The sequence below is a fragment of the Pseudescherichia sp. genome, assembly GCF_031979925.1.
Taxonomy (GTDB): domain Bacteria; phylum Pseudomonadota; class Gammaproteobacteria; order Enterobacterales; family Enterobacteriaceae; genus Pseudescherichia.
In genome coordinates this window covers 1-45,884 of record NZ_DALZFB010000016.1, presented here as the reverse complement: position 1 = coordinate 45,884, position 45,884 = coordinate 1, and the positions used below count along the sequence as shown (strand labels likewise).

Annotated in this window: 38 protein-coding genes, 1 rRNA gene, 1 pseudogene and 1 riboswitch; of the genes and pseudogenes, 28 read left to right on the top strand and 12 right to left on the bottom strand. The window is 57.1% G+C overall.

All coding sequences use genetic code 11. From position 1 onward, the window contains the following. Positions 1-208 precede the first annotated feature (208 nt). From rrf to aceK, 5 genes are all read left to right on the top strand, one after another. Positions 209-324, top strand: a 5S ribosomal RNA gene (gene rrf / locus RTM13_RS19050). Positions 325-502: 178 nt separating this feature from the next. After that, entirely contained in the window at positions 503-1,432 is a 930-nt protein-coding gene (gene metA / locus RTM13_RS19045) for a homoserine O-succinyltransferase (protein ID WP_312214207.1), read from the top strand. A gap of 241 nt (positions 1,433-1,673) precedes the next feature. Further along, a complete protein-coding gene (gene aceB, locus RTM13_RS19040) occupies positions 1,674-3,275 on the top strand; it encodes a malate synthase A (RefSeq protein WP_312214205.1) in 1,602 nt (533 codons plus the stop codon). 21 nt (positions 3,276-3,296) lie between these two features. Next, entirely contained in the window at positions 3,297-4,601 is a 1,305-nt protein-coding gene (aceA, locus tag RTM13_RS19035) for an isocitrate lyase (RefSeq protein WP_312214203.1), read from the top strand. Between the two features lie 64 nt (positions 4,602-4,665). Continuing rightward, positions 4,666-6,429 carry a bifunctional isocitrate dehydrogenase kinase/phosphatase gene (gene aceK / locus RTM13_RS19030; protein ID WP_312214201.1) on the top strand — a complete coding sequence of 588 codons (1,764 nt, stop codon included), beginning with the start codon at positions 4,666-4,668 and terminating at the stop codon, positions 6,427-6,429. Here aceK and iclR read toward each other — a convergent pair. After that, positions 6,383-7,219 carry a glyoxylate bypass operon transcriptional repressor IclR gene (gene iclR / locus RTM13_RS19025; protein ID WP_312214199.1) on the bottom strand — a complete coding sequence of 279 codons (837 nt, stop codon included), beginning with the start codon at positions 7,217-7,219 and terminating at the stop codon, positions 6,383-6,385. The two genes, aceK and iclR, sit on opposite strands and share 47 nt — an antisense overlap. 194 nt (positions 7,220-7,413) lie before the next feature. Here iclR and metH point away from each other — a divergent pair, with 194 nt between their 5' ends. From metH to rluF, 3 genes are all read left to right on the top strand, one after another. Continuing rightward, entirely contained in the window at positions 7,414-11,097 is a 3,684-nt protein-coding gene (gene metH / locus RTM13_RS19020) for a methionine synthase (protein ID WP_312214197.1), read from the top strand. Between the two features lie 48 nt (positions 11,098-11,145). Further along, on the top strand, positions 11,146-12,777 hold the full coding sequence (locus tag RTM13_RS19015; protein ID WP_312214195.1) for a Na/Pi cotransporter family protein: 1,632 nt from the start codon (positions 11,146-11,148) through the stop codon (positions 12,775-12,777). Between the two features lie 107 nt (positions 12,778-12,884). After that, positions 12,885-13,754, top strand: a complete 870-nt coding sequence (gene rluF, locus RTM13_RS19010; protein ID WP_312214193.1) for a 23S rRNA pseudouridine(2604) synthase RluF — start codon at positions 12,885-12,887, stop codon at positions 13,752-13,754. Here rluF and RTM13_RS19005 read toward each other — a convergent pair whose 3' ends face one another. The 3 genes from RTM13_RS19005 to lysC form a co-directional block, all read right to left on the bottom strand. Next, entirely contained in the window at positions 13,755-14,027 is a 273-nt protein-coding gene (locus tag RTM13_RS19005; protein ID WP_312214191.1) for a DUF3811 domain-containing protein, read from the bottom strand. 62 nt (positions 14,028-14,089) lie between these two features. Further along, a complete protein-coding gene (gene panS / locus RTM13_RS19000) occupies positions 14,090-15,034 on the bottom strand; it encodes a ketopantoate/pantoate/pantothenate transporter PanS (RefSeq protein ID WP_312214189.1) in 945 nt (314 codons plus the stop codon). A gap of 99 nt (positions 15,035-15,133) precedes the next feature. Next, the gene (gene lysC / locus RTM13_RS18995) at positions 15,134-16,495 is read right to left on the bottom strand and encodes a lysine-sensitive aspartokinase 3 (RefSeq protein ID WP_312214187.1); all 1,362 of its coding nucleotides are present in this window, start codon (positions 16,493-16,495) and stop codon (positions 15,134-15,136) included. Between the two features lie 90 nt (positions 16,496-16,585). After that, positions 16,586-16,780, bottom strand: a riboswitch (Lysine riboswitch). Positions 16,781-17,048: 268 nt separating this feature from the next. Here lysC and pgi point away from each other — a divergent pair. The 6 genes from pgi to psiE all read left to right on the top strand — a co-directional run bounded on the left by pgi (position 17,049) and on the right by psiE (position 23,320). Next, positions 17,049-18,695, top strand: a complete 1,647-nt coding sequence (gene pgi / locus RTM13_RS18990; RefSeq protein WP_312214185.1) for a glucose-6-phosphate isomerase — start codon at positions 17,049-17,051, stop codon at positions 18,693-18,695. A gap of 330 nt (positions 18,696-19,025) precedes the next feature. Next, on the top strand, positions 19,026-19,268 hold the full coding sequence (gene yjbE / locus RTM13_RS18985; protein ID WP_144816784.1) for an exopolysaccharide production protein YjbE: 243 nt from the start codon (positions 19,026-19,028) through the stop codon (positions 19,266-19,268). 61 nt (positions 19,269-19,329) lie between these two features. Then, positions 19,330-19,968: a YjbF family lipoprotein gene (locus RTM13_RS18980; protein ID WP_312214183.1), complete on the top strand. Its 639-nt coding sequence runs from the start codon at positions 19,330-19,332 to the stop codon at positions 19,966-19,968. Next, positions 19,965-20,702 carry a capsule biosynthesis GfcC D2 domain-containing protein gene (locus RTM13_RS18975; protein WP_312214181.1) on the top strand — a complete coding sequence of 246 codons (738 nt, stop codon included), beginning with the start codon at positions 19,965-19,967 and terminating at the stop codon, positions 20,700-20,702. Before RTM13_RS18980 ends, RTM13_RS18975 begins: the two co-directional genes overlap by 4 nt. Further along, positions 20,702-22,798 (top strand): YjbH domain-containing protein, encoded by a 2,097-nt coding sequence (locus tag RTM13_RS18970; RefSeq protein WP_312214179.1) that lies wholly within the window; start codon positions 20,702-20,704, stop codon positions 22,796-22,798. The genes RTM13_RS18975 and RTM13_RS18970 overlap by 1 nt, the downstream gene beginning before the upstream one ends. 111 nt (positions 22,799-22,909) lie before the next feature. Next, positions 22,910-23,320: a phosphate-starvation-inducible protein PsiE gene (gene psiE / locus RTM13_RS18965; RefSeq protein ID WP_312214177.1), complete on the top strand. Its 411-nt coding sequence runs from the start codon at positions 22,910-22,912 to the stop codon at positions 23,318-23,320. A 97-nt stretch (positions 23,321-23,417) separates the two neighbouring features. On the opposite strand, the gene malG is transcribed toward psiE, so the two are convergent. The 3 genes from malG to malE form a co-directional block, all read right to left on the bottom strand. Next, positions 23,418-24,308, bottom strand: a complete 891-nt coding sequence (gene malG, locus RTM13_RS18960; protein ID WP_312214175.1) for a maltose ABC transporter permease MalG — start codon at positions 24,306-24,308, stop codon at positions 23,418-23,420. A 12-nt stretch (positions 24,309-24,320) separates the two neighbouring features. Beyond that, the gene (gene malF, locus RTM13_RS18955) at positions 24,321-25,865 is read right to left on the bottom strand and encodes a maltose ABC transporter permease MalF (RefSeq protein WP_312214173.1); all 1,545 of its coding nucleotides are present in this window, start codon (positions 25,863-25,865) and stop codon (positions 24,321-24,323) included. Between the two features lie 75 nt (positions 25,866-25,940). Beyond that, the gene (malE, locus tag RTM13_RS18950) at positions 25,941-27,131 is read right to left on the bottom strand and encodes a maltose/maltodextrin ABC transporter substrate-binding protein MalE (protein WP_312214171.1); all 1,191 of its coding nucleotides are present in this window, start codon (positions 27,129-27,131) and stop codon (positions 25,941-25,943) included. A 344-nt stretch (positions 27,132-27,475) separates the two neighbouring features. Between malE and malK the strand changes: the two genes are divergently transcribed. The 5 genes from malK to ubiA all read left to right on the top strand — a co-directional run bounded on the left by malK (position 27,476) and on the right by ubiA (position 32,554). Next, positions 27,476-28,585, top strand: coding sequence for a maltose/maltodextrin ABC transporter ATP-binding protein MalK (gene malK / locus RTM13_RS18945; RefSeq protein WP_312214169.1), 1,110 nt, complete (start codon positions 27,476-27,478; stop codon positions 28,583-28,585). A 45-nt stretch (positions 28,586-28,630) separates the two neighbouring features. Next, positions 28,631-29,950: a maltoporin gene (locus tag RTM13_RS18940; RefSeq protein WP_312214168.1), complete on the top strand. Its 1,320-nt coding sequence runs from the start codon at positions 28,631-28,633 to the stop codon at positions 29,948-29,950. Between the two features lie 127 nt (positions 29,951-30,077). Then, complete coding sequence (malM, locus tag RTM13_RS18935; RefSeq protein ID WP_312214167.1) at positions 30,078-31,058, top strand: maltose operon protein MalM; 981 nt, start codon at positions 30,078-30,080, stop codon at positions 31,056-31,058. A gap of 117 nt (positions 31,059-31,175) precedes the next feature. Then, the gene (ubiC, locus tag RTM13_RS18930) at positions 31,176-31,682 is read left to right on the top strand and encodes a chorismate lyase (protein WP_312214165.1); all 507 of its coding nucleotides are present in this window, start codon (positions 31,176-31,178) and stop codon (positions 31,680-31,682) included. Between the two features lie 2 nt (positions 31,683-31,684). Further along, positions 31,685-32,554 carry a 4-hydroxybenzoate octaprenyltransferase gene (ubiA, locus tag RTM13_RS18925; RefSeq protein ID WP_312214163.1) on the top strand — a complete coding sequence of 290 codons (870 nt, stop codon included), beginning with the start codon at positions 31,685-31,687 and terminating at the stop codon, positions 32,552-32,554. A gap of 97 nt (positions 32,555-32,651) precedes the next feature. Here the strand turns inward: ubiA and plsB are convergent, their stop codons facing one another. Continuing rightward, on the bottom strand, positions 32,652-35,072 hold the full coding sequence (gene plsB / locus RTM13_RS18920) for a glycerol-3-phosphate 1-O-acyltransferase PlsB (RefSeq protein WP_312214161.1): 2,421 nt from the start codon (positions 35,070-35,072) through the stop codon (positions 32,652-32,654). A gap of 129 nt (positions 35,073-35,201) precedes the next feature. On the opposite strand from plsB, the gene RTM13_RS18915 reads away from it, so the two are divergent. The 3 genes from RTM13_RS18915 to RTM13_RS18905 all read left to right on the top strand — a co-directional run bounded on the left by RTM13_RS18915 (position 35,202) and on the right by RTM13_RS18905 (position 36,752). Continuing rightward, a complete protein-coding gene (locus RTM13_RS18915; RefSeq protein WP_312214159.1) occupies positions 35,202-35,570 on the top strand; it encodes a diacylglycerol kinase in 369 nt (122 codons plus the stop codon). 108 nt (positions 35,571-35,678) lie between these two features. Then, positions 35,679-36,287: a transcriptional repressor LexA gene (gene lexA, locus RTM13_RS18910; protein ID WP_312214157.1), complete on the top strand. Its 609-nt coding sequence runs from the start codon at positions 35,679-35,681 to the stop codon at positions 36,285-36,287. 255 nt (positions 36,288-36,542) lie between these two features. Beyond that, on the top strand, positions 36,543-36,752 hold the full coding sequence (locus RTM13_RS18905) for a CsbD family protein (RefSeq protein ID WP_064324434.1): 210 nt from the start codon (positions 36,543-36,545) through the stop codon (positions 36,750-36,752). A gap of 75 nt (positions 36,753-36,827) precedes the next feature. On the opposite strand, the gene zur is transcribed toward RTM13_RS18905, so the two are convergent. Then, complete coding sequence (gene zur / locus RTM13_RS18900; RefSeq protein WP_312214154.1) at positions 36,828-37,343, bottom strand: zinc uptake transcriptional repressor Zur; 516 nt, start codon at positions 37,341-37,343, stop codon at positions 36,828-36,830. A 351-nt stretch (positions 37,344-37,694) separates the two neighbouring features. Here zur and RTM13_RS18895 point away from each other — a divergent pair, with 351 nt between their 5' ends. Then, positions 37,695-38,993, top strand: coding sequence for a conjugal transfer protein TraF (locus tag RTM13_RS18895; RefSeq protein WP_312214152.1), 1,299 nt, complete (start codon positions 37,695-37,697; stop codon positions 38,991-38,993). A 46-nt stretch (positions 38,994-39,039) separates the two neighbouring features. Here the strand turns inward: RTM13_RS18895 and RTM13_RS18890 are convergent, their stop codons facing one another. Continuing rightward, entirely contained in the window at positions 39,040-39,378 is a 339-nt protein-coding gene (locus RTM13_RS18890) for an XRE family transcriptional regulator (protein WP_312214150.1), read from the bottom strand. Further along, entirely contained in the window at positions 39,375-39,737 is a 363-nt protein-coding gene (locus RTM13_RS18885; RefSeq protein ID WP_312214148.1) for a type II toxin-antitoxin system RelE/ParE family toxin, read from the bottom strand. Before RTM13_RS18885 ends, RTM13_RS18890 begins: the two co-directional genes overlap by 4 nt. Before the next feature lie 210 nt (positions 39,738-39,947). Between RTM13_RS18885 and dusA the strand changes: the two genes are divergently transcribed. Together dusA and pspG are read left to right on the top strand one after the other, a co-directional pair. Then, positions 39,948-40,946 carry a tRNA dihydrouridine(20/20a) synthase DusA gene (dusA, locus tag RTM13_RS18880; RefSeq protein WP_312214146.1) on the top strand — a complete coding sequence of 333 codons (999 nt, stop codon included), beginning with the start codon at positions 39,948-39,950 and terminating at the stop codon, positions 40,944-40,946. A 131-nt stretch (positions 40,947-41,077) separates the two neighbouring features. Then, positions 41,078-41,320 (top strand): envelope stress response protein PspG, encoded by a 243-nt coding sequence (gene pspG, locus RTM13_RS18875; RefSeq protein WP_312214144.1) that lies wholly within the window; start codon positions 41,078-41,080, stop codon positions 41,318-41,320. Positions 41,321-41,502: 182 nt separating this feature from the next. Here pspG and RTM13_RS18870 read toward each other — a convergent pair whose 3' ends face one another. Beyond that, the gene (locus tag RTM13_RS18870; RefSeq protein WP_312214143.1) at positions 41,503-42,486 is read right to left on the bottom strand and encodes a quinone oxidoreductase; all 984 of its coding nucleotides are present in this window, start codon (positions 42,484-42,486) and stop codon (positions 41,503-41,505) included. A gap of 103 nt (positions 42,487-42,589) precedes the next feature. On the opposite strand from RTM13_RS18870, the gene dnaB reads away from it, so the two are divergent. The 3 genes and pseudogenes from dnaB to tyrB form a co-directional block, all read left to right on the top strand. Then, on the top strand, positions 42,590-43,996 hold the full coding sequence (gene dnaB / locus RTM13_RS18865; RefSeq protein ID WP_154058268.1) for a replicative DNA helicase: 1,407 nt from the start codon (positions 42,590-42,592) through the stop codon (positions 43,994-43,996). Between the two features lie 8 nt (positions 43,997-44,004). After that, positions 44,005-45,084 carry an alanine racemase gene (gene alr, locus RTM13_RS18860; protein ID WP_312214141.1) on the top strand — a complete coding sequence of 360 codons (1,080 nt, stop codon included), beginning with the start codon at positions 44,005-44,007 and terminating at the stop codon, positions 45,082-45,084. Positions 45,085-45,204: 120 nt separating this feature from the next. Beyond that, a pseudogene (gene tyrB, locus RTM13_RS18855) lies at positions 45,205-45,884 on the top strand (aromatic amino acid transaminase); the annotation flags it as partial.

Sequence of the window (45,884 nt, the reverse complement as noted above, 5' to 3'; positions counted from 1 at the left end):
CTTAACCTTACAACGCCGAAGATGTTTTGGCGTGATTTTAGAGACGATTTTCAGCTTAGATTCAGACTAACGTGCGCAATAATTTGCGCAGCAGCAAGGCGGCCAGCGAAGGAAAGGAAGGAGCATACTGAAGTATGTGACTGACTTTGCGAGCGCAGGCAACGCAGCTGATGCGATAAAGTATTGCGTACCGAGCACAAAGAATTTGCCTGGCGGCACTAGCGCGGTGGTCCCACCTGACCCCATGCCGAACTCAGAAGTGAAACGCCGTAGCGCCGATGGTAGTGTGGGGTCTCCCCATGCGAGAGTAGGGAACTGCCAGGCATCAAACAAGAAGAACCCCGTACCGAAAGGTGCGGGGTTTTTTGCTTTGGAATTTTCTCTATCCTTCTTGAAACTTTCTCACCTGGAACATGCAGGCTCGACATTTTGCTCATTCCTGGTTATTGTCAGCTATCTGGATGTCTAAACGTTTAAACGTATGCTGTGAGGTAATAAGGTTATGCCGATTCGGGTGCAGGACGAGCTGCCAGCCGTCAATTTCTTGCGAGATGAAAACGTCTTTGTAATGACGACATCCCGTGCGACAGGTCAGGAGATACGCCCTCTGAAGGTGCTTATCCTTAACCTGATGCCCAAGAAAATCGAAACGGAAAACCAGTTCCTGCGATTGCTCTCTAACTCACCCCTGCAGGTGGATGTTCGCCTGCTGCGTATCGATGCGCGTGAATCACGCAATACGCCTGCTGAGCATCTGAATAACTTCTACTGTAACTTCGATGAGATCAGCGAAGAGAACTTCGATGGCCTGATCGTCACTGGCGCACCGCTGGGGCTGGTTGAGTTTAACGACGTCGCCTACTGGCCGCAGATCAAGCAGGTGCTGGAGTGGGCTAAAGACCACGTCACCTCAACGCTGTTTGTTTGTTGGGCCGTACAGGCCGCCCTCAATATCCTCTACGGAATCCCCAAGCAGACCCGCAAAGACAAACTCTCCGGCGTATATGAACACAATATTACTCAGCAGCATGCGCTGTTAACCCGGGGCTTTGACGACTCGTTCCTCGCACCGCACTCGCGCTATGCCGACTTCCCATCGGCACTGATCCGTGACTATACCGATCTCGACATTCTTGCTGAAACGAGTGAAGGCGATGCCTATCTGTTTGCCAGCAAAGATAAACGCATCGCCTTTGTTACCGGTCACCCTGAATATGATGCCAATACTCTTGCAGGGGAGTATTTCCGCGACGTGGAGGCCGGTCTCGATCCGGTTGTTCCCTACAACTACTTCCCGAAAGACGATCCGCAGAACAAGCCGCGTGCTACCTGGCGCAGCCACGGTAACCTGCTGTTTACTAACTGGCTTAACTACTACGTCTATCAGATCACACCATTCGATCTGCGTCATATGAATCCCACGCTGGATTAAGCGTTTCAGCCAGCTAAAAAGCACCTTCGGGTGCTTTTTTTATTTCTAAAAATCACTTCACAGTTGTATTTAAATTTAATTCATTACTTATCAATGCATTGCATGATTTTTAAATTGAAAATGGAAATTGTTTTTGATTTTGATTTTTTATTGAGTAGGCTTAACGGAGCTGAACGAAAACTGAACACGATCTTTTGTTCGCGATGGGGATGTATTCGGATCAACGACGAGGAGCCAGCTTATGGCACAACAGGCAACGATTACCAATAGACTGACCTTTACCCAGCCGTATGGTGAGCAGGAGCAACATATTCTGACCCCAGAGGCCACCGCATTTCTTACCGATCTGGTGACCCAATTTACGCCAGCCCGCAATAAGTTGCTTGCCGCCCGTATCCAGCAGCAGCAGGCAATCGATGGCGGTACGCTTCCAGATTTTATTTCGGAAACGGCTTCCATACGGGCGGGCGACTGGAAAATTCGCGGTATTCCAGCTGACCTGCAGGATCGCCGGGTGGAGATCACCGGGCCGGTCGAGCGCAAGATGGTAATCAATGCCCTGAATGCCAACGTCAAAGTCTTCATGGCAGATTTTGAGGACTCGCTGGCACCCAACTGGCAGAAGGTGATCGACGGGCAGATCAACCTGCGCGATGCGGTTAACGGCACTATCAGCTATACCAACGAAGCCGGAAAGATCTATCAGCTCAAGCCCGATCCGGCGGTACTGATCTGTCGGGTTCGCGGCCTGCATCTACCAGAAAAGCACGTCACCTGGCGTGATGAGGCTATTCCGGGCAGCCTGTTTGATTTTGCCCTCTACTTCTTCCACAACTATAAAAACCTGCTCGAAAAAGGGAGTGGCCCTTACTTCTACCTGCCTAAAACCCAGGCCTGGCAGGAGGCGGCCTGGTGGAGCGAGGTCTTTAGCTATACGGAAGATCGCTTCAACCTGCCGCGCGGCACCATCAAGGCCACCCTGCTGATTGAAACGTTGCCTGCGGTCTTCCAGATGGATGAGATCCTCCACGCCCTGAAGGATCACATCGTTGGCCTCAACTGCGGCCGCTGGGACTACATCTTTAGCTACATCAAAACCTTAAAAAACTACCCCGATCGCGTGCTGCCCGATCGTCAGGCGGTCACCATGGATAAGCCTTTCCTTAACGCCTACTCCCGTCTGCTAATTAAGACCTGCCACCGGCGCGGGGCATTTGCGATGGGCGGCATGGCGGCGTTTATTCCCAGCAAAGAGAGCGAGCGTAATAACTGGGTGCTGAATAAGGTGAGGGCGGATAAAGAGCTGGAGGCGAAAAACGGCCATGACGGCACCTGGATTGCCCACCCCGGTCTGGGCGATACGGTGATGGCCATCTTTGATACCGCGCTGGGTGACAACAAAAACCAGCTCTTTGTTACCCGCGAGGAAGACGCGCCGATTACTGCTGATGAGCTGCTTGCGCCCTGCGACGGTGAACGCACGGAAGAGGGGATGCGCGCCAACATCCGTGTTGCGGTGCAGTACATCGAAGCGTGGATCTCTGGCAACGGCTGCGTGCCAATCTATGGCCTGATGGAGGATGCTGCAACGGCAGAGATCTCCCGCACCTCTATCTGGCAGTGGATCCATCATCAAAAAACGCTTAGTAACGGCACGCCGGTGACCAAAGCGCTGTTCCGCGAGATGCTCGGCGAGGAGATGCAGGTGATCCAGCAGGAGCTGGGCGAGCACCGGTTCAGCCACGGGCGCTTTGCCGACGCCGCACGTCTTATGGAGCAGATCACCACCTCTGACGACCTGATCGACTTCCTGACCCTGCCGGGTTACCGCCTCTTAGCCTAATAAAAACAGTGGAGCACAGCCATGAAAACTCGTACCCAACAAACAGAAGCGTTACAGCAAGAGTGGCAAACCGCACGCTGGGAGGGCATTACCCGCCCGTACAGCGCGGAAGAGGTGGTAAAACTGCGCGGCTCGGTGAATCCGGAGTGCACCCTGGCGCAGCTTGGCGCGGCGAAAATGTGGCGTCTGCTGCATGGCGAGTCTAAAAAGGGTTATATCAACAGCCTCGGTGCGCTGACCGGTGGGCAAGCATTGCAGCAGGCGAAGGCGGGCATTGAGGCTATCTACCTCTCCGGCTGGCAGGTCGCTGCGGATGCGAACCTCGCCTCCAGCATGTATCCGGATCAGTCCCTCTACCCGGCCAATTCAGTTCCGGCGGTGGTGGATCGGATCAACAATACCTTTCGCCGAGCGGATCAGATCCAGTGGTCGGCGGGGATCGATCCAAACGATCCGCGTTACGTGGACTACTTTCTGCCGATCGTGGCCGATGCCGAAGCGGGATTTGGCGGCGTGCTGAACGCCTTTGAGCTGATGAAGTCGATGATTGCAGCGGGTGCGGCGGCGGTACACTTTGAGGATCAGCTGGCCTCAGTGAAAAAGTGCGGCCATATGGGCGGTAAAGTGCTGGTTCCTACGCAGGAGGCTATCCAGAAGCTGGTCGCGGCCAGGCTGGCAGCGGACGTCATGGGCGTGCCGACGCTGCTGATCGCCCGTACCGATGCCGATGCGGCGGACCTGATCACCTCTGACTGCGATGAGTACGATCGCGAGTTTATTACCGGCGAGCGCACCAGCGAAGGGTTCTACCGCACCCACGCCGGGATAGAGCAGGCCATCAGCCGCGGTCTGGCCTACGCCCCCTATGCCGACCTGGTCTGGTGTGAAACTTCGACGCCGGATCTGGAGCAGGCCCGGCGCTTTGCCGATGCCATCCATGCCCAATTCCCCGGCAAGCTGCTGGCCTACAACTGCTCACCGTCGTTCAACTGGCAGAAGAACCTGGACGACGACACCATTGCCAGCTTCCAGCAGCAGCTTGCGGAGATGGGCTATAAGTATCAGTTCATCACCCTGGCGGGTATCCACAGCATGTGGTTCAACATGTTCGATCTCGCTCGCGCCTATGCGCAGGGAGAGGGTATGAAGCACTATGTCGAGAAGGTTCAGCAGCCGGAGTTTGCTGCGGCGAAAGAGGGGTATACCTTTGTCTCTCATCAGCAGGAGGTGGGAACCGGCTATTTCGATAAGGTGACGACGATTATTCAGGGCGGCGCATCATCGGTGACTGCGCTAACCGGATCGACGGAAGAGCAGCAGTTCTGATAACGGAAACGCCCGGTAGCGCTGCGCTTACCGGGCCTACGCTCGGATCCGATGAGGGGAACGTATGACGCGTGGCCGAGAACTGTTGATTGCCCAAACTATCCTCCAGGGTTTTGACGCCCAGTACGGACGCTTTCTGGAGATTACCGCTGGCGCACAGCAGCGTTTTGAGCAAGCGGACTGGCAGGCCGTCCAGCAGGCGATGAAAAGCCGTATCCACCTCTACGATCACCACGTTGGGCTGGTGGTCGAGCAGCTGCGCTGTATAACCGAGGGCCGACGCCTCGACGCGGACTATTTGCTGCGGGTAAAGGCGCACTATACCCAGCTGCTGCCGGACTATCCGCGCTTTGAAATTGCCGAAAGCTTTTTTAACTCGGTCTACTGTCGGCTGTTCGATCACCGGGCCCTGACGCCTGAGCGGCTGTTTATTTTTAGCTCCCAGCCCGAGCGCCGCTTTCGTTCTATCCCCCGTCCGTTGGCAAAAGACTTTTATCCCTCCGGCGGCTGGGAAGCGCTGCTGACTAAGCTGCTTGCCGACCTTCCTCTGCGCCTGCCGTGGCAGGATCGCACTCGCGACGTGGGCTATATCCTCACGCAGCTGACGGAGAGTCTTGGCGACGCGGCGCTGGCGCATGCACATTTACAGGTGGCAAACGAGCTTTTCTACCGCAATAAAGCCGCCTGGCTGGTGGGCAAGCTTATCCTGTCCGGCAGTACGGTTCCCTTTTTACTGCCAATCCACCGCAGCGATGAGGGCGAGCTTTTTGTCGATGCCTGCCTGACCACTCACGACGAGGCTAGCATCGTCTTCGGCTTCGCCCGATCCTACTTTATGGTTTATGCCCCGCTGCCCGCCGCAACGGTGGAGTGGCTGCGGGAGATCCTGCCGGGTAAAACCACCGCTGAGCTTTATATGGCGATTGGTTGCCAGAAGCATGGCAAAACCGAGAGCTATCGAGAGTACCTGCACTACATCGCCAGCAGCGACGAGCAGTTCATTGAAGCGCCGGGCATTCGCGGCATGGTGATGCTGGTCTTTACGCTGCCGGGTTTCGATCGGGTCTTCAAGGTAATCAAGGATCGCTTTGCCCCGCAGAAGGAGATGAGCGCCGCCCACGTACGCGCCTGTTACCAGCTGGTAAAAGAGCACGATCGCGTCGGGAGAATGGCCGATACCCAGGAATTTGAAAACTTTGTGCTGGAGAAGCGGCAGATTGCGCCTGCGCTGATGACTCTGTTGATGACGGAGGCGGCGGGGAAGATTACCGATCTGGGCGACAGCATCTCCATCAGCCATCTCTATATTGAACGGCGCATGGTGCCGCTCAATATCTGGCTGGAGCAGGTTGACGGCCAGCCGCTACGGGACGCTATCGAAGAGTATGGCAACGCCATTCGCCAGCTGGCCGCCGCGAATATTTTTCCCGGCGATATGCTGTTTAAAAACTTTGGCGTGACGCGCCACGGGCGGGTGGTGTTCTACGACTACGATGAGATCTGCTACATGACCGAGGTAAACTTCCGCGACGTTCCCGCGCCGCGCTACCCGGAGGATGAGCTAAGCGCCGAGCCGTGGTACAGCGTATCCCCAGGGGATGTCTTCCCGGAGGAGTTTCGCCACTGGCTCTGCGCCGACCCCCGAATCGGGCCGCTCTTTGAGGAGATGCACGCGGATCTGTTCCGCGCCAGCTACTGGCGCTCGCTGCAAACGCGCATCAGAGAGGGCCACGTGGAAGATGTCTACGCCTACCGCAGGCGGCAGCGTTTCAGCGTGCGGTTTAACGGCTCCCGCCATAGGCCAGCGTCACCTCTTTCGCTGCCTTGATCGCTAACGCCCCCAATTCGGTAACGCGATCGTCGGTGATACGCGAGATCGGCCCGGAGATAGAGATGGCCGCAAAAGGCTGGCGATGCTCATCGTAGATACAGGCCGCCACGCAGCGCAGGCCCAGCGCGTGCTCCTCATCGTCAAAGGAGTAGCCGCGCTTGCGGGTCAGGGCCAGATCCTCTTTCAGGTGCAGCGGCGAGACCAGCGTGGCGTGGGTATAGGTATGCAGCCCCTGGCGATGCAGTAGCCCGGTAACCTGATCCTCCTCCAGCTGTGCCAGGAAGGCTTTCCCCGCGCCGGAGGCATGCATCGGCAGCTTGCCGCCGATAGGGGCAGACATACGCATTAGCTGCGTACACTGCACCTGATCAATAATGATGGCCTGGTGATCGTTCTGGTCGAGCACCGCCAGGTTGACCGTCTCTCCAGAATCCTCCATCAGCCTGCGCAGGATGGGGTGCACAATGGCCAGCAGGTTGCGGCTCTGCAGGAAACTGGCACCAATAACAAACGCATGCGCGCCTATCGCCCAGTGGCCCAGCTCGCCAACCTGACGGACAAAGCCCAGCTGCTGCATGGTCGTTAGCAGACGATGGGTCGTGGAGTTGGGCAGGCCAGCCTGCTGGGCAAGTTCCGTCAGCGCCACGCTGCCAGAAGACTCGGCAATCCACTCCAGCAGTTTCAGGCCACGAGTCAGGGACTGCACCTGTCCGGTCGCGGGTGGGGTGGTCGCGGCAGCGGTAGTACGGGGTTTTTTACCGCGTTTTGCGGGTACGGAAGCCACCATGGCCGACTCCTTTTCTGTATCGTGGAAATCATTTTCGTTTTATCTGATTATAATGCAACCTGCGCCCAGACTGATCGGATGAGTTCAGGTGAACATCTCTCATGTTTGGTGCTGCTCTCTTTTCCACCTGCTGGCTTTATGCCAGTATGTCCTGCTGGCCTTTCTGGCCTGGTTGAGCGTTGTCGGGAGCACGTGTGAGCAGCAAAGTTGATCAACTGCATCAGCAGTTAAAAGAGCGTATTCTGGTTCTGGATGGGGGCATGGGCACCATGATCCAGGGCTATCGTCTGAGTGAGCAGGATTTTCGCGGCGAGCGCTTCGCCGACTGGCCCTGCGATCTTAAAGGAAACAACGACCTGCTGGTGCTCAGCAAGCCGGAGGTGATCTCCGCGATCCACGACGCCTATTTTGCGGCGGGGGCCGATATCGTTGAGACCAACACCTTTAACTCGACGACGATTGCGATGGCGGACTACCAGATGGAGTCCCTGTCAGCAGAGATCAACCTTGCGGCGGCGAAGCTGGCCCGCGCCTGTGCCGATGAGTGGACCGCTCGCACGCCGGATAAGCCGCGCTACGTGGCCGGGGTGCTGGGCCCAACCAACCGCACCGCCTCTATCTCTCCGGACGTTAACGATCCGGCCTACCGCAACGTCACCTTTGACCAACTGGTCGCGGCGTACCGGGAGTCTACCCGGGCGCTGGTGGAGGGCGGCAGCGACCTGATTCTTATCGAAACTATCTTCGATACGCTCAATGCGAAAGCAGCCATTTTTGCAGTGAAAGCGGAGTTCGAGGCGTTGGGCGTTGAGCTGCCGATCATGATCTCCGGCACCATCACCGATGCCTCCGGACGCACGCTCTCCGGCCAGACTACCGAAGCATTCTATAACTCGCTTCGCCATGCTGATGCGCTTACCTTCGGGCTGAACTGCGCCCTGGGGCCGGATGAGCTGCGCCAGTACGTGCAGGAGCTGTCGCGCATTGCCGAATGCTACGTCACCGCTCACCCAAACGCCGGGCTGCCCAACGCCTTTGGCGAGTACGATCTCGACGCCGGGCCGATGGCCGCGCAGATCCGCGAGTGGGCCGAAGCGGGCTTCCTGAACATCGTGGGCGGCTGCTGCGGTACAACGCCGGAGCATATCGCCGCCATGAGCCGCGCCGTAGAAGGGCTGCCGCCGCGTCAGCTGCCCGATCTGCCGGTTGCCTGCCGTCTGGCGGGCCTGGAGCCGCTGAACATCGGCGACGATAGCCTGTTTGTGAACGTTGGCGAGCGTACCAACGTTACCGGCTCGGCAAAATTCAAGCGCCTGATTAAAGAAGAGAAGTACAGCGAGGCGCTGGACGTAGCGCGCCAGCAGGTGGAAAACGGCGCACAGATCATCGACATCAACATGGATGAGGGGATGCTCGACGCCGAGGCGGCGATGGTCAAGTTCCTCAACCTGATTGCCGGCGAGCCCGACATCGCTCGCGTGCCGATCATGATCGACTCCTCCAAGTGGGAGGTCATCGAGCAGGGGCTGAAGTGCATCCAGGGCAAAGGCATTGTTAACTCCATTTCGATGAAGGAGGGCGTTGAGGCCTTTGTCCACCATGCGAAGCTGGTGCGCCGCTACGGCGCTGCGATGGTGGTGATGGCCTTTGATGAGGTCGGCCAGGCCGACACACGCGAGCGGAAGATTGAGATCTGCCGCCGGGCCTACACCATTCTTACCCAGGATGTCGGTTTTCCACCGGAAGATATCATTTTTGACCCCAACATCTTTGCCGTGGCAACGGGCATCGATGAGCACAACAACTATGCCCAGGACTTTATCGGCGCGTGTGAAGACATCAAGCGCGAGCTGCCGCATGCCCTGATCTCCGGTGGCGTCTCCAACGTCTCGTTCTCCTTCCGTGGCAACGATCCGGTGCGTGAGGCGATCCATGCCGTCTTTCTCTACTACGCCATCCGCAACGGAATGGATATGGGGATCGTCAACGCCGGACAGCTGGCCATCTATGACGATCTGCCCGCCGAGCTACGCGATGCGGTCGAGGATGTAATCCTTAACCGTCGGGATGACAGTACCGAGCGCCTGTTGGATCTGGCTGAGAAATACAAAGGCAGCAAGAGCGACGATAGCGCGAATGCCCAGCAGGCGGAGTGGCGCTCCTGGGACGTCAAAAAGCGTCTCGAATACTCGCTGGTTAAAGGCATCACCGAGTTTATTGAGGAAGATACCGAAGAGGCGCGCCAGCAGGCCGAGCGCCCTATTCAGGTAATTGAAGGGCCGCTAATGGACGGCATGAACGTGGTGGGCGATCTCTTTGGGGAGGGGAAAATGTTCCTGCCGCAGGTGGTGAAATCCGCCCGCGTGATGAAGCAGGCGGTGGCCTATCTCGAACCCTTTATCGAAGCCAGCAAAGAGAAAGGCTCCAGCAACGGCAAGATGGTGATTGCTACCGTGAAGGGCGACGTGCATGACATCGGTAAAAACATCGTTGGCGTGGTATTGCAGTGTAATAACTACGAGATTGTCGATCTGGGCGTGATGGTGCCGACGGATAAAATCCTGAAAACCGCTCGGGAAGTGAATGCTGACCTGATTGGCCTCTCGGGGCTGATCACTCCCTCGCTGGATGAGATGGTCAACGTGGCGAAAGAGATGGAGCGTCAGGGCTTTACCATTCCGCTGCTGATTGGCGGGGCGACCACCTCGAAAGCGCATACGGCGGTGAAGATCGAGCAGAATTACAGCGGCCCAACGGTGTATGTGCAGAACGCCTCACGCACCGTGGGCGTAGTGTCGTCGCTGCTGTCGGCGACCCAGCGGGATGACTTCGTGGCCCGCACCCGCAAAGAGTATGAGACCGTGCGTATCCAGCACGGGCGTAAAAAACCGCGTACGCCGCCAGTAACGTTGCAGGCAGCGCGGGATAACGATCTGGCCTTCGATTGGGAGAGCTACACTCCGCCGGTGGCCCATCGTCTGGGGGTGCAGGAGGTGACCGCCAGCATTGAGACGCTGCGCAACTACATCGACTGGACGCCGTTCTTTATGACCTGGTCGCTGGCGGGCAAATACCCGCGCATTCTGGAAGATGAGATCGTTGGCGAAGAGGCGAAGCGCCTGTTTAAAGATGCGAACGAGATGCTCGACCAGCTCAGTGCGGAAAAACGTCTTAACCCGCGCGGCGTGGTGGGGCTGTTCCCGGCAAACCGCGTCGGCGATGACGTGGAGATCTACCGCGACCCTTCTCGTACCCAGGTGCTGACGGTTTCACGTCATCTGCGGCAGCAGACCGAAAAGGTGGGCTTTGCTAACTACTGCCTGGCCGATTTCGTCGCGCCGAAGCTGAGCGGCAAAGAGGACTATATCGGCGCGTTTGCCGTCACCGGCGGGCTGGAGGAGGATGCGCTGGCCGAGGCGTATGATGCGCAGCACGATGACTACAACAAGATCATGGTGAAGGCGATTGCCGACCGACTGGCTGAGGCTTTTGCAGAGTATCTTCACGAGCGCGTGCGCAAGGTCTACTGGGGCTATGCGCCGAACGAGAATCTCAGCAACGAGGAGCTGATCCGCGAAAACTATCAGGGGATCCGTCCTGCGCCAGGCTACCCGGCCTGTCCGGAGCATACCGAGAAGGGCACCATCTGGGAACTCCTTGACGTTGAGAAACACACCGGCATGAAGCTGACCGAATCCTTTGCCATGTGGCCCGGCGCATCGGTCTCCGGCTGGTACTTCAGCCACCCGGACAGCAAGTACTTTGCCGTGGCGCAGATCCAGCGTGACCAGGTCGAGGATTATGCCCAGCGGAAAGGGATGAGCGTGAGTGAGGTTGAGCGCTGGTTAGCGCCGAATCTCGGCTACGACGCGGACTGATTTACGTTAAGCTCTTATTACAGGAGAAAACAAAGAGGTTATAAATCCGTGCTGACGTTGCTACACCTGCTTTCCGCCGTTGCGCTGCTGGTCTGGGGCACGCACATCGTACGTACTGGCGTAATGCGCGTTTTTGGCGCGCGTTTGCGTACCGTGCTGGGCCGCAGCGTGGAGAAAAAACCGCTGGCCTTCTGCGCGGGCATTGGCGTCACCGCACTGGTGCAGAGCAGCAATGCCACCACCATGTTGGTCACCTCCTTTGTGGCCCAGGATCTGGTGGCCCTGACCCCGGCGCTGGTGATTGTACTGGGGGCAGACGTCGGTACCGCGCTGATGGCGCGGGTGCTTACCTTCGATCTCTCCTGGCTCTCGCCGCTACTGATTTTTCTTGGTGTTATCTTCTTCCTCGGGCGCAAGCAGTCCCGCGTTGGGCAGCTCGGGCGAGTCAGCATCGGTCTGGGCCTGATCCTGCTGGCGCTCGAGCTTATTGTGCAGGCCGTGACGCCGATAACCCAGGCCAGTGGCGTTAAGGTCATTTTCGCCTCGCTGACCGGCGATATCATGCTGGATGCGTTGATTGGCGCGGTCTTTGCCATCATCAGCTACTCAAGCCTTGCGGCGGTGCTGCTGACCGCAACGCTGACCGCGGCGGGGATCATCTCGTTTCCGGTGGCGCTGTGCCTGGTGATTGGTGCCAACCTTGGCTCGGGTCTGCTGGCGGTGCTGAATAACAGCGCCAGCAGCGCCGCTGCACGCCGTGTTGCAATGGGCAGCCTGCTCTTTAAGCTGGTGGGTAGCCTGCTGATCCTTCCCTTTGTGCATCCGCTGGCAGCGGTGCTGGACAGGCTGCCGCTACCGGATGCGGAGCTGGTGATCTACTTCCACGTCTTCTACAACCTGATCCGTTGCCTGGTGATGGTGCCGTTTGCCGGGCCGATGGCCCGCCTGTGCGAGCGGCTGATCCGCGACGAGCCTGAGCTGGATATGCGCCTGAAGCCGAAGCATCTCGATACCTCAGCGCTGGATACGCCCACGCTGGCGCTGGCTAACGCCGCCCGCGAATCGCTGCGCATGGGTGATGCCATGGAGCAGATGCTCGATGGCCTGAAGAAGATAATGCATGGCGAGCCACGCGAGGAGAAAGAGCTGCGCAAAATCGCCGACGACATCAACGTGCTTTATACCGCCATTAAGCTCTATCTGGCGCGGATGCCGAAGGATGAGCTGGCGGATGAAGAGTCGCGGCGCTGGGCGGAGATTATTGAGATGTCGCTCAACCTCGAGCAGGCATCAGACATTATCGAGCGGATGGGCAGCGAGATTGCTGATAAGTCGCTGGCCGCCCGGCGAGCCTTCTCCGTAGAGGGCCTTAACGAGCTGGATAGCCTGCTGGAGCAGCTGCGCAGTAATCTCCAGCTGGCGATGTCAGTCTTCTTCTCCAGCGACATGGCGGGTGCCCGCCGCCTGCGCCGCCGCAAGCACCGTTTCCGTATTCTTAACCGCCGTTACGCCCACGCTCACGTGGACCGTCTGCATCAGCAGAACGTACAGAGCATTGAAACCAGTTCGCTGCATCTGGGCCTGCTGGGCGATATGAAGCGCCTCAACTCGCTCTTCTGTGCGGTGGCCTACAGCGTGCTGGAGCAGCCGGATGAGGATGAGGAGCGCGGAGAGTATTAATTAAGACGCCGGATGGCGCTGCGCTTATCCGGCCTACTGTCAGTATCTATTTCCCTCTGGCACACAAAACGGCACCCAGGGTATATTTCGCCTTTACAGGAGAAACTATGCTGACACCACAATCTACCCGACTAAACAAATACATCAGCGAGAGCGGGATCTGCTCGCGTCGCGAAGCCGATCGCTACATTGAGCAGGGCAACGTCTTTATCAACGGCAAACGTGCCGGAATAGGGGATCAGGTTGTCGCTGGCGACGTGGTCAAGGTCAACGGCCAGCTTATCGAGCCTCGGGAAGAGGACGATCTGGTGTTTATCGCGTTGAACAAGCCGGTGGGGATTGTCAGCACCACGGAAGATAGTGAAAGAGACAATATCGTCGATTTCGTTAACCACAGCAGCCGTATTTTCCCCATTGGTCGCCTGGATAAAGATTCACAGGGGCTGATCTTCCTTACCAACCACGGCGATCTGGTAAACAAAATTCTGCGGGCCGGTAACGATCACGAGAAAGAGTATGTGGTCACGGTGAATAAACCGATCACGGACGAGTTTATTCGCGGCATGGGCGCAGGTGTACCGATTCTGGGAACGGTAACCAAGAAGTGTAAAGTCAAAAAAGAGGCGCCGTTTGCCTTCCGTATTACCCTGGTTCAGGGCTTAAACCGTCAGATCCGCCGGATGTGTGAGCACTTTGGCTTTGAAGTGACGAAGCTTGAACGTACGCGCATCATGAACGTCAGCCTGTCCGGTATCCCGGTAGGCGAGTGGCGCGATCTCACCGGCGATGAGCTGATTGAGCTGTTCAAGCTTATCGAAAATTCATCGTCAGAGGCGAAGCCGAAAGCGAAGGCTAAACCGAAAACCCCAGCGGTTAAAAGACCGGTGGTGAAAGCACCTCAGGCGGAAGAGAAAGGACGCGGCAAGCCGGCCGGGAAACGCTTTACCCAGCCTGGGCGCAAAAAGAAAGGGCGCTAATCAGCGCCTTCCCCGGGTTGATGTATTGGCTGACCATGAGAAGGTCGTCTCTGCATCGGGTTTATAAGCCTGCTCTTTTTTTAACTTGCGGGCTTTTTTCGCTTCGGTTTCACGTAGCGCCATCAGCTTGTCGATGTACTCTTTTTTTACCTGGTTGGTTTCGGCATTGGTCAGGGTACGTCCATGGGCGATACGGGCGCGATCCAGCAGGGTTTTCAGCTCGCGCTGCTCGCTCTCCGTCATATCTTTTTGAGTCAGTCTGGGTGTAGCCATCGCTGAAGCCTCCTGTAGAAGAGGCTTCAGTGTAAAGCATGCCTGACCCGGCGCGAAGCGAATTAACTCTCTTTCACCGCCTCTCTTCTTTTCTGCTTATCGAGCGGTTTGCCCGACCAGTAACCCGCCAACAGCGAGCCGGAGAGGTTGTGCCAGACCGAGAAGAGCGCGCCAGGCAGAGCCGCCAGCGGTGAGAAGTAGATCTTACCCAGCGCGGCGGCGAGGCCCGAGTTCTGCATTCCCACCTCAATCGCCAGCGTCCGGCAGGTAGATTCGTCAAAGCCAAACAGCTTCCCGCCCCAGTAGCCGCTCAGCAGGCCAATCGTGTTGTGCAGGATCACCGCGACGATCACCATGAAGCCGACGGAGGCGATGTGCGATGCCGAGCCCGCCACTACCGCGCTAATGATTGCCAGAATGCAGACCATCGAAAAGGCCGGCAGATACGGCTCTACTGCTTTCACCAGACGCGGGAAGAGGTGATGAACAATCAGCCCCAGGCCAATAGGGATCACCACGATTTGCAGAATGCTGAGCAGCATCCCCATCACATCCACCTGAATGTGGGCATCCACGTAGAGGCGCGTTAGCAGCGGCGTTGCTATCACGCCCACCAACGTGGAGACCGACGAGATAGTTACCGATAGCGCCACGTCCCCCTTCGCCAGATAGATCATGACGTTGGAGGCCGTGCCGCTGGCAACGCTGCCCACCAGCACCATCCCGGCGGAGAGATCCGGCGGCATCTTAAAGAGCATCGCCAGCAGCCAGGCGGCGAAGGGCATCACCAGGTAGTGGAGAAAAGTACCCGCCGCGACGGGAGCCGGACGTGACAGAACACGTTTGAAATCATCAAGCTTCAGGTGCACGCCCATGCCGAACATGATCAGCATCAGCAGCGTGGTCACCCACGGTCCGATTGGAGTAAAGGTGGCGGGGGTGTAATACGCGAGAACGGAGAGCAGCAGCGCCCACAGGGGGAACAGCCGCGTAATGGCGGTTAACATGTGTATTCCTTGCAGTATTGTCGTGTTGTTGTGTCGTCTAGTTATAAAAAAGCCGGGTTCAAGCCCGGCTATAGGTATTTTTTATCGTGCGCTGGAATTTTATTCAAACAAATTATGATGCAGCTTCTGCACAACCTGTTCGGCTTCTGCACCCGGCACCAGGAAGCAGAGGTTATGGCTGGATGCGCCATAGCAGATCATGCGGATGTTAAACGGATCGAGCACGCCAAACACCTCTTTGCCCACGCCGCAGGCTTTCGACAGATCGTTGCCAATCAGCGCCACCAGAGCGAGGTTCTCTTCAACTTCCACACGACAGAGAGAGGACAGCTCGGTCAGCAGCCCCTGGGTGAGGAGCGTATCGCCCGTAGAGGTAGAGCCGGTAGTGTCCAGCGTCAGGGCCACGCTCACTTCCGAGGTGGTGATCAGGTCGACGGAGATATTGTGGCGCGCCAGCATACCAAATACTTCGGCCAGGAAGCCGCGAGAGTGGAGCATATTCAGGCTGTGCAGCGTCACCAGCGTCTGCTTACGGCGCAGCGCGAGGGCGCGGAACAGCGGCGGATTGTCGGTCTTATTACAGACCAGCGTGCCGCCCGCTTTAGGATCCTTACTGGAGCCAACAAATACCGGGATATCGCTGCGCACCGCAGGCAATAGGGTGGCCGGATGCAGCACTTTCGCACCGAAGGTCGCCATCTCAGCAGCCTCTTCGAAGGCGATCTCGTCGATACGCTTCGCAGCCGGCACGACGCGCGGATCGGTGGTGTAGATGCCGGGAACGTCAGTCCAGATATCCACCCGCGACGCATGCAGCGCTTCGCCCAGCAGGGCGGCGGTGTAGTCGCTGCCGCCACGGCCCAGCGTGGTGGTGCGTCCCTTCGGCTCGCTGCCGATAAAGCCTTGCGTCACCACTAAACCTTCGCTCAGGCGCGGCGCCAGCTGCTGGGTTGCCAGCTCGGCCAGCGCGGCAATGTCTGGCTCGGCGCGGCCAAAGCGATCGCTGGTGCGCATCACTTTACGCACGTCAAACCACTGTGCCTGTACGCTACGCTCGCGCAACACCTCAACAAACAGCAGGGTCGACATCAGCTCGCCGTGGCTCACCAGCTCATCCGTCAGTGCGGTAGAGGTAGCAAGGGAGGCGGCTTCCGCCAGGGTGGTAATATTTTCCAGCAGGCGTTCGATCTCCTCGCGGATGACGGCAGGGCGCGTCAGGCGCTCAAGGATATCGAACTGAATTTTGCGAATGGCGTCGAGCTTCACGAAGCGCTCGCTGGCCTCCAGCCCTTCGGCGAGGGCCACCAACAGGTTGGTCACCCCCGCAGAGGCGGAGAGCACTACCAGGCGAACGCTGGCGTCGGAGAGCACCACGTCGGCGCTGCGGTTCATGGCCTCGAAATCGGCGACGCTTGTCCCACCAAATTTAGCAACAACAAGCGGGGAAACTGCTTTGATCATAACAACCTCGTATCAGGTGCAAATGTTCAGCCCTGGGACAAGGAGAGAGCGAAAAACGGGGTAGGCGCAGAGCAATGAACTACTACGATTACACCCAGAAGCGCTCCACCTTGCGAGACGCACGACTGCGAACGTCTCTGGTGACAGCCCAGGGGATTCAGCCCCTGCAGCCGATGGCAAGCGCGGCCAGACGCTCTACCACCTCGGCGTTGTTCCCCCTCCTGTGCTCTCTGTGGACTGGCTCCTCAAGCACACTAACCTGGACGACGCGCCTCTTCTGGCTATTCCCTATGGGAATACATACTTTGATAACATAAGTAATCCTTTATAAATAAAGGTTTCCAGGGGGCGCTGTCAACGCTGCGGTTATGCGGATTTTTCATGTTCAGGGTTATCCCAGGAAAATATCTTATAAACGCTATACTTTGCCCTGTTCCGTTCTTATGAGTGCATGGCTGCCCCTTGCGGGCAAAAGCATAAAAACCGTCACAATTTTCGTCCGCAGGCGCTACAATCGACCGCAGTTAGGATCCTAAATCAGAAGAGTATTGCTATGAAAAATATCAACCCAACGCAGACTTCTGCCTGGCAGGCACTACAGAAACACTTCGATGAAATGAAAGAGGTCACTATCGCCGAGCTGTTCGCCAGCGATAGCGATCGCTTCAGCAAATTCTCCGCGACCTTTAACGATCAGATGCTGGTGGACTTCTCCAAAAACCGCATCAATGAAGAGACGCTGAGCAAGCTGCTGGACTTAGCAAAAGAGACCGAACTGGCCGACGCGATCAAATCCATGTTCTCCGGCGAGAAGATCAACCGCACCGAGGATCGTGCGGTACTGCACGTTGCGCTGCGTAACCGTAGCAACACGCCAATTATTGTCGACGGCAAAGACGTGATGCCGGAAGTGAACGCCGTGCTGGAGAAGATGAAATCCTTCTCTGAAGCCATCATCTCCGGCCAGTGGAAAGGCTACACCGGCAAACCGATCACCGACGTGGTGAACATCGGCATCGGTGGCTCCGACCTCGGTCCGTTCATGGTGACCGAGGCGCTGCGCCCGTACAAAAATCACCTGAACATGCACTTTGTCTCTAACGTCGACGGCACGCATATCGCTGAAGTGCTGAAGAAGGTTAATCCTGAATCTACGCTCTTCCTGGTGGCGTCCAAAACCTTCACTACTCAGGAGACCATGACCAACGCCCACAGCGCGCGCGACTGGTTCCTGAAAACGGCCGGTGACCAGCAGCACGTGGCGAAACACTTTGCTGCACTCTCCACCAACGCGAAAGCGGTGGGCGAGTTTGGTATCGATACCGCCAACATGTTTGAGTTCTGGGACTGGGTCGGCGGCCGCTACTCCCTGTGGTCGGCGATTGGCCTGTCCATCATTCTCTCCGTGGGCTACGACAACTTTGTTGAGCTGCTCTCCGGTGCGCATGCCATGGATCAGCACTTCGCCACTACCCCGGCAGAGAAAAACCTGCCGGTGCTGCTGGCGCTGATTGGTATCTGGTACAACAACTTCTTCGGCGCAGAGACAGAAGCGATTCTGCCTTACGACCAGTATATGCACCGCTTCGCGGCCTACTTCCAGCAGGGCAATATGGAGTCCAACGGCAAATACGTTGACCGTAACGGTAACGCCGTAGACTACCAGACCGGCCCAATCATCTGGGGTGAGCCAGGCACCAACGGCCAGCACGCCTTCTATCAGCTGATCCATCAGGGAACCAAGATGGTACCGTGCGACTTTATCGCGCCGGCCATCACCCATAACGCGCTGTCGGATCACCACCAGAAGCTGCTCTCTAACTTCTTCGCCCAGACCGAAGCGCTGGCGTTTGGTAAATCCCGCGATGTGGTTGAGCAGGAGTATCGCGATCAGGGTAAAGATCCGGCCACGCTGGAGCACGTTGTGCCGTTTAAGGTGTTTGAAGGCAATCGTCCGACTAACTCCATCCTGCTGCGTGAAATTACCCCGTTCAGCCTGGGGTCGCTGATTGCGCTCTATGAGCACAAAATCTTCACCCAGGGCGCAATCCTCAACATCTTCACCTTCGACCAGTGGGGCGTGGAGCTGGGTAAACAGCTGGCTAACCGTATTCTGCCGGAGCTGGGTGATGAAAGTGATATCAACAGCCACGATAGCTCAACCAATGGCTTAATTAACCGCTATAAATCCTGGCGTTAATATTACTTAAGTCATAATAAATAAAAGTGCCGGCATTACGCCGGCATTTTTTATGGGGTTGAGTTTATTCCGAAAATCGTCAATCCCAGATTATGGGTCTATTAAACTTTTAGGAGTAAACGGATATTGTAGTTTCTGATTTCTATTTCAACTATTTGATTTTTAATATCATATAATAATTTTATGCTCAAATATTCATCTGTTTCCATTTATCCTAAAACCCACTCTCTAATTCCCTGTGACGACAATCACGCTTATCGGTTGTGTATACTCGACTGCGCCTGACTCCGTTCAGGTAAATATCCATTCATTCAATGAAGGGAAATTGATATGCATAAAGTCCTGTATGGCATTTTTGCCATCACCGCGCTTGCCGCGACCTCTGCTTATGCCGCTCCGGTACAAGTAGGTGACGCAGCAGGGTCGGCGGCAACGTCGGTCTCGGCGGGAAGCTCTTCCGCGACCAGCGTTAGCACCGTCAGCTCAGCGGTAGGCGTCGCCCTGGCGGCGACCGGTGGCGGCGATGGTTCTAATACCGGAACCACCACCACCACAACGACCAGCACTCAGTAATCACTAGTGCTTTAACTCTAACCACACTTCGGTGTGGTTATTTTGCCCCTGGAGAATTGTCGTGAAGCGACCGGGAATTATTCTGCTTTGTCTGCTGCTGCAGGCGTGCTCCGGCACGACTAAAGGGCTGGGCGGTGCGCTGTGGGACAGTATGTTTGGCACCCCCGGCGTGCATCTCACCGATGAAGATATTCAGGATATGCCCTACGCCAGCCAGTATATGCAGCTGAACGGCGGTCCTCAGCTCTTTGTGGTGCTCGCCTTTTCCGAAAACGGCCAGCAGAAGTGGGCGACCCAGGACCAATCTATTCTGGTGACCCAGCATGGCCGCTTCGTAAAAACCCAGCTTCCCGGCGATAACCTGCTTGAGGTGAACAACCTGGCGGCGGATCCGCTGATTAAACCGAACCGCATTACCGATGGCGCAGACTGGACGCGAACTCTGGGCTGGACCGAGCATGGCCAGGTGCGCTACGCCACCGCCCGCTCGCAGTTCCGCTGGGCCGGGCAGGATACGGTAGCGGTGGGCAGCGACGTCACTATCGTGCGCGTGCTGGAAGAGCACGTTGAGACCGAGCAAAAAACCTGGACTAACCGTTTCTGTATAGACAGCGACGGGCAGATCCGGCGCTCGCTACAGTACCTTGGCGCGGACTGGTTCCCGGTAGAGACCACGCTCATCAAGGCGGCAAAACAATGAAGCTAACCGTAATCGCCTCGCTGCTGTTAAGCCTTGCCCCTGCCTTCGCTTTCGCAGCGGGCACCGTTAAGGTCTACACCCCAGAAAGCGCAGAGCCTAAGACGCTGACCGATGCCGCGCACCTCATCGATTTAGTAGGTCAGCCCCGGCTGGCCAACAGCTGGTGGCCGGGCGCGGTCATTAGCGAGCAGCACTCTACCCAGCGCGAAGCGCAGCGGCACCGGGCGCTGCTGGCGCGTCTGGCAGCCCTCGCTGCGGATGAAGAGGGGGATGATGCCGCCGCAATTAACGCTCTCCGTCAGCAGCTGCAGGGCATCAAGGTTACGGGACGCCAGCTGGTGCCCCTCGATCCGGATCGGGTCCGGGTTCAGCCCGGCGCGAACCCGCCGCTGGAGGGGGAGTACACCCTGTGGGTCGGCACGCAGCCCTCTACGGTTACCGTATTGGGACTGGTGAGTAGCCCTGGCAAAAAGCCGTTCACGCCGGGACGCGACGTGGCGGGATATTTAGATGAGATGGGCCTGCTGAGCGGGGCCGATCGCAATACGGCATGGGTGATCTATCCCGATGGCCGCACTCAGAGCGTGCCGGTGGCCTACTGGAACAAACGCCATGTGGAACCCATGCCGGGCAGTACGATTTTTGTTGGCTTTGCTGAAAGCGTCTGGACGAAAAGCCGGGACGGCATAAATGCCGATATTCTCACCTCCCTGACGCATCGGATACCGGATTAATGAAGAAAATTTCTCTGTATAGCCTGCTGGCGCTAAGCGTCAGCGCCGCCTGCCATGCGGAAACGTATCCGGCGCCGTCTGGTCCTACCCAGACCGACTTTGGCGGCGTGGGGCTGCTGCAAACCCCCACCGCCCGGATGGCGCGTGAGGGTGAGATCAGCCTTAACTATCGCGATAACGATCAGTACCGCTACTACTCCGGCTCGATTCAGCTCTTTCCGTGGCTGGAGACGACCCTGCGCTACACCGACGTGCGCACCCGGCAGTACAGCAGCGTGGACGCCTTCTCTGGCGATCAGACCTACAAAGATAAAGCGTTCGATCTCAAGCTGCGCCTGTGGGAAGAGGGGTATTGGCTGCCGCAGGTGGCGGTGGGCGCGCGGGATATCGGCGGCACAGGGCTGTTCGATGCCGAGTACCTCGTGGCCAGCAAGGCCTGGGGGCCGTTTGATTTTTCCCTCGGGCTGGGCTGGGGCTACCTCGGCACGGCAGGCAATATCAAAAACCCGCTCTGCTCCTACGATGAGAAATATTGCTACCGCGATAACAGCTACAACCAGGCCGGCTCTATTGACGGGAGCGAGATGTTCCACGGCCCGGCATCACTGTTCGGTGGCGTAGAGTACCAGACGCCGTGGCAGCCGCTGCGCCTGAAGCTGGAGTATGAAGGCAACAACTATCAGCAAGATTTTGCCGGCCGCCTGCCGCAGCGCAGCAAGTTTAACGTTGGGGCCACCTACCGCGTGGCGGACTGGGCCGACGTTAACCTGAGCTACGAGCGCGGCAATACGGTGATGTTTGGCTTTACCCTACACGCCAACTTCAATGACCTGCGCCCCTCTTACAACGATAATGCCCGCCCGCAGTATGAGCCGCAGCCGCAGGACGCCATTATGCAGCACTCGGTGGTCGCCAATCAGCTTACGCAGCTGAAGTACAACGCCGGGCTGGCGGATCCGAAGATCCAGGTGAAAGGCGATACGCTTTACGTCACCGGCGAGCAGGTGAAGTATCGCAATACCGAGGAGGGCATTGAGCGGGCGAATCGAATTATCGCTAACGATCTGCCGGACGGCGTAAAAACCATCCGCGTGACCGAGAACCGTCTCAACCTGCCGCAGGTGACCACCGAAACCGACGTGGCGAGCCTGCAACGTCATCTGGCAGGGGAGCCGCTGGGGCATGAGACGACCCTGGTGCAGAAACGCGTTGAGCCGGTGGTGCCAGAGAGTACCGAGCAGGGCTGGTATATGGAGAAATCCCGCTTCGATTTCCATATCGATCCGGTGCTGAACCAGTCCGTAGGCGGCCCGGAGAGCTTCTATATGTACCAGCTTGGGGTGATGGCGACTGCCGATCTCTGGCTGACCGACCACCTGCTGACTACCGGCAGTCTGTTTGGCAACATCGCCAACAACTACGACAAATTCAACTACACCGATCCGCCGGACGACTCTCATCTGCCTCGCGTGCGTACCCACGTGCGCGACTACGTAGCGAATGACTACTACGTTAACAACTTACAGGCCAACTACTTCCAGTATCTTGGCAACGGGTTCTATGGTCAGGTATACGGCGGTTATCTGGAGACGATGTACGGCGGAGCCGGGGCCGAGGTGCTCTGGCGACCGGTGGACAGCAACTGGGCGTTTGGTATAGATGCCAACTACGTCAAGCAGCGCGACTGGCGCAGCGCGAAGGAGATGATGAAGTTCACCGACTACAGTGCGAAGACCGGCCACCTGACTGCCTACTGGACGCCATCCTTTGCTCAGGACGTGCTGATTAAAGCCAGCGTCGGGCAGTATCTGGCCGGGGATAAGGGCGGCACGCTGGAGGTATCGAAACACTTCGATAGCGGCGTCGTCGTGGGCACTTATGCCACGCTGACCAACGTGTCACCGGACGAGTACGGGGAGGGGGATTTCACCAAAGGGGTCTACGTATCGATTCCGCTGGATCTCTTTGCCGCTGGCCCAACCCGCAGCCGGGCGGCTATCGGCTGGACGCCGCTTACTCGTGACGGTGGCCAGCAGCTTGGGCGTAAGTTCCAGCTGTATGACATGACCAGCGATCGGAGCGTGAACTTCCGTTAATGCTGAGCCGGGCGGCGCAACGCTGCCCGGCCATACCATAAGTAAAGAATCTAGATCTGGATCACACTTCTGCGCTATACATAGAGCTCGCCACTGAGAATGAGGTGCCGTATGACATCGCTTATTCGTCCACGCGTTGAGTTCATCTCCACCATCCTGCAAACCGTCCTGAATCTTGGGCTGCTGAGCCTTGGCCTGATCCTGGTTGTCTTTCTCGGTAAAGAGACGGTGCACCTTGCGGACGTGCTCTTTGCGCCCGAGCAGACCAGCAAATATGAGCTGGTTGAGGGGCTGGTGGTCTACTTCCTCTACTTCGAATTTATCGCCCTGATTGTTAAGTATTTTCAGTCCGGTTTTCACTTCCCACTACGCTACTTTGTCTACATCGGCATTACCGCCATCGTACGGCTGATCATTGTCGATCATAAAACGCCAATGGACGTGCTGATCTACTCCGGCGCGATCCTGCTGCTGGTGATCACCCTCTGGCTCTGCAACTCGAAACGGCTGAAGCGGGAGTAAAAAAATGGCGCTCCGAAGAGCGCCAATAACAGTCACAAGTCAAAGTACAAACGGATAGATCAAGATTGAGGATAACAGTGGCATTACATGATGAAATCTAGCCTTTCACCCCGCCTGCCGTCAGGCCGTTAACCAGCCAGCGCTGGGCCAGCAGGAAGACAAGGGTAATCGGAATAGCAGAGAGCACCGCCGCCGCGGCAAAATCGCCCCACAGGTAGTTTTGCGGGTTGAGATACTGCTGCATGCCCACCGCCAGGGTATAGCTGTTAACGTCGCGCAGCAGCAGCGAGGCCACCGGCACTTCGGTAATAGCGGCGATAAACGACAGAATAAACACTACCGCCAGAATCGGCACCGAGAGCGGCAGCAGCACCAGACGGAACGCCTGCCACGGCGTCGCGCCATCCAGCGAGGCAGCCTCCTCCAGCGAATTATCGATGGTTTCAAAATAGCCCTTGATGGTCCAGACATGCAGGGCGATACCACCCAGATAGGCAAAGATTACTCCACCGTGGGTGTTGAGGCCGATAAAGGGCACGTACTGGCCCAGGCGATCAAACAGGGCATAGAGCGCCACCAGAGAGAGCACCGCCGGGAACATCTGGAAAATCAGCATCCCTTTCAGCAACGCCGACTTACCGGTAAAGCGCATGCGGGCAAATGCGTAGGCGCAGGTGGTAGAGAGCACCACAATACCCACCGCCGTGATACCAGCGATTTTTACCGAGTTCCACAGCCACAGCAGCACCGGGAACGGCGGCGGGGTAACGCGGCCATCTGCGTGCTCAACGCTGAAGCCCAGCGCCAGACGCCAGTGTTCCCAGGAGATCTGGTCCGGGATCAGGCTGCCGGTCGCGAAGTTACCGGGGCGTAGCGAGATGGCGATGACCATCAGCAGCGGGAACATGATCGCCGCGATAAAAATTAGCAGGCCGGCGTGAGTCGCAAATAGACGTAGCTTTTGAGATTTGGGTTGTACCATAGCCATAATCTCTCTCCCTTAATCAAATTTCATGCGCGTGGCTTTTAGGTTCACAATCGCCAGCGCACCCACCAGCAGGAAGATCAGCGTGGCAATGGCCGCTGCGAGGCCGAAATCCTGGCCGCCGCCGCCTTCAAAGGCGATGCGGTAGGTATAGCTCACCAGCAGATCGGTATAGCCGGCGGGGGTGGTTGTCCCCAGGCGATCCGGACCACCGTTGGTCAGAAGCTGGATCAGCACGAAATTATTAAAGTTAAACGCAAAGCTGGCGATCATCAGCGGCGTGAGCGGCACGATCAGCAGCGGCAGGGTGATGCGGAAGAAGTTCTGCATCGGTCCCGCACCGTCCATTGCCGAGGCTTCATAGAGATCGTCAGGGATTGCTTTCAACAGGCCCATGCAGAGGATCATCATGTAGGGATAGCCGAGCCAGGTGTTAACGATTACCACCATTGCGCGGGCGGTGGTCGGATCGCTAAACCAGGCGGGCTTGGTGCCGAACAGCGCCCCCAGCATCATGTTGATCTCGCCGAAGCTCTGGTTAAACAGCCCCTTGAAGATCAGAATCGAGATAAACGACGGTACGGCATAGGGCAGGATCAGCAGCACCCGGTAGATCGCTTTGCCGCGCAGGGCTTCCCACTGCACGAGGCACGCCAGCACCATGCCAACCGCCACGGTCAGCACCACCGTCAGCAGCGAGAAGACGACGGTCCAGACGAAGATCGCCAGGAACGGCTTCTGAATGCCTTCGTCGGTGAAGACGCGCATAAAGTTATCCCAGCCGATGGTCACGGTATAGCCTGGGCTGAGGCGCTCGCTTTCCCAGCCGCCATCGGCGTTGACGGCCTGATAGAAACCGACATCGTTATTGGGACGGTATTTAACGCCGCTCTGGTTGTTGGTGAGCGTGCCGTCGTCGGCGAGGGTATAGAGCGGGCGCGTGCCGGAGAACTGGCGCAGAGAGCTCATCACCACGTGGCTCTCATCCGGCAGCACGGCGGTAAGCTGCGTCAGCGCCTGGCGCTGCTGGGTAATGACGCGCAGGTTGGCGCGTTCGCCCGCAGGCAGGGCCGCCGCCTCTTTCAGGGGCAGCGTCTGCTCGCCGCCAGGCGTAAAAGGTTCCGAAACGTAATGCTTGTCGCTCTCACCGTCAGTCAGCACCAGCTGCCATTTATTCTCTGCCGGGTAGAGGCCAAAGTTAAAGGTTTTACCCGCCTGATAGACGCGATCCATCAGCACGTCGCGAACGCGCTCCTGCGCCAGCTGGTTGGTGCTGCTGTAGTTAGTAAAGGCAATAGCAATGGTGCAGATAAGCGGAAAGAGAACAAACAGGCCCATCCCGGCGAGACCAGGGTAGACATAGCGCCAGGCGTAAGCTTTACGATTGGCGAAAATATAGAGGCCCACCGAGCTTAAGATCAGCGTCGTGATGGCAAACAGGTACTCTCCCTGGGCGTACATCAAAACCACAAGATAGCCCACCAGCAGCCCAAGCAGGGCGATCGCCGACCACTTCAGCGCGTTGCTTTGCCACCAGGCACTCTTTTTAACGACATCCATGAGACACTTCCTCAACAACCGTGGAAAACATTGTCAGTTGTAGGGCGGGTAGCGACGCGCCACCCGCCATTTTTGTTACTTGGTAATACGTCCCTGCGCATCTTTCAGGGCGGCATCCACGGTCTGACGACCGCTGGCGGCGTTGATCACCGCCGTACGCACCGCGTACCAGAAGGCTGCCATCTGCGGAACGTTCGGCATGATTTCGCCCTTCTCGGCGTTGCTCATGGTGGCGGCAATACGTGGATCTTTCGCTAACGTCTCCTGGAAGGATTTCAGCGCCACGGCACCCAGCGGCTTATCTTTATTAACCGCGTCCAGACCCTGGTCGGTCAGCAGGTAGTTTTCAATAAACTCCTTCGCCAGCTCTTTGTTCGGGCTGGCGGCGTTGATGCCCGCGCTCAACACGCCAACGAACGGTTTCGACGGCTTGCCCTTGAAGGTCGGCAGCAGCGTCACGCCGTAGTTCACCTTGCTCTTGTCGATGTTTGACCACGCCCACGGACCGTTGATGGTCATCGCGGTTTCGCCTTTATTAAAGGCCGCTTCGGCGATGGAGTAGTCAGTGTCCGCGTTCATCTGTTTGTTTTTGATCAGATCAACCAGGAAGCCCAGACCCGCTTTGGCTCCAGCGTTATCCACGCCCACGTCCTTCACGTCATACTTGCCGTCGGCAAGCTTAAAGGCGTAACCACCATCGGCGGCGATCAGCGGCCAGGTGAAGTACGGCTCCTGCAGGTTGAACATCAGCGCGCTCTTGCCTTTCGCCTTCAGCTCTTTATCCAGCGCTGGGATCTCTTCCCAGGTTTTTGGCGGGTTCGGCACCAGGTCTTTGTTATAGATCAGCGACAGGGCTTCAACGGAGATCGGATAGGCGATCAGCTTGCCGTTGTAGCGTACCGCGTCCCAGGTGAACGGGAAGAGCTTGTCCTGGAAGGCTTTGTCCGGGGAAATTTCGGCCAGCAGGCCTGACTGGGCATAGCCACCAAAACGGTCATGCGCCCAGAGGATAATATCCGGACCATCACCGGTCGCCGCCACCTGCGGGTATTTCTCTTCCAGCTTATCCGGATGCTCAACGGTGACCTTAATCCCGGTATCCTTCTCGAATTTCTGGCCGACTTCCGCGAGGCCGTTATAGCCTTTGTCGCCGTTGATCCAGATCACCAGCTTGCCTTCTTCAATTTTGGCGAGGGCCGAGGCGGAAAACATCATCGTCGTCAGCGCGGAGAGCGCAAGAATGCGAGCGCCAGTTTTCATGTTCATAAATCCCGTCCTTTAGGTAGCGATAAATTGACGCCTATCAGTCTCCTGGTTTGACAAGCGCTTCTCATCCTCCCCCGGCCTACGCCCTGCCACCGCGATGTGTGATCTTTGTTACATAAAACAGAGTTATGCGTACCGGCGCACACAAAAGCACCGCAATTTTTGCAGGCGGCATCACGAAAATTGCCCGCCGCCCGCGGCCCCGGTGGCAGAGCGGGGCCGCTCATCCTCCCGTCTCCTCCCCCATAAAAAACCGGGGGGCGGAGGATTCGCCTGACTTATTCATAACGCATAGTCACTGCAACTGAATGTTTCAGGGTTGTAACGAAGGAAGGGAGAAGGGCATGGCGAGCGTGCAGCTGCGGAATGTGACGAAGGCCTGGGGCGACGTGGTGGTGTCAAAAGATATCAACCTCGACATCGAAGAGGGGGAGTTCGTGGTCTTTGTTGGCCCGTCAGGCTGCGGAAAATCGACCCTGCTGCGCATGATCGCCGGGCTGGAGACCATCACCAGCGGTGACTTAATGATTGGCGATACGCGGATGAACGAGATCCCGCCAGCGGATCGCGGTGTCGGCATGGTGTTCCAGTCCTATGCGCTCTATCCCCATCTCTCGGTCGCAGAGAATATGTCGTTCGGCCTCAAACTGGCTGGTGCAAAGAAAGAGGTGATTAACCAGCGCGTCAGCCAGGTCGCCGAGGTGTTACAGCTGGGCCATCTGCTGGATCGCAAGCCGAAGGCGCTCTCGGGCGGTCAACGTCAGCGCGTCGCCATTGGCCGTACGCTGGTGGCGGAGCCGCGCGTGTTCCTGCTTGATGAGCCGCTTTCAAACCTCGATGCGGCGCTGCGCGTGCAGATGCGCATTGAGATCTCCCGCCTGCACAAGCGTCTCGGGCGCACGATGATCTACGTCACCCACGACCAGGTGGAGGCGATGACCCTGGCAGACAAGATTGTGGTGCTGGACGCCGGGCGCGTGGCGCAGATTGGCAAGCCGCTGGAGCTTTATCACTACCCAGCAGACCGCTTCGTGGCGGGCTTTATCGGCTCGCCCAAGATGAACTTCCTGCCGGTTAAGGTTACCGCCACCGCCATTGAGCAGGTGCAGGTGGAGCTGCCGAACCGCCAGCAGGTCTGGCTCCCGGTGGACAGCGCTAACGTCCAGGTGGGTGCAAATATGTCACTTGGGATCCGTCCCGAGCATCTGCTGCCCAGCGACATCGCCGACGTCACGCTGGAGGGGCAGGTACAGGTTGTAGAGCAGTTGGGTCACGAAACACAAATTCATATCCAGATCCCCGCCATCCGTCAAAACCTGGTTTACCGCCAGGGTGACGTGGTGTTGGTAGAAGAGGGTGCCACATTCGCTATCGGCTTGCCGCCGGAGCGCTGCCATCTGTTCCGTGAGGACGGCAGCGCCTGTCGGAGATTGCATCAGGAGCCTGGCGTTTAAGCATTCCCATTACAAAGAAAAGCAAGCAAAGCTTCAGGAGATAGAATGATGATTACTCTGCGCAAACTCCCTCTGGCCGTCGCCATAGCAGCAGGCGTAATGGCTGCCCAGGCGGGTGCTGTTGATTTCAAAGGCTACGCACGTTCCGGCATCGGCTGGACCGGTAGCGGCGGCCCGCAAGAGTGTTTCCAGGCAACCGGGGCCCAAAGTAAATACCGTCTTGGTAACGAATGTGAAACCTATGCTGAATTAAAACTGGGCCAGGAAGTGTGGAAAGAGGGCGATAAGAGCTTCTACTTCGACACTAACGTTGCCTACTCCGTCTCCCAGCAGAACGACTGGGAAGCCACTAGCCCGGCCTTCCGTGAAGCCAACGTTCAGGGTAAAAACCTGATCGAAGCGCTGCCAGGCTCCACCATCTGGGCAGGTAAACGCTTCTACCAGCGTCATGACGTCCACATGATCGACTTCTACTACTGGGATATCTCCGGCCCAGGCGCAGGTATCGAAAACATCGATCTCGGCTTCGGTAAACTCTCTCTGGCGGGTACCCGTTCGTCTGAGTCCGGCGGCTCCTCAACCTTCGCCGATCGCGATCCGATTACCGGCGAGCGTACCTATGACAATATCGTGCCGAACGACGTCTTTGACGTACGTTTAGCCGGTCTGGAAGTGAACCCTGGCGGCACCCTGGAGTTTGGCGTGGACTACGGCCACACCAACCTGCCGGATGACTACTACCTGCAGCCAAACGCCAGCAAAGATGGCTGGTTGTTCACCGGTGAGCACGTGCAGACCATCGGCACTGGCTTCAACAAGTTCATCGTGCAGTACGCTACCGACTCGATGACCTCGAACGGTAAAGGTATTCCGCAGGGCGCTCAGCTTAACAACGACGGCCACCTGCTGCGCTTTATCGACCACGGCTCCATCTCTATGGGCGACCGCTGGGACATGATGTACGTCGGTATGTACCAGGATATCGATCTGGATAACGGCAACGGCACCCGCTGGTGGACCGTGGGCGTACGTCCGATGTTCAAATGGACGCCGATCATGAGCACCCTGCTGGAAGTTGGCTATGACAACGTGAAGTCCCAGCGTACTGACTCCACCAACGACCAGGTCAAAGTGACCCTGGCCCAGCAGTGGCAGGCAGGCGACAGCATCTGGTCCCGTCCGGCGCTGCGCGTGTTCGCGACCTACGCCAAGTGGGATGAGTCCTTCGGCTTCGCTAACAATGGCACTGACAGAACGGCTGGCCTCACTCCGGGCTACGCTTACCAGGATACCTCCGCACGTACCTTTAGCCGCGGCGATGATGACGAGTGGACCTTCGGTGCCCAGATGGAAATCTGGTGGTAAGACAGAGTTGATTTAACGCAGTACCAGAGAGGGGCTTCGGCCCCTCTCAATCCAGTAAGCGATCTATCTCTGACGCGGCGCGCTATTGCCTGGCTACCGTCCCGTCATCTCTACAGAGGTCACCATAATGAAAATGAAAAAAACGCTTCTCGCGCTCTGCCTCGGTGCAGGGCTGCTCGCCTGCGTGCCCGCAGTCAGCTTCGCTGACGTGAATCTGGTCCCGCAGGATACGTCCGCCGCACCGGCCATCCCAACAGGGGCGCTCCAGCAGCTCGCCTGGACGCCGGTTGCCAACTCACAAACCCAGACCACTAGCTTGGCTACGGCAGGTCAGACCCTGAACGTGCCCGGTATCACCGGTAAAGTAGCTGCCTACAGCGTGCCGGCTAACATCGGTGAATTAACTATTACCCTGACCAGCGTCGCGGATAAGCAAAAATCGATCTTTGCCCCCAACGTGCTGGTGCTGGATCAAAACCTGACCCCCGCCGCGTGGTTCCCGAGCAGCTACTTCACCTATCAGGAGCCGGGCGTGATGTCCGCCGACCGTCTTGAAGGGATCATCAAGCTGACGCCTGCGCTGGGCCAGCAAAAGATCTATCTGCTGGTCTTCACTACGCCAGAAGATTTGCAGCGCACCACCACCATGATCAACCCGGCGAAGGCCTACGCGAAAGGTGTCGGTAACGCGGTACCGGATATTCCGGATCCGCAGGCCCGTCATACGCCGGACGGCACGGTGAAACTCAAAGTTAGCACCAACTCCGCGTCGAGCATTCTGGTCGGCCCGATCTTTGGCTCCTCCGGCCATGCTGCCGTGACCGTGGGCAATACCGCCGCACCGGCAACGGCCTACAGCGCCCCGGCGACTGCATCCGCGCCAGCGCCGGCGCCGGCAGCAGCGCCTGCTCAAGCTCCGGCCCCAGCCCCGGCAGCCAAGCGTGAGCCGGTGCTGAACGATACGGAAAACTACTTTAACCAGGGTATTAAACAGGCCGTTGCCAGCGGCAATATCGATAAGGCACTGAAACTATTGAACGAGGCTGAAAGCCTGGGCTCCACCTCTGCCCGCGCTACGTTTATCAGCAGTGTAAAAGGCAAGGGGTAACCGTTTCCCCACAATGCTGATTTTGTCCGCTTGGTGCACCTTCACCGGTGCACCCTTTTTCCCGATCTGCCTGTTCTGCGATACACTGTTGCTACGTTATGTACCGGAGAGTAAGGCATGCCACACCCTGCGCTAACGCAACTGCGCGCGCTGCGCTATTTTGACGCAATTCCCGCACTTGAACCGCACCTGCTCGACTGGCTGCTGCTGGAAGACTCAATGACCAAACGTTTTGAGCAGCAGGGTTGCCAGGTGAGTGTTACGCTCATAAGAGAGGCGTTCGTCACCGCCGATGAGGTGCCGGAAGAACGCTTGCTGCTGCCCGAGGCGTCGCGCTACTGGCTGCGGGAGATCCTGCTCTGCGCCGACGGCGAGCCCTGGCTGGCCGGGCGAACGGTGGTGCCGGAGTCGACCCTGTCCGGCCCGGAGCTGGCGTTGCAGCGGCTGGGCAATACGCCGCTGGGGCGCTATCTCTTTACCTCATCAACCCTGACCCGTGATTTTATTGAAATAGGCCGTCACGCCGATCTCTGGGGACGCCGCTCCCGGCTGCGCCTCGGCGGCAAGCCGCTGCTGCTGACGGAGCTGTTTTTGCCTGCATCACCGTTGTATCGAGAGGAGTAAAAATGGAGTGGAGTCTTACGCAGGGTAAGCTGCTGGCTTATCACCGCTTAATGCGCACGGATAAGCCAATTGGCGCGCTGCTGTTGCTGTGGCCCACCCTGTGGGCACTATGGGTGGCGACCCCGGGCGTGCCGCCGCTGGGGATCCTCGTGGTGTTTATCGCCGGAGTCTGGCTGATGCGCGCCGCAGGCTGCGTGGTAAACGACTACGCCGATCGCAAATTCGACGGCCACGTGAAGCGCACCGCCAACCGGCCGCTGCCGAGTGGCGCGGTGAGCGAAAAAGAGGCGCGTAACCTGTTTATCGTGCTGGTGCTGCTCGCCTTTGTGCTGGTGCTGACCCTGAACCTGATGACCATCCTGCTGTCGGTGGCAGCGCTGGCGCTGGCCTGGACCTACCCCTTCATGAAGCGCTATACCCACCTGCCGCAGGTGGTGCTGGGTGCCGCCTTTGGCTGGTCGATCCCAATGGCCTTTGCCGCCGTCAGCGAGTCGGTTCCGCTGAGCTGCTGGCTGATGTTCTTCGCCAATATCCTGTGGGCGGTGGCCTATGATACGCTCTATGCGATGGTGGATCGGGACGACGACGTTAAGATCGGCATTAAATCGACGGCTATTCTCTTTGGTCGGCACGATAAGCTGATCGTCGGTATTTTGCAGGTGCTGGTGCTGGTACTGATGGCGACGGTGGGCTGGCTGAACGGGCTGGGCTGGGCTTTCTATGCGTCGATTGTAGTAGCAGGCGCGCTGTTTTTCTGGCAGCAGAAGATGATTGTGCATCGCGATCGCGACGCCTGTTTCAAAGCCTTCCTGAACAATAACTACGTTGGCCTGGCGCTGTTTGTTGGGCTGGCGGTGAGTTACCTTCCATAAAAAGCTGCCATAAAAAAGCCGGGTGGCGGCTACGCCTGACCCGGCCTACGGCTGGATGTTGTAGGCCCGGTAAGCGTTAGCGCCACCGGGCATTTTTTTATTCGCTTTGCGTCGCGCTCTCAATGGTCAATCGCACGTCAGGCGTCACCAGATCCGCCAGCAGGAGGTAGACCTGCATAGTTTTAGCCGGATCGGCATCCCCGGTATCACTGATGTATCCCTCGTCGCGCAGGGTCAGCACCAGGGTACTGAACACCGCTTTATCGAAGAACTCCGGCGCGTTAATCCCGTGCAGCACCGACAGGCGTTGGGCCAGGGTGCGGCTCTCTTTCTCCAGCGTGCCACGGTTAATGGCCGGGTTAGCGCTCAGTAGCCAGAAGGTGATGGCGTAGCGTTGCAGCGTCTCGCGCGCGCCAGCCGCCAGCAGCTGCAGGGTGCGTGAGCGCTGCGGGTTGAGATACAGACGGTCGTCTTTATCCACCAGCAGTCCCTGACGCACCATCTCGGCGATCAGTGCGTTCAGCACCTCCGGCAGCTCGCTGTTATCCCAGCGCAGGAACAGCTCCGCTTTAAGCATCGGATAGAGCACATCGACGTGGCGCAGCAGCTCTTCGCGAGAGATCTGACGATGCTGGGTCACGATGGCCGCCATCAGGGAGGGCAGGACCAGCATATGCGCGATGTTGTTGCGGTAGTAGGTCATCAGCACCGCCTGCTCGCGCGGCAGAATGATGATGTCCCCGATGGTGTCTTTCTCTACCTCAAACTTGTTCATCTGTAGCGCGTGAGCGATCAGCTCGCTGGCGCTCGCCGTTGGTACGGTGGCGTCAGGGGAGTAGGGCACATTGCGCAGCAGATCGAGGTAGCAGTCCAGCTGCTCGGTCAGCTGCTCGCGGGTCAGCGAGCGCTGGCGCGAGGCCAGCAGGGCGGTACAGCAGAGATTCATGGCATTTGCCGCACCCGCATTGTTAATACGCACCATCAGCTCGGCAGCAATGGTGTTAACCGTCGGCGTCAGCCAGGCTGGACGTATTGCCTCAATCGGATCGATCGCCTCGCGCCACTCCGGCACGTGCTGGTTGAGGTAGTTCATCAGCGGCAGCGGTTCGCCGAAGTTAACGTAGCCCTGGCCGAGGTTGCGCAGCTTGCTCAGGCCGCGCAGCATCTGGAAGACGTTCTCTTTCTCTTTGGTCGCGCCGCGCAGCTCTTTAGCGTAGGTGCCAACCTCCATCACGTGCTCGTAGCCGATATAGATCGGCACCAGGGTGATAGGGCGGGTGCCGCCGCGCAGCATAGCCTGCAGGGTCATCGACAGGGTACCGGTTTTCGGATCCAGCAGGCGGCCCGTGCGCGAGCGCCCACCCTCGACGAAGTACTCGACGGAGTAACCGCGGCTGAACAGCTCGCCCAGGTACTCCCGGAACACCGTGGAGTAGAGCTTGTTGCCCTTGAAGGTACGGCGAATAAAGAACGCCCCGAGACGGCGGAAAATCGGTCCGGCAGGCCAGAAGTTGAGGTTGATCCCCGCAGCAATATGTGGAGGTACCAGTCCCTGATGATAGAGGACGTAAGAGAGCAGCATGTAGTCCATATGGCTACGGTGGCAAGGCACGTAGACAATCTCATGGCCGTCGTGCGCCAGCTGGCGGACCCGCTCGGCGTTATGCACGTTGATGCCCTGATAGAGTCGGTTCCAGGTAAAGCCGAGAATACGGTCGCTCAGGCGGATCATCTCATAAGAGAAGTTAGCGGCGATCTCCTCCATCAGCGCGATGGCGTTCTGCTGGGCCTTCTCGTGGGAGATTTTTTTGCTGCGCGCTTCGTCCTCTACCGCTCGGGCAATCGCTTTTGACGCCAGCAGCTTATTGAAGAGATCCTGACGTGCAGGCAGACGTGGGCCCACGGCAGCGAGGCGCTGACGGGCAAAGTGCATGCGCGCTACGCGGGCCAGCTTCTGGGCGATGATTTTATCCGTGCCGTGCTCGGTGGCCATCCGACGCAGGGAGACCGGCGGAGAGAAGCGCACAAAGCTATCGCGACCCAGCCAGGAGACGGCAAAGAACTTCTGGATACCGTTCAGCATGCGCAGCGGCGGGTTCACTTCGCCTTTTTCGCGCCCCGGCGAGCGGCCAAACATCACCGATACCGGCACCATCTGTACGTCCAGATCCGGGTGGTTACGGTGGAGATCCAGATAGTCATGGAACAGCTTAACGGACTCTTCTTTCGGCGTATACCAGCTAAAGACACGCGGGCCGCTATGAATAAAGATGTAGCGCGGCAGCAGGGCGCCGTCGATCTCCAGCGGTTCAAGCGGATCGGGCAGCTCGTGCGCCAGACATTGGGCACGCAGCGTCAGTAAGTCTGCCTTCGAGTTATAAGGCAAAACGTACATAATAGGGCGTGAGGTATCGAGTCCAGGTTCCTGGGCAGGTTCTGCCGGAATCGACTTGCTTTTTACCAACACGCTTAATGGTAAATTCAGTAATTTGTAGTAAATTCGTGGCCAGCCGGACATAAACAATGTGAAGCCTCTGGTTAATAATGCCATTGCGCCGCAAGAATATCAGAAAGCGCGCAGAATATCTTTTGTACCTCGGTACGCTCGCATAGACATTGACGATAATTACGTAAAAAGGTTCTTTTGATGGCCAATAATACCACTGGTTTAACTCGAATCATTAAAGCAGCAGGCTACTCATGGAAGGGCGTTCGCGCTGCCTGGCTCAACGAAGCCGCTTTCCGCCAGGAGTCCGTCGCGGTGATCCTTGCCGTTATCATTGCCTGCTGGCTCGACGTAGACGCTATTACCCGCGTGCTGCTCATTGGATCCGTTGTGTTGGTAATGATAGTGGAGATTTTGAACAGCGCGATCGAGGCGGTCGTTGACCGTATCGGCACTGATTTTCATGAGCTTTCTGGCCGGGCAAAAGACATGGGTTCGGCAGCCGTGCTGATGTCCATTCTATTAGCGCTGGCGACCTGGGGCATCCTGCTCTGGCCATATTACCGCTAAGGCGCGCAAAATCGGCCTCGCGGGGCAGATTTGCTCAAAATTTGGTTTCAAAAACGGTTTTTGCTGTATATACTCACAGCATAACTGTATATACACCCAGGGGGCGGGATGAAAGCGTTAACAGCCAGGCAGCAAGAGGTGTTTGATCTCATTCGCGATCACATCAGCCAGACCGGCATGCCGCCGACGCGTGCTGAAATTGCACAGCGTTTGGGATTCCGTTCGCCAAACGCGGCGGAAGAACACCTGAAGGCGCTGGCACGCAAAGGCGCTATTGAGATTGTTTCCGGCGCGTCGCGTGGGATCCGTCTGCTGCAGGAAGAGGAAGATGGCCTGCCGTTGATCGGCCGCGTCGCTGCTGGTGAGCCGCTGCTGGCGCAGCAGCATATTGAAGGTCACTACCAGGTCGATCCATCGCTGTTCAAGCCCAGCGCTGATTTTCTGCTGCGCGTCAGCGGAATGTCGATGAAAGACATCGGTATTATGGATGGCGATCTGCTGGCGGTACATAAAACCCAGGAAGCGCGTAACGGGCAGGTGATCGTGGCGCGTATTGACGACGAAGTGACTGTAAAACGGCTGAAAAAGCAGGGTAACACCGTACAGCTGCTTCCGGAAAACAGCGACTTCGATCCTATCGTTGTTGACCTTCGTCAACAGAACTTCAGCATTGAAGGGCTGGCGGTAGGTGTTATTCGCAACGGCGAGTGGCTCTGACATCGTATAAGTGCTTGTGGTAGTTAGCTTTAAACTGCCACAGCGCTTGATCTCTTTTTTATCCCCTGCTTTTTTCCTCTCTTTTTAGCCTCGTCTTCCTGTTGTCTGTTCACACCTGAATGGTTAAATATTCCGAATAATCCCCACGTTAGAAAATCCTTAACTACAATTATTATCACGTTCAGCAGATAAAGAACGTAACGAAGGACCAACGAATATTGCTATTCAACACCGAACGATGATGAGGATACCATTATGAATAAAGACGAAGTCGGCGGTAACTGGAAACAGTTCAAAGGTAAAGCGAAAGAGCAATGGGGTAAATTAACGGATGATGACATGACCGTTATTGAAGGTAAACGCGATCAGCTGGTCGGTAAAATTCAAGAACGCTACGGTTATCAGAAAGACCAGGCCGAGAAAGAAGTTGGCGAATGGGAAACCCGTAACGACTATCGCTGGTAATCACGTTAGATCAATAGCTTGACTACCCTGCCCGACGGTACAAGGACGTACCGACTCTTCTCTCCTACTCTGAGCCTAACGCGGTTTTTTCTTCACCAAAATGCTGTGATCGTGCTGGCAATTGCCTTGATGACGGCAAGCTTCTACTTCCGAACACTCTGCACAGAGTCCGTGCGCTTCTATGACATTATGCCGTAGTGCAAAACCCATCTTTGCTGCCAGGGCATGCATAATATCCTCGACCCCTTCAGCTGCTTCCTCTTTCACCACGCCACAACGATCGCAGATAAACATTGCTGACGTATGGGTGGGCTGATCGAAGAGGTGGCACAGCACATAGCTGTTGGTCGACTCAACCTTATGGACAAATCCCTGCTCCAGCAGAAAATCAAGTGCACGATAAACCGTAGGCGGCTTAGCCTGTGGTTCCGTGGCGCGTAACAGATCAAGCAAATCGTAGGCGCTGATTGCACCTTGCTGGAGACTCATCAGACGCAGAACCTCAAGGCGCTGCGGGGTCAGGCGCACGTTGCGTTGCGCGCACAGCGTTTCAGCATGTGCCAGCATTTGCTGCGAAGTGGTCTTATCCATGGGGCATCCTCAGGTTACGTGATGTAATAACGTTGAAGCTGCTACTTTATCATATCCTGTGACAAACGCCGAGATCCGGGCGATCCCTCGCTCTCAGAGCGGAGGCACCCTGGCATTTACCTTAAATTTCCGCCGTGCACATCAGAAAACCTTCCCCAAACGATTTTCCTCCTCTATAAGTAAATAGCGTTTATAAAAAGACGCAGTTTGTTACCAATAAATATATCCTCCTGCGGCACAAAAAATGAAATAGCCGCATTTAGCATCGCTTTTCACAGCAATAGTTCACCTCTCGCCAGGCGATAACTGGCAGGGCATAAATCGACCTTTGATCAATAAGACGGGCATACTGTGAAAAAAATTTTTAAACTTTCAGTGGTAACACTTGCGGTCTCTTTTGGGGTAGTCACTCAGGCGGGGGCAGCCAATACCTGGGCAGAAGCACGTAGCGATGCAATGGGTGGAACCGGGGTAGCCTCCGCCAGCTACGGCAGCGGCGTACTGATTAACCCGGCGCTGCTGGCTAAAGCTAAACCGGAGGATAACGTAACGGTCATCCTGCCGAGCGTACGGGCGCAGATTAGCGATAAAGACAATCTGCAGGACGAAATCGATGATATTAGCGACAAAGTCGACTACTACGACAACGTCATCGACAACCTGACACTAGCGCAATTTATTGCTGATAGACCGGGAGTCATTAACCAGGTCAGAGGCGCAGCGACCGACTTAGCCGATGAGCTGGAGTTTCTCGACGGTAAAACTGCCCGTGCCAATGCGGGCGCAGGTATTGCGGTAAGCATTCCGAACGACGTGCTATCGTTTGCTTTCGTGGCGAAGGCGTATGCCCACGCCCGGGTCAGCTCCAACGTCGACCAGCAGGATATTGACTACCTGCGCGGTGACCAGATCCTTGTAGATGCTGGGCTCACTGCACTCGGTAGCAATTCGGATATTATCACCCGTAACCTCAACTCCACCGCCTCCGGACGGGCCGCTATCGTCTCCGACTACGGCGTGGCGGTGGCGCGTCAGTTCCAGTTTGGCGACGTGCCGGTCTCTATCGGCGTGACGCCAAAGCTGCAAAAAACCTGGCTGTTCAACTACACCACCTCCATCTACGACTACGACAGCAGCGACTTCAATAGCAGCCGCTACCGTAACGACGATACTGGCTTCAACGTCGATGCCGGTATTGCCGCTGACTTTGGCGATAACTGGACGGTGGGCCTGAGCGGGCAGAACCTGATCTCCCGCGATATCGATACCAAAGATATCCAGATCCGCAACGGCCGTACTCAAGAGGTGCGTAGCTATAAAGATACCTACCAGATCAGCCCGGTGGTTACCGCTGGCCTGGCCTGGCATACAGATCTGGTTACTCTGAGCGCTGACGGCGACCTGACTGAAACCAAAGGCTTTAAGAGCGAAGAGGCTTCCCAGTACGTTGGCGTCGGTGCCGAAGTGCGTCCGCTCGACTGGCTGGCGGTGCGGGCGGGCTACCGTGCCGATGTGAAAGGGGACGACAGCAATGTCGCCACCGCCGGTATCGGTTTTGCGCCGTTTAACCGCGTTCACGTCGACCTGATGGGCCTGTACGGTGAAGATGAAACCTGGGGCGCAGGCGCGCAGCTTAGCCTGACGTTCTGATGATCCACCCGCCGAAGGCGCAATGCCTCCGGCGGGTTGTTCAGGCTTAGCCGACAGAGACCCGAACGGGTTTACCGATACGACTTAACATATTTACTAACGCATCAATAGTAAATTTACTGGTCTTTTTGTTTACCACGTCCGAGACGCGGGGACGTGAAATATGTAAAACAGTGGCAACGTCAGCCTGTTTCAGGTTCTTATCAGAAATCCAGACGGTAATCTCTTCCATCAATTTTTCTTTGATAGCGAGTGTGTTTTCAATTTTGCGTAAGGAGTCAGCATGAAGTTCTGCTGCATCCTGTTCGTCAAAGCCTAAATCAGCAAAGATATTGCCTCCTGCAGGGGTGATATGACGGACTTCAGTCTCTATTTTTGCGGTCATTTTCTTTTTCTCCGCTGTTGAATCAGTGTGTTGTAACGCATCTTAGCGATATCTTTATCGTACTTACTCGTTTGCGGCGTTTTTTTCTGAAAACTATGCAAAACATAGATAGCATCCTCAAACTTTGCTACATACATGACACGATAGATCCCACTGATATCACGTACCCGGATTTCATTAACGCCTGGACCCACTTCTGAAAAGGGTCTCCAGTCTGCCGGTTCAATGCCGAATTGAATGCTGTGTAATTGGTAACCGACTTCTTTACGGGTTTCTACAGGAAAAGCCAGTAGATCCTCGCGTGAGGAGCCTAACCATACAATATCTTTCTCTTTAAGCGCTGTTGTCTTCACTGACATAAACCCTCCATTTTGTATAAAATTTTATACAAAAATAGGTAGGATGCAAGTGAGTTGTTCAATATAGATAAATTGGAACATTACGCGCAGCTTAGCCTGACGTTCTGATGATCCACCCGCCGAAGGCGCAATGCCTCCGGCGGGCTGTTCAGGCTAAATGAGTATGCTATAGTAGCGCCCCTTTTCCATTTTGATGAAAAAACGTACGCTATGCCGCCAGTCACGCCCGCTACCGCCTTCGCCGCCCACCGCTTCTCCATCGCGCCCATGCTCGACTGGACCGACCGCCACTGTCGCTATTTCCTGCGCCTGCTGTCGCGGGAGACGCTGCTCTATACCGAGATGGTGACTACCGGGGCGATTATTCATGGTAAAGGCGACTACCTGGCCTACAGTGATGAGGAGCATCCCGTGGCGCTTCAGCTAGGCGGCAGCGATCCGGCGCAGCTGGCCCACTGTGCGAAGCTGGCAGAAACCCGCGGCTACGATGAGATCAACCTCAACGTCGGCTGTCCGTCCGATCGCGTGCAGAATGGCATGTTCGGGGCCTGCCTGATGGGCAATGCGCAGCTGGTGGCGGACTGCATCAAAGCCATGCGCGACGTGGTCTCAATCCCGGTGACGGTGAAGACCCGCATCGGCATTGACGATCAGGACAGCTACGAATTCCTTTGCAGCTTTATTGATACCGTGTCCGGCAAGGGCGAGTGTGAGACCTTTATTATCCATGCCCGTAAGGCCTGGCTCTCCGGGCTCAGCCCAAAGGAGAACCGGGAGATCCCGCCTTTGGACTACCCGCGCGTCTATCAGCTTAAGCGCGACTTCTCCCACCTGACCATGTCGATCAACGGCGGCATCAAATCGCTGGCGGAGGCGAAAGCGCACCTCGAGCATATGGACGGGGTGATGGTGGGGCGTGAGGCGTATCAAAACCCAGGGATCCTGGCCGCGGTTGACCGCGAGATTTTTGGCGTAGCGCGTGACGATGCCGATCCGGTTGCGGTGGTGCGCGCCATGTATCCCTATATCGAGCGTGAGCTGAGCAACGGGGCCTATCTCGGGCATATTACTCGCCACATGCTCGGGCTTTTCCAGGGCATTCCCGGCGCGCGCCAGTGGCGTCGCTACCTGAGTGAAAACGCCCACAAGGCCGGGGCGGATATTAACGTGCTGGAGCAAGCGCTAAAGCTGGTCGCGGACAAGCGTTAAAAATTCGCTAATAGTTAGTGAAATTCACCACGCCTCGCAGCGCTCTGCGGGGCGTTTTTCTTTATAATCAATAGGTTAATTCCTGGCACGTTTCTTGTAATACCTTCGGTAACTATTGAGGGGGAAGAGCCATGCTGGAACTACTGTTTGTAATTGGATTTTTTATGATGCTGCTGGTAACGGGTGTCTCGCTGCTGGGGATTATCATCGCTCTGGCGGTGGCAACGGCGCTGATGTTTGTCGGTGGTCTGTTTGCGTTGATGTTTAAACTGTTGCCCTGGCTGCTGCTGGCGGTGGCCATCGTCTGGGTTATTCGGGCGGTGAAAAAACCAAAACTGCCGCTGTATCAGCGTAATAGCCGCTGGCGTTACTAAGTAATGCGGGCTTGATCACAACCTGGCACTTTTCTCTGGCAGGTTCAGCCAAACCGCATAGGATTTAGGTATCGAATCTGTCACTATTGCGCGGCTTTTGAATTCATCGAGCTGTACCCTACATACAGCCGAACTAAAAAAAGAAAGGGCTTCCCTGTTTTTACAGTGAAGCCCTAATTCTTTTAGGGGATCAGCAAACTCGACCCCTGAGTTGACCGGCTCTCCAGCGTCTCGTGCGCGCGCTGCGCCTCCGCCAGCGGGAACTTCTGATCTTCCGCCACGTCCACCTTAATCACGCCACTGGCAATCAGCGAAAAAAGCTCGTTGCTCGCCTCTTCAAGCTCCTCGCGGTTAGTAATGTAACCCTGGAGGGAAGGGCGGGTCGCATAGAGGGAGCCTTTCTGGTTGAGAATGCCAAGGTTAACGCCGGTGACCGGGCCAGAGGCGTTGCCAAAGCTAACCATCAGACCATGACGTTGCAGGCAGTCCAGCGATGACTCCCAGGTATCTTTGCCTACCGAGTCATAGACTACGCGCACTTTTTTACCGCCAGTGATCTCCTTAACGCGCTCAACGATGCTCTCTTCGCGGTAGTTAATCACCTGCCACGCGCCAGCCTGCAACGCCCGCTGCGCCTTCTGCGCACTGCCCACCGTGCCAATCAGCTTGCCGCCCAGCGCCTTGGACCACTGGCAGGCGATTAGCCCTACGCCGCCTGCTGCCGCATGGAACAGAAACGGCTCGTCGGGCTTAATCTCATAGGTCTTACGCAGCAGGTAGAAGACCGTCAGCCCTTTCAGGAACGAGGCAGCCGCCTGCTCAAAGGAGATCGCATTGGGCAGAATAGCCACTTTATCCGCAGGTACGTTGTGCACCGAGCTGTAGGCCCCCAGAGCCGACTGGGCATAGACCACCCGGTCGTCGGCCTTAATGTGGCTAACGTTTCTTCCCACTTTGCTGACTACGCCTGCTGCCTCTGTACCGAGACCGCTTGGCAATGATGGCGGCGGATAGAGTCCGCTGCGGATGTAGGTATCGATATAGTTGATGCCAATAGCCTTGTTCTCGACCTGCACCTCGTTCTCTGCCGGATCGGTGGGAGTAAACTCCACCGCTTTTAATACCTCAGGGCCACCATGCTTGTGAAATTCAATTCTTGTTGCCATGTTTCCTCCCAAAGATCCTAAGCCAATGCGACATTAGGGTCGGTGCATAATCTAAAATATGATAAAATTTCGACCCACAATTTATCTCGGTACTCCATTCACTATGGCAGGAAATAAACCCTTCAACAAACAGACTGAACCCCGCGATATGCAAGTCGAGGGGATGAAAGTGCCGCCACACTCAATCGAAGCGGAGCAGTCGGTGTTGGGCGGTTTAATGCTGGATAACGAACGCTGGGACGACGTTGCTGAGCGCGTTGTTGCGGAAGACTTTTATACCCGTCCACACCGGCATATCTTCACGGAGATGCACCGCCTGCAGGAGATGAGCAAGCCCATCGACCTGATCACCCTGGCGGAGTCGCTGGAGCAGCAGGGCCAGCTGGACAGCGTCGGCGGCTTCGCCTATCTGGCCGAGCTATCAAAAAATACGCCAAGCGCGGCGAACATCAGCGCCTATGCCGACATTGTACGCGAACGTGCGGTAGTACGTGAAATGATCTCGGTGGCTAACGAAATCGCCACCGCGGGCTTTGACCCTCAGGGCCGTACCAGCGAAGATCTGCTTGACCTCGCCGAATCCCGCGTTTTCCAGATTGCTGAAAACCGGGCGAATAAGGACGAAGGGCCGAAAAGCATCGATCAGATCCTTGAGGCCACCGTTGCGCGTATTGAGCAGCTGTTTCAGCAGCCTCACGACGGCGTTACCGGCGTTGATACCGGCTATCAGGATCTGAATAAGAAAACGGCGGGTCTGCAACGTTCGGATCTAATCATCGTGGCGGCGCGTCCGTCGATGGGTAAAACCACCTTCGCCATGAACCTGTGCGAAAACGCCGCGATGCTTCAGGACAAGCCGGTGCTGATCTTCAGCCTTGAGATGCCCGCCGAGCAGATCATGATGCGTATGCTGGCGTCGCTCTCCCGCGTCGATCAGACCCGCATTCGTACCGGCCAGCTCGACGATGAGGACTGGGCGCGTATCTCCGGCACCATGGGCATTCTGCTGGAGAAGCGGAACATGTATATCGACGACTCCTCCGGCCTGACGCCAACCGAGGTACGCTCCCGCGCCCGCCGCATTTTCCGTGAGCATGACGGTCTGAGCATGATCATGATCGACTACCTGCAGCTGATGCGCGTCCCGTCGCTCTCCGACAACCGTACGCTGGAGATCGCGGAGATCTCCCGCTCGCTGAAGGCGCTGGCGAAAGAGTTACAGGTGCCGGTGGTGGCCCTGTCGCAGCTTAACCGCTCTCTGGAGCAGCGTGCCGATAAGCGCCCGGTCAACTCCGACCTGCGTGAGTCCGGCTCTATCGAACAGGATGCCGACCTGATCATGTTTATCTATCGTGATGAGGTGTACCACGAGAACAGCGATCTGAAAGGCATCGCGGAAATTATTATTGGTAAGCAGCGTAACGGCCCGATTGGCACGGTACGCCTGACCTTTAACGGGCAGTGGTCGCGTTTTGATAATTATGCGGGACCACAATATGACGAAGAATAAGGAATAACATGCAAGCGGCAACCGTAGTAGTCAACCGCCGCGCTCTGCGACACAATCTGCAACGCCTGCGTGAACTGGCTCCTGCCAGCAAGCTGGTTGCAGTGGTGAAAGCGAACGCTTACGGACACGGTCTCCTCGAGACCGCGCGAACGCTCCCCGACGCCGACGCCTTTGGCGTTGCCCGTCTCGAAGAGGCCCTCATGCTGCGTGGGGGCGGCATTACCCAGCCCATCCTGCTGCTCGAAGGCTTTTTTTCCGCTGACGATCTGCCTACGCTCTCTGCGCAACGGCTGCATACCGCGGTACACAATACCGAGCAGCTGGAGGCGCTGGAGAGGGCAGATCTCCCCGAACCCGTCACCGTCTGGATGAAGCTTGATACCGGCATGCACCGGCTGGGCGTACGTCCCGAAGAGGCCAGCGCGTTCTACCAGCGTCTCTGCGCCTGTAAAAACGTGCGCCAGCCAGTGAATATCGTCAGCCACTTTGCCCGCGCCGATGAGCCAGAGTGTGGCGCAACCGAGCAGCAGCTGGATATCTTCACCACCTTCACCGAAGGCAAGCCGGGCCTGCGCTCTATTGCGGCCTCCGGCGGCATTCTGCTCTGGCCGCAGGCCCATTTTGACTGGGTCCGCCCCGGCATCATTCTCTACGGCGTCTCGCCGTTGGATCAAAAGCCCTGGGGAGCCGATTTTGGTTTCCAGCCAGTGATGTCCCTGACCTCCAAACTGATCGCCGTACGTCCGCACCGTGCAGGCGAGCCGGTGGGCTACGGCGGAACCTGGACCAGCGAGCGCGATACGCGTCTCGGCGTAGTCGCAATGGGCTACGGTGATGGCTATCCCCGCGCCGCGCCGTCCGGTACGCCGGTGCTGATCAACGGCCGCGAAGTGCCTATCGTCGGGCGCGTCGCGATGGATATGATCTGCGTTGATCTTGGGCCAGATGCCCCCGAGCAGGCAGGCGATCCGGTGGTGATGTGGGGTGAAGGGCTGCCGGTAGAGCGCATCGCTGAGATTACGAAAGTAAGTGCTTACGAACTTATTACGCGACTGACGTCCCGGGTCGCGATGCAATATATAGATTAATGATTGCGCCCGGCGGCGCTGCGCTTGCCGGGCCTGGAAATGCTAACAACCCCTCGATCTCTATCCGCTTCCGGTTTATTGTGTTTAAAACCCTCGCCTGTAAATCTGGAGAACCACCGCGTGTTTCAAAAAGTTGACGCCTACGCTGGCGACCCCATCCTGACGCTGATGGAGCGTTTCAAAGAAGATCCCCGCAGCGATAAAGTAAACCTCAGCATCGGCCTCTATTACAATGAAGATGGCCTGATCCCACAGCTTCAGGCCGTGGCCGAAGCGGAGGCACGCCTGAACGCCCAGCCGCACGGCGCATCGCTCTACCTGCCGATGGAGGGCCTGCCGGGCTATCGTCACACCATCGCGCCGCTACTGTTTGGTGCTGAACATCCGGTGCTGAAGGCGAACCGCGTGGCGACTATCCAGACTCTCGGCGGCTCCGGTGCGTTAAAGGTAGGAGCTGACTTCCTGAAGCGCTACTTCCCTGAGTCTGGCGTCTGGGTCAGCGATCCGACCTGGGAAAACCACATCGCTATTTTTGAAGGTGCCGGGTTCGAAGTAAGTACTTACCCATGGTTTGATAGCGAAACCAACGGCGTGCGCGTCGATGCCCTGCTGGCAACGCTGCAAAGCCTGCCTGCCCGTAGCATCGTTCTGCTGCATCCTTGCTGCCACAACCCCACCGGGGCTGACCTGACCAATCCGCAGTGGGATGCGGTGATTGAGGTGCTGAAAGCGCGTGAGCTGATCCCGTTCCTCGACATCGCCTATCAGGGCTTTGGTGCCGGGATGGAAGAGGACGCCTA

Bases quoted from the DNA above. Each gene is read 5' to 3' on its own strand.
- malM (WP_312214167.1), top strand. From the start codon at position 30,078: ATGAAAATGAAAAAAACGCTTCTCGCGCTCTGCCTCGGTGCAGGGCTG.
- pgi (WP_312214185.1), top strand. From the start codon at position 17,049: ATGAAAAATATCAACCCAACGCAGACTTCTGCCTGGCAGGCACTACAG.
- metA (WP_312214207.1), top strand. From the start codon at position 503: ATGCCGATTCGGGTGCAGGACGAGCTGCCAGCCGTCAATTTCTTGCGA.
- aceB (WP_312214205.1), top strand. From the start codon at position 1,674: ATGGCACAACAGGCAACGATTACCAATAGACTGACCTTTACCCAGCCG.
- RTM13_RS18915 (WP_312214159.1), top strand. From the start codon at position 35,202: ATGGCCAATAATACCACTGGTTTAACTCGAATCATTAAAGCAGCAGGC.
- iclR (WP_312214199.1), bottom strand. From the start codon at position 7,219: ATGGTGGCTTCCGTACCCGCAAAACGCGGTAAAAAACCCCGTACTACC.
- pspG (WP_312214144.1), top strand. From the start codon at position 41,078: ATGCTGGAACTACTGTTTGTAATTGGATTTTTTATGATGCTGCTGGTA.
- plsB (WP_312214161.1), bottom strand. From the start codon at position 35,072: ATGTCCGGCTGGCCACGAATTTACTACAAATTACTGAATTTACCATTA.
- rluF (WP_312214193.1), top strand. From the start codon at position 12,885: ATGCTGACACCACAATCTACCCGACTAAACAAATACATCAGCGAGAGC.
- malK (WP_312214169.1), top strand. From the start codon at position 27,476: ATGGCGAGCGTGCAGCTGCGGAATGTGACGAAGGCCTGGGGCGACGTG.
- malE (WP_312214171.1), bottom strand. From the start codon at position 27,131: ATGAACATGAAAACTGGCGCTCGCATTCTTGCGCTCTCCGCGCTGACG.
- RTM13_RS18890 (WP_312214150.1), bottom strand. From the start codon at position 39,378: ATGACCGCAAAAATAGAGACTGAAGTCCGTCATATCACCCCTGCAGGA.
- zur (WP_312214154.1), bottom strand. From the start codon at position 37,343: ATGGATAAGACCACTTCGCAGCAAATGCTGGCACATGCTGAAACGCTG.
- RTM13_RS18870 (WP_312214143.1), bottom strand. From the start codon at position 42,486: ATGGCAACAAGAATTGAATTTCACAAGCATGGTGGCCCTGAGGTATTA.
- alr (WP_312214141.1), top strand. From the start codon at position 44,005: ATGCAAGCGGCAACCGTAGTAGTCAACCGCCGCGCTCTGCGACACAAT.
- aceK (WP_312214201.1), top strand. From the start codon at position 4,666: ATGACGCGTGGCCGAGAACTGTTGATTGCCCAAACTATCCTCCAGGGT.
- dusA (WP_312214146.1), top strand. From the start codon at position 39,948: ATGCCGCCAGTCACGCCCGCTACCGCCTTCGCCGCCCACCGCTTCTCC.
- RTM13_RS18940 (WP_312214168.1), top strand. From the start codon at position 28,631: ATGATGATTACTCTGCGCAAACTCCCTCTGGCCGTCGCCATAGCAGCA.
- RTM13_RS18970 (WP_312214179.1), top strand. From the start codon at position 20,702: ATGAAGAAAATTTCTCTGTATAGCCTGCTGGCGCTAAGCGTCAGCGCC.
- yjbE (WP_144816784.1), top strand. From the start codon at position 19,026: ATGCATAAAGTCCTGTATGGCATTTTTGCCATCACCGCGCTTGCCGCG.
- RTM13_RS19005 (WP_312214191.1), bottom strand. From the start codon at position 14,027: ATGGCTACACCCAGACTGACTCAAAAAGATATGACGGAGAGCGAGCAG.
- malF (WP_312214173.1), bottom strand. From the start codon at position 25,865: ATGGATGTCGTTAAAAAGAGTGCCTGGTGGCAAAGCAACGCGCTGAAG.
- ubiC (WP_312214165.1), top strand. From the start codon at position 31,176: ATGCCACACCCTGCGCTAACGCAACTGCGCGCGCTGCGCTATTTTGAC.
- RTM13_RS18905 (WP_064324434.1), top strand. From the start codon at position 36,543: ATGAATAAAGACGAAGTCGGCGGTAACTGGAAACAGTTCAAAGGTAAA.
- malG (WP_312214175.1), bottom strand. From the start codon at position 24,308: ATGGCTATGGTACAACCCAAATCTCAAAAGCTACGTCTATTTGCGACT.
- RTM13_RS18885 (WP_312214148.1), bottom strand. From the start codon at position 39,737: ATGTCAGTGAAGACAACAGCGCTTAAAGAGAAAGATATTGTATGGTTA.
- RTM13_RS18975 (WP_312214181.1), top strand. From the start codon at position 19,965: ATGAAGCTAACCGTAATCGCCTCGCTGCTGTTAAGCCTTGCCCCTGCC.
- psiE (WP_312214177.1), top strand. From the start codon at position 22,910: ATGACATCGCTTATTCGTCCACGCGTTGAGTTCATCTCCACCATCCTG.
- lexA (WP_312214157.1), top strand. From the start codon at position 35,679: ATGAAAGCGTTAACAGCCAGGCAGCAAGAGGTGTTTGATCTCATTCGC.
- aceA (WP_312214203.1), top strand. From the start codon at position 3,297: ATGAAAACTCGTACCCAACAAACAGAAGCGTTACAGCAAGAGTGGCAA.
- lysC (WP_312214187.1), bottom strand. From the start codon at position 16,495: ATGATCAAAGCAGTTTCCCCGCTTGTTGTTGCTAAATTTGGTGGGACA.
- ubiA (WP_312214163.1), top strand. From the start codon at position 31,685: ATGGAGTGGAGTCTTACGCAGGGTAAGCTGCTGGCTTATCACCGCTTA.
- dnaB (WP_154058268.1), top strand. From the start codon at position 42,590: ATGGCAGGAAATAAACCCTTCAACAAACAGACTGAACCCCGCGATATG.
- panS (WP_312214189.1), bottom strand. From the start codon at position 15,034: ATGTTAACCGCCATTACGCGGCTGTTCCCCCTGTGGGCGCTGCTGCTC.